This window comes from Streptomyces sp. NPDC021212 (genome assembly GCF_044332925.1).
Taxonomy (GTDB): Bacteria; Actinomycetota; Actinomycetes; order Streptomycetales; family Streptomycetaceae; genus Streptomyces.
Map to the genome: position 1 here is coordinate 56,702 of NZ_JBIRPZ010000012.1, position 56,042 is coordinate 112,743.

Here is a 56,042-nt window from a genome sequence, read left to right on the forward strand (position 1 = left end):
TACCGGACGCTGTTCGACCGCCTGCCCGGTCTGGCCCTCGCGATCCCCGCGGACCAGGTCGAGACGCGCACCACGGAGATCGTCTACGGCATCAAGTCGCTGCCGGTCACATGGTAGGGAGGCGGATGTTCATCGAAGCGGACACCGAGCGCTGCTGCGGATCGGGCATGTGCGCGCTCGTCGCCGGCGAGCTGTTCGACCAGACGGAGGACGACGGCACGGTCATCGTGCTGCGGCCCGAGGTTCCCGAGGACCTGCGGGAGCTGGCGCTGGAGTGCGAGCGCAACTGCCCGTGCGGCGCGCTGTCGGTCCGTACCGGCGGGACGGCCATCGGGGGCGGCGCATGACCGGGCGACGCCACCTGGACCCCAGCGAGGCGTTCCACGCGTCGATCGACTGGGCGGGCAACTACTCGGCCCTGTGCGAGGGGACGGTCGACGGCGAGGCACTGGGCCGGGCGTTCGCGGCCCTGTCGGACGCGGCGCCGCTGCTGCGCGGCCGGCTGATCCGGGACAAAGGGGGATTCCACTTCGAGGTGGCGGGCCATCCGCGGGCGGAGTTCACCGTCCGCGGGGGCGGCGAGGCCGCGTACCGGGAGGAGATGGTCAGGCGGCTGGACTCGTCCCGTTCCCTGGCCCGGCTCACCCTGATCACGGACGGAGCCGCCCGGCACGGCGAAGTTCCCCGGCACCACGTCATTCTGACGCTGCATCACGCGATAGCGGACGCCGGAGTCGGCATCGCGCTCTTCGCGCGGCTGTGGGAGATCTACACCGCCACGGTCACCGGCACTCCGGTCCCCCGCCCGGCGGCCGCGCTTCCCATCTCGGCCGAGCGGCTGCTGATCGCGCGCGGGGCGGGTCGGGCCGACGGGTACGGGCCGGGCTGGGACGACGACGCCGCGGCCGTCTCCCGCGCCCTGTCGGCGGCCGCGGGCGCCTTCGTACTGCCCGCCTCCGAGGTCGCCAGGGCACGGTTCGACCGGGACACGACCCGGCGGCTGATCGAGTCCGTCTCCGGCCTCGGCCTGTCGCTGCACGGTTTCCTGTGCGGTGCGGTGCTCGTCGCCTGCCGTGACGAGCTGCGGGAGGAGAGCGGACCGGCGCGGCTGGTGTGCGGGTCCCCGGTCGATCTGCGGGCCTGGCTCTCGCCGCCGGTCGGGCCGTTCGAGGCGACCAACTTCGTGGCGGGCATCGAATTCGCGGTCACCGTGCCCGAGTCCGCCGACCCGCTGACGGTCGCCCACGACGCCACCGGGGGACTGGACGCGGCCATCGCGGCCATCGTCCCCGAGCGCGTGCTGCTCGACTCGCGGCGGTTCTCGGGATCGGCGGTGGAGGTCGTGGACTACGCCGTCTCCAACATCGGCCGGATTCCCGATCTGGCCACCCCCGAGGGGCTGGCCATCACGGACTTCCGCGGCTACACGTCCACGACCGTCCCCGGCATGCCCCTGTTCCTGGTGAGCGTGTACGACGAACGGCTCAGCGTCGAACTGATCTCGGCCGCCGGCCTCCTGACCGCCGAACAGCGCACCCGGGTCATCGACCGACTCGGCGACGTCCTGCGCTCGGCCCCGGGCCCGAGCATCGCGAAGACCGCGGGAAAGGCAATCCGTGACTGATCACTCCCCCGACGCCGCATCCTCCATCGCCGTCGTCGGCATGGCCGGACGCTTCCCGGGCGCGGCGGACATCGACGGCCTGTGGCGCCTGCTGACCGAACGGGGCGACGCGATCGGCCCCGTACCGCCCGACCGGTGGGACACCACGGCCCCGCTGGACCCGGAGCGGCACATCCAGGACGTCGGCGGCTTCCTCCCCGACATCGGCCTGTTCGATCCCACGTTCTTCGGGATCTCGCCGCGCGAGGCCCCGGACCTCGACCCGCAGCAGCGGCTGATGCTGGAGGTCGCCTGGCAGGCCCTGGAGGACGCCGGGCGGCCCGCGGCGGACCTGCGCGGCTCCCGCACCGGCGTGTACGTCGGGGCGATCTGGCACGACTACGAGCAGCTGCGCAAGGAACGGGGCGCGGCCACCACTCCGCACAGCCTGGTGGGCAACGTCCTGGACGCGATCGCCGCCCGCGTCTCGTACTTCCTCCAGCTCTCCGGGCCCAGCCTGGTCGTGGAGACAGGGTGCTCGTCCTCGCTGGTGGCGCTGCACCTCGCCGCACGGGCGCTGCGCCTCGGCGAGATCGAGGCGGCCATGGTCGGCGGGGTCAACCTCCTGATCAGCCCCGAGACCTCAATCGGGCTGACCCACTTCGGCGGCCTGTCCCCCACGGGCCGCTGCCACTCGTTCGCGGCCTCCGCCGACGGGTTCGTCCGCGGTGAGGGCGTGGTCGCCCTCTACCTCAAGCGGCTGGACCGGGCGCTGGCCGACGGCGACCGGATCCACGGTGTGATCGTGCACACCACCGTGAACAACGACGGCGGGGGCAAGAGCCTGGTCACTCCGAACCCGGCGGCGCACGAAGCGCTGCTGCGCACGGCGTACGCGGAGTCCGGCATCCCCGTGGACCAGGTCGCGTACGTGGAGGCGCACGGCACCGGCACCCGGCGGGGCGACCCGATCGAGGCGACGGCGATCGGCCGCGTCCTCGGTGCCGGGCGGGCCGGGCGGCCGCTGCCCATCGGCTCGGTGAAGAGCAACATCGGCCATCTGGAGGCGGCGTCGGGCCTCGCCGGACTGGTGAAGGTCCTGCTGGCGCTGCGGCACCGCACGGTCCCGCCGAGCCTGCACTGCGAGGAGCCGAACCCGGAGATCGACTTCGCCGGGCTCGGCCTGCGCGTCGCGACGGATCCTCTGCCGCTGCCGCGCGGCGGGCCGCTGTACGCGGGGCTGAACTCCTTCGGCTGGGGCGGCACCAACGCGCACGTCATCGTGGCGCCCGCGCCCCAGCGGCCCGCCGGCGCGGAGACCGCGGCCCACCGGACGGGGCCCGTGCTGGTGCCGGTCTCCGCCCACCAGCCCCGCGCGCTCCGCGACCGGGCCGCGGAGTTGGCCCCGTCGGCGTCACAAGGCAACCTCACAGACATCGCGGACGCCCTCGCGCACCACCGTGACCAGTTCGGCGTCCGGGCGGGGTTCGTGGCGGGCGACGGTGCCGAGGCCGCCCGCCTGCTGTCCGCGTACGCGGCCGACCCCGGCGCCGACATCCCCGGGGTGGTCACGGGGCGGGCGCGGGCACACGAGCGCACCGCGTTCGTCTTTCCGGGGCAGGGGTCGCAGTGGGCGGGCATGGCCACGGAGCTGTACGCGGGTGACCCGGTGTTCGCCGCGGCGGCCCGGCGCTGCGCGGAGGCGCTGCGCCCGCATGTGGAGTGGGACCACGACCCGGTCGAGGTGGTCGCGGGCCGGGCGGGCGATGGCTGGCTCGACCGGCTCGACATGGTGCAGCCGGTGCTGTGGGCGGTCTCGGTCGGGCTCGCTGAGTCGTGGCGTGCCGCCGGGGTCGAGCCGGACGTGGTGGTCGGACACAGCCAGGGTGAGGTCTCGGCCGCTACCGTCGCGGGGCTGCTGAGCGTCGAGGACGCCGCCCTGATCGTGGCCCGGCGCAGCGCCTTGGTGGCCCGTACCGCAGGCGAGGGCGGCATGCTGGCGGTGGAGCTGGGCGCGGACGCCGCCCGGCGGGCGCTGGCGGGATCGGAGGACGTGCTCTCGCTCGCGGTCGTCAACGGGCCCCGGTCGTGTGTGCTCTCCGGGGATCTCGACGCGCTGGCGGCGGTGCGGAAGTCGCTGGAGTCCGACGGTGTGCACTGCCGCATGGTGAACGTCGACTACGCGTCCCACAGCCCGCAGATGGACGCGTTGACCGGTGAACTCCTCGCGGCGCTCGCGCCGGTGCGGCCCCGGCCGGGGCGGATCCCGCTGCGGTCGACGGTCCTCGCGCGCACCGCCGGGGCGGCCGAGCTGGACGCCGGCTACTGGGTGCGCAATCTGCGGCAGCCGGTGCTCTTCGCCGAGGCGATGGGCGCCCTGCTGGACGAGGGGGTCAGCCATGTCGTGGAGATCAGCCCGCATCCCCTCCTGGTGCCCGCGGTCGAGGAGCTGACCGCGGAATACGAGGAACCGGCGCGTGTGGTGTCCACCCTGCGGCGGGACGCCGGTGGCCCACGCGACTTCCGGCTCGCCCTCGCCGCCGCCTATGTGGCGGGCCTCGCGCCCTTCGGGGCACCTGTGGGAAAGGCGCGTACCGCTCCCGCGGTCACGCTGCCCGGCTATCCGTGGCAGCGGAGTCGGTTCTGGGTGGACGGGGAGAACCGGCGCCCGGCACGCATGGGCGCCGGTTTCGAGGTCGCCCTGCTGCCGTCCCCCGGCGGGCAGGACATCTGGCACGGCACCGTGGAGCTGGGCACGCCCGACCACCCGTGGCTGGCGGACCACACGGTCCACGGGGCGGTGGCGGTGCCCGGCGCGGCCATGCTGACGCTCATGCTCGGCGCGGTGGCCTCCCGCACCGGCGGGCTGCCCACGGCCCTCACCGACGTGACGTTCCGGACCGACCTGACCCTGGACGGCGAGGAGCCGGTCCTCGTCGGCGCGGACTGGCGTGATGACCTGGCCGAGGGCGGCACCGTCACGCTGCGCTCACTGCGGGAGGGGACCACGTCCTGGCTCACCCACGCCTCGGCCCATGTGCGGCTCGGGGAGGTCCACCCGGCGAGCGAGGAGTTCCCGGCCCGGCTGCTGGAGGAGCCGGAACGCGACATCCCGGCGTTCTACGCGGACTGCGCCGAGCGCGGCCTCGGCTACGGGCCGTCGTTCCGTGCCCTCACCTCCCTGCGGGTGTGCGGCCAGACCCGGGCCGCACTGGGCGAGGTGCGGTCGACCGGGCGGTGGCGCGCCGGTGCCCGTCCGGGGATGCTCCACCCCACCGTGTGGGACGGGGCGCTGCAGACCCTGCTGGCCCTCGACGGTGTGGCGGGCGACGGCCGGGCCGTCGTGCCGACGGGTGTGCGCCGCGTCCTGGTGCACGCGCAGCCGGATCACGCCGTGACCTCGGTGTGGTCGTATCTGGTCCGGCGCGATGACACCCATGTCGACGTGCACCTCTACGACGCCGGGCGCACCCCGCTCATGACCATGGAAGGTCTGACGGTGCAGGCGCTGGAGCGCACCGAGGGAACGCCCGGCGGGCCGGGCGGCGACGAGGACCGTCTGCACCGCCTGGAGTTCCGTCCGGTGCCCCCGTCCGCCACCACCGCGCCCCGGGGCGGCATCTGGCGCGTACGCGGGGCCGGCGCGCCCGCCGGACATGCGGCGGCGCTGACGGAGGCGCTGCGCGCGGCCGGGGCCGAGGTGACCGGCGCGCCCGGCGGGGAGACCGCCGGACTGGTGTATCTCGCGCCGCGCGGGGACCTGGCGGCGCAGCGGGCGGGGCTGCTCGAACTCACCGAACTGGTCCGCGCCGCGGCGGCCGAGGGCACCGTGTCGCGGGTGGTCGTCGTGACCGCGGGCGCCCAGGCGGTGGCCGACGGGGATGACGTGGACCCGGGTGCCGCGCTGTTCTGGGGCTTCTCCCGGGTGCTGCGGCGGGAGCACCCCGGGCTGGACCCGCTCGTGCTGGACGTGGAACCGGACGCCGAGCCATGGGCGGCGGTCGCGGCCGAGGCGCTGGCGCGGGACGGCGAGGACCAGGTGGTGCTGCGCGGCGGCACCCGCCACGCGGCCCGCCTCACGCGGGGAGCCGCCCGGGAGACGAGCCTGCCGGAGGTGCCGTGGCGCGGTGCGCCGCAGCCGTTCCGGCTGGCCACCGGCCGGCCGGGGTTCTTCGACGCGCTCGGCTATCGCCCGCTGCGGCGTACGGCCCCGCCGCCGGGTCACCTCGAGATCGAGGTGACGGCGGCCGGGCTGAACCGCATCGACGTGGTGAAGGCCATGGGCACCTACCCCGATCCGTCCGACGCCGACGTGTTCGGCAACGAGTGCGCGGGCCGGGTGGCGGCGGTCGGTGACGGGGTGGCCGGGTTCGCGGTCGGCGACCGCGCCGTCGCGGTGGCCCCCGGATCGCTGGCCTCCCATGTCACGGTGCGCGCTGACCACGCCCGGCCGATTCCGGACGGCATGGACGACGCGGACGCGGCGGGCGTTCCGGTGGCCCTGCTCACCGCCTGGTACGGCCTGCACGACCTGGCCCGGCTGGAGGCCGGTGAGACGGTGCTGATCCACTCCGGCACCGGGGGACTGGGACTCGCCGCGATCGGCGTGGCCCGCGCCCTGGGTGCCCGGGTGATCGCCACCGCGGGCAGTGCGGAGCGACGGGAGTATCTGCGCGCGGAACTCGGCGTCGAGCATGTCTTCGACTCCCGCGAGCTGTCCTGGGCCGGGGACGTGCGGGAGGTCACCGGCGGCCGTGGCGTGGAGGTCGTCCTCAACTCGCTGACCGGTGCGGCGATCGGGCGGGGGCTGGAGGCGCTGGCGGAGGACGGCCGGTTCATCGAGGTGGGCAAGACGGACATCTGGGCCGACCGGTCGCTAGGGCTTGGCGCCTTCCGCAAGCGCGTCACCTTCGCCACTGTGGACCTGGCAGGGGTGGCGCGCAGCCGCCCCGAGCGGATGGCACGACTGCTGGGCGACGTATGGGACCGGGTGACGACGGGCCGGCTCAGCCCGCTGCCGACCACCAGGTTCCCCTTCGCGGCGGCGGCGGACGCCTTGCGGACCATGTCGGCCGGTCACCACATCGGAAAGTTCGCCCTGGTCGATCCCGCGTCGGTGGTCTCCGTGGCCCCTCAGCCCCTGCCGTTCCGCGCCGACGCCGGCTACCTGGTCAGCGGTGGGCTGGGGGCGCTCGGCCTGTCCTTGGCCGAGTTCCTGGCCGAGGGCGGGGCCGGTGCGCTCGTCCTGCTCGGGCGGTCGGCACCGGCTCCGGAGGCCGCCGCCCGCATCGCGGCGATGCGCCGTCACGGCGTCCGGGTGCACGTGGTGACGGCGGACGTCGCGGACCCCGCGGCGCTCGCGGACACGCTGGCCGGGGTGCGCGCGCAGCTGCCGCCGCTGCGAGGGGTCATTCACGCGGCGGCAGTGCTCGACGACGCGACGATCGGCACGCTGCGGCCGGAGAGTGCCGAGCGGGTGCTGGCGCCGAAGGTGGACGGCGCGGTCAACCTCGACCGGGCGACCCGCGAGGACCCGCTCGACTTCTTCGTGCTGTTCTCGTCGATGGCGGCGCTGGTCGGCAACGCCGGGCAGGCGGCCTACGCCGCCGGAAACGCCTTCCTGGACGCTCTCGCCGTCTCGCGCAGGCGGCGCGGTCTGCCGGCGCTGTCGGTGCAGTGGGGGCCGTTCGCCGAGATCGGTCTCGCCGCCGCCGACGACCTGCGCGGGGCACGGCTCGCCGATCGCGGCATGGCGGGTTTCCCGGCCGCCGAGGCGTGGTCCGCGCTGCGCGCGCTGCTGGAGAGCGGCGAGGAGGATGTGGTCGGCTACGCGCCCCTCGATCTGCCGCGGTGGTTCGAGGCCAATCCGGAGACGCTGACGCAAGCGACCTGGCAGGAGCTGCGCGAGACCTCCGCGGGCGGCGGTGGCGCCGGTGGCGGGTTCGCCTCCTGGGTGCGCTCGCTCGGCCCGGAGGGCCGCCAGGAGGCGGCGTGCGAGAAGGTCCGTGAGCTGGCGGTGCGGGTGCTGAGCCTGGAGGAGACGGGGATCGAGCGGGACGTTCCGTTCCGCTCGCTCGGTCTGGACTCCCTGATGAGCATCGAGCTGCGCAACCGGCTGGAGACGGCGTTCGGCCTGAAGCTGCCCCCGACGATCCTGTGGACCTGCCGCAACGCGGAGGCGCTGGCCGCGGAGCTGTGCAGACGGCTGGAGGAGACCACGGGCGTGTGACGGCGGGCCACGGCGGGCACCGCCCGGGGGTCACGCCCCCGGGCGGACCAGGCCCGTTTCGTACGCGATGACCACCAGCTGGGCCCGGTCCCGGGCGCCCAGCTTCGCCATCGCCCGGTTGACGTGCGTCTTCACGGTCAGCGGACTGACCTCCAGGCGGCCGGCGATCTCGTCGTTGGAGTGGCCGCCCGCGACCTGGACCAGGACCTCGCGCTCGCGGCCCGTGAGGGCGTCCAGGCGGGCGGCGTCGTACGCGGCGTCACCGGAGCCCGGGGCGCCCTGGGCCAGGAAGCGGGCGATCAGGCCCTTGGTGGCGGCCGGGGAGAGCAGCGCCTCGCCCGCGGCCGCGATGCGGATGGCGGAGAGGAGTTCGCCGGGCTCGGCGCCCTTGCCGAGGAAGCCGCTCGCACCGGCCCGCAGCGAGTCCACCACGTACTCGTCGACCTCGAAGGTGGTCAGCATGACCACCCGGACGTCGGCGAGCCGTGGATCCTCGCTGATCATGCGGGTGGCGGCGAGTCCGTCCGTACCGGGCATGCGGATGTCCATCAGCACCACGTCGGCGCCCTTGGCCCGCACGATCTCGACCGCCTCCGCGCCATCCGACGCCTCCCCCACCACCTCCATGTCGGGCTCCGAGTCGACCAGCACCCGGAACGCGCTGCGCAGCAGCGTCTGGTCGTCGGCGAGCAACACCTTGATCGTCATGAATCCCCTCCCCTGCGGGTCTGCAGGGGAAGTGTCGCCCGTACCTGGAAGCCGCCCTCGGGGCGGGGGCCCGCTTCGCAGGTGCCCCGCAGCGCGGCGACCCGTTCGCGCATGCCCAGCAGCCCGTGCCCGCCGCCGACGTCGACGGACGGGGGCCCGACGCCGTCGTCCGCCACCGTGATCTCCAGCGCGCCTTCGGTGCGGACGATGCGGACCTCGGCCTTGACCTCGGGCCCGGCGTGCTTGTGCACATTGGTCAGCGCCTCCTGGACGACCCGGTACGCGGTGAGGTCCACCGAACCGGCGAGCGTCCCGATGCCGTCCCGCGGGTGCGATTCGACCTCGACCCGCATCCCGGCCCGTACGAAGCCGTCCACCAGCTGGTCGAGGACGCCGAGGCCCGGCGCGGGCTCGGTGGGGGCGGCGGGGTCGCCGTACTGCCGCAGCAGGCCGACGGTGGCGCGCAGTTCGTCCAGCGCCGAGCGGCTGGCCTGGCGTACGTGCTCGAGCGCCTCCTTGGCCTGGTCCGGGCGGTTGTCCATCACGTGCGAGGCGACCCCGGCCTGGACGTTGACCAGCGCGATGTGGTGCGCGACGACGTCGTGCAGCTCGCGGGCGATCCGCAGCCGCTCCTCGGCGACCCGGCGCCGGGCCTCCTCCTCGCGGGTGCGCTCGGCGCGCTCGGCCCGCTCCTCGATCGCGGCGATGTAGGCCCGTCGGCTGCGGACGGCGTCGCCCACGGCGGCGGCGAGCCCGGTCCAGGCGAAGATGCCCCAGTTCTCCTGCGCGTACCAGGGGGTGAGCCCGAACAGCATCCCGGTGCCGGTGAGCAGCGCGGCCGTGGCGGCGCCGATCCGCCAGGTGGTGTGCCGGTCGGTACGCGCGGCGACGGTGTAGAGCGCGACCACGACCCCGAACACGATCGAGGTGCGCGGCGGCCCCTGGTCGTTGGTGACGATCTCGATGACGCTGATCGCGCAGGTGAACGCCAGCACCGCGCGCGGCAGCTCGCGGCGCAGCACGAGCGACGCCGAGGAGAGGGTGGCCAGCAGCCCGAAGAAGACACCTATGGGCTGGTGGTGGTCGCGCAGATGCGGGTTGGACACCGCGCCGATGAGGATCAGGGCGAGGCAGCCGAGCGCCACGAGGGTGTCCAGGGCGCGTGGATGGGCGGCCAGCCAGCGGTGCGGACGGGCCAGGCCCGGCCCGACGGCGAGGGGAGTCACGGGATCCAACGGTAAACGCCGCGCCGATCCGCTCCGGCGGCGTCCTGCCCACGCCCTCCGTACGGCAGCGCCGGAATCCGCCGTGACCTGGGCTGTGACCTGCGGTGTGACCTGGGAGGAAGCACGGTCTGCGGGCACGGTGCTCAGCCCGGGATGAGGCCGTCGTCCTTGAGCATCGCCTTGACTTCCTCAAGGGTCGCGTCCGGGGCGGGCAGGATCAGCCCCGACGGCTCCAGGGCGTCGGCGGGCAGCGGCTCGCCCGCCGAGCGCACCGCGTCGAGGAGCGCGCCGAGGGTGCGCCGGAAGCCGTCGTGGTCACCGCTCTCGATGGCGGCGAGCAGATCGTCGTCCAGCTTGTTGAGTCCGGGCAGATGGCTGTCGTCCACCCGCATCTGCCCCTCCCCCATGATGCGTACGATCATGACGACCTCCTTGGGACGCCGGAGACGGGACGCCGGAGACCACGCCCGGGCGGGGGGCGGCTACTGCTTGTCGAACTTGTGCTGGTTCGGCGACTGCTGTCCCTGGTCCTGGCGGCCGCCCTCGATCGCCTGCTGCGAGCTTCCGCCGGCCAGCTCGGCCTTCATCCGCTGCAACTCCAGCTCGACGTCCGTACCGCCCGAGAGCCGGTCCAGCTCGGCCGCGATGTCGTCCTTGGCCATCCCGGACTGGTCGTCGAGCGCACCGGAGGCCAGCAGCTCGTCGATCGCGCCCGCGCGGGCCTGGAGCTGCGCCGTCTTGTCCTCGGCGCGCTGGATCGCCATGCCGACGTCGCCCATCTCCTCGGAGATGCCGGAGAACGCCTCGCCGATCCGGGTCTGCGCCTGGGCCGCGGTGTAGGTGGCCTTGATGGTCTCCTTGCGGGTGCGGAACGCGTCGACCTTGGCCTGCAGCCGCTGCGCGGCCAGGGTGAGCTTCTCCTCCTCGCCCTGCAGCGTCTGGTGCTGCGTCTCCAGGTCGGTGACCTGCTGCTGCAGCGCGGCGCGGCGGGACAGCGCCTCGCGCGCCAGGTCCTCCCGGCCGAGCGCGAGCGCCTTGCGGCCCTGGTCCTCCAGCTTGGCGGACTGGCCCTGCAGCTGGTTCAGCTGAAGCTCCAGGCGCTTGCGGGAAGTGGCCACGTCGGCCACGCCGCGCCGGACCTTCTGCAGCAGCTCCAGCTGCTTCTGGTACGAGTAGTCAAGGGTCTCGCGCGGGTCCTCGGCCCGGTCCAGGGCCTTGTTGGCCTTCGCGCGGAAGATCATCCCCATACGCTTCATGACACCGCTCATGGGCCTCGCGCGCCCCCTTCTGACGGACTTGTGGCACCAGCACACCCAACAGACCCAGCCTACGGGCCCTGCTTCCATTACCGCACTGTTCCGCCCGTCCCGCGCTCCTCCTGCAGAACGATCGCGATCCGGGCGCCTCCGGCGCAGGGATGAGCACGACCACTCCCGCAACCCCGGTCACTCTGCCCGACTTGTCCCGGTTATCCGTGGTTCCCGGCGGAAAGCGGTTGCCCGATCTTTCCCCCTGACGCTGGGGCACACACCCGTGAACCCGTACCCTTGGGCTTTGTGTTCCGAAGCCGTTCCAAGGATGAGCAGGCCGCCACCGCCAAGGTGACAGCGGGCCAGCCGCAGCAGCCCAGAGACCCCCAGGCGCCCAAGGGCCGCCCCACGCCCAAGCGCAGCGCGTCCCAGTCGCAGCGCCGCAGCCTGGCCAATACGCCGACCACCCGCAAGGACGCCGCCAAGCGTCAGCGGGAGGCCCGCCGCTCCGACCTGGCGCGCCAGCGCGAGGCATTGGCGGGCGGTGACGAGCGCTACCTCCCGGCCCGCGACAAGGGCCCGGTGCGCCGGTTCGCCCGCGACTTCGTGGACTCGCGGTTCGTCATCGCCGAGTTCTTCCTGCCGCTCGCCGTGCTGATCATGGTGCTCAGCATGATCCAGGCCGGGGCCATGCAGAGCTACGTGCTGCTGCTGTGGATGGTCGTCATTGTGCTGATCGTCCTGAACTCGTTCGTCCTCGCCTTCCAGCTCAAGCGGCAGCTGCGCCAGAAGTTCCCGGACGGGAACCTGAAGGGCGCCGTCGCGTACGCCCTCATGCGCACCCTCCAGATGCGCCGGCTGCGCCTTCCCAAGCCGCAGGTCAAGCGCGGAGAGCGGCCCTGAGCGGGACCTCCGGCTTCGCCGGTGGGGCGGCCGGCTGGCTCGGCGGCCTCGGAAGCTTACGGAACACGGTCCGCCAGGCCCTGGTCGCCCATCAGCTCGATGAGCAGATCACCTCGCGGTTCCGGTTCGACCAGCGGCTGAAGGTCCTCGACGTCGGCCCCGGCCAGGGCACCCAGGCCCTGCGATTAGCCCGCGCGGGCCATGAGGTGACGGGCCTCGAATCCGATCCGGCGATGCTGGAGGCGGCCCGTGCCGCCCTGGCCGACGAGCCCGAGGGCATCCGGCAGCGGGTGCGACTGCTGGAGGGCGACGGCCGCGACGCCGGGGCGCACTTCCTGCCCGGCGCCTTCGACGTGGTGCTGTGCCACGGCGTGCTCATGTACGTGGCCGAACCGGACCCGCTGCTCGCCGGCCTGGCCCGGGTCCTCGCCCCCGGCGGGCTGCTCTCGCTCCTGGTACGCAACGCCGACGCCCTCGCGATGCGGCCGGGGCTGGCCGGTGACTGGACCACCGCGCTCAGCTCGTTCGACTCCCCGGCGTACATCAACCGCCTCGGGCTCCAGGTGCGCGCCGACCGGCGCGAGGAGCTGACCACCACGCTCACCGCGATCGGGGCGCCGCTGCACGCCTGGTACGGGGTGCGGGTCTTCACCGACCAGGCACCCGACACCGCCGAGCCCCCGCCGTCCCCCGAGTGGGACCGCCTGCTGACCGCCGAGGAGCGGGCCGGGCGCACCGACCCGTACCGCTCGGTGGCCGCGCTGCTGCACCTGTGCGGTGTGCGCGGCGGAGGCTGACGGACCGGCGGCGCCGTCAGGCGCCGCCGCCCCCCTGTCCCTGCCTTTGTTGATCGGCTACTCCGCGCGCAGGCTCATCGGGCCGTAGATCTCCGTACCGTCCTCGAAGAGCGTGACCTGTTCCGCCCCGCCCTCCAGGAGCGCCTTCCACTCCTCACCGATCCACGACTCCGCGTCCCCCTGGGTCGGGAACTCCTCGGGCTGCACCGCGGGCTCCGTCTCCGTCCCGTCGGACTTCTCGAACCGCCACGTCCAGGCCATGTCCGCCTCCTCCATCCCACCGGTCGACACGTGATATCTGCCCGCAGCCTAGGCGACTGATCACTCCGTACGGCTCCGAACGGATCGGTACGCCTCCGCAGAGGGTGACCCGGCGCGCCCGGCCCGCGGGGACGCGAGACGATCGGGGCGTGGAACTGACACTTCTGGGCACCGGGGCCCCCGACGGACTGCCCCGCCACGGCTGCCCCTGCGCGGCCTGCGCGACCGCCGTCGGCGACGAGGCGCGGGCGGCGACGGCACTTCTGATCGACGGCGCGCTGCTCCTCGACCTCACCCCCGGCGCCGCCTTCGCGGCGGCGCGGGCCGGGTACTCGCTGGTCGGGGTGCGGCAGGTGCTGCTGTCCCATCCCCACGCGGGCCCCGCCGTCGAGTTCCCGGCCGGGCTTCCCGCCCCGGGGCGGGTGCCGGACGGGCGCGAGCTGTCCCTGATCAGCGGGCACCGGGTGCGGGCGGTGGCGCTGGACTCGCCCGGTACGGGGTACGAGGTGACCGGCCCCGACGGCACCCGCCTGCTGTACCTGCCCCCGGGCGGCGCCCCGTCCGGGCTGGCGCCCGGCCCGTCTTCGGGCACCGCCGAGCCGTACGACATGGTGGTGCTCGACGTACTCGGCCGCCCGGACGCGCTGGCCCGGCTGCGGTCGTCCGGCGCCGTGGGGGCCACCACCGATGTCGTGGCCGCCCACCTCGACCACACCGTGCCGCCGGGGCCCGAAATGCACCGCCGCCTCGCCACGGCGGGCGCGCGGACCGTGCCGGACGGCAAGACGCTGATCGTCGGCGAGTACCACGAGGTGCCGGACCTGCCGCGGCGCACCCTCGTGCTGGGCGGGGCGCGGTCCGGCAAGTCCCTCGAAGCGGAACGACGGCTGGCCGCCTTCCCCGACGTGCTGTACGTGGCGACCGGCGGCACCCGGGACGGCGACCGCGAGTGGGCCGCCCGCATCGCAGCCCACCGCGACCGGCGGCCCGGCTCGTGGCGTACCGCCGAGACCTGCGACCTGGTGCCGCTGCTGGCGGAGGGCGGCTCTCCGCTGCTGATCGACTGTCTGGCGCTGTGGCTCACCGACGCGATGGACTCGGTGGACGCCTGGGACGACGAGAAGTGGGCCCACGGCGGTGAACGCGCCCTCCACGAACGGGTGGCCCGTCTCGTCGCGGCCGTGCGGTCGACGGAGCGGACGGTGGTGGCGGTGAGCAACGAAGTCGGCGCCGGGGTGGTCCCCGCGACGGCGGCGGGGCGTCGCTTCCGCGACGAACTGGGGCGGCTGAACGCGGCGTTCGCGGGCGAGTGCGAGCAGGTACTGCTGGTGGTGGCGGGCCAGCCCCTGCCCCTGCGCGGCTGAGGCCGGGGGCTTTCCCCCACCCCGCCCCTTCCCGAAACTGGGGGACACCCCCAGCCCCCCTCTCTCGGGGGCTCCGCCCCCGCACCCCCGCTCCTCAATCGCCGGAGGGGCTGGGTGTCAGGGGCATCTCCGCCCCCGCCCCGAACAGGCCGGAGGTGGGGCGCCTCCGCCCCCCGCCCCGAACAGGCTGCAGGTGGGGCGCCTCCGCCCCCGTTCTCGGCCCGCTGACGCCGTACGGGCTGCGCCTCCGCCCCGGGGTGGTCCCCGCGTATCAGCCGGCGCCGGGGGCCGGGGCTCCGGATTCGGGAACCCCAGGCCGCTGACTCCCGACCCCCGGAGGCGGCACCCCAACCACCGCCCTGCGGCGGGCATGCGGCGTAGCCGCAGGGGGGCCGGGGGTGTCCCCCGGATCCGGGAAGGGGCGGGTCGGGGACAAAACCTCGGCCCAAGCGCGCCCGCACGGCGTCGGAGCCGACGGGGGCCGAGGGCGTCCCCCGGTGCCCGATCCATGGGGCGCGGCGTCCCAACACCGCATGGCCGGTAGGGTTCACGCCGTGAGCAGTGGCCTGAATCTCGATGACTTCGTCGACCTGATCGAGCGCCCCGACGGGGGCATCCGACGTGACGCCGAGGAGCGGCGGGAGCGGCTGGTGCCGCCCCCCGGCGCGCTCGGGCGGCTGGACGAGCTGGGCGAGTGGCTGGCCGCCGCCCAGCAGCAGGTGCCCGTGAAGCCCATCGAGCGGCCCCGGGCGGTGCTGTTCGCGGGCGACCACGGCATCGCGGAACTCGGCGTCTCCGCCCGCCCCGCGGGAAGCGCCCACCGGCTCGTCCGCGCCGTGATCGACGGCGAGAGCAGCGTCGCGGTGCTGGCCCGCCGCTTCGCGGTGCCCGTCCGCGTCGTCGACATGGCCCTGGACTGCGACCCCGCCGAGCTGCCCGGAGAGGTCACCCGGCACCGGGTGCGCCGTGGTTCGGGGCGGCTCGACATCGAGGACACGCTGACCGCCGAGGAGGCCGAGCAGGCGTTCCGTACCGGCATGGCCATCGCCGACGAGGAGGCCGACGCGGGTACGGACCTCCTCGTGCTGGGCGACCTCAGCGTGGGCGGCACCACCGCCGCGGCCACGCTGACCGCCGCACTGTGCGGCACGGACGCGTCCGTGGTGACCGGGCGCGGCGGGGCCGGGATCGACGATCTGGCGTGGATGCGCAAGTGCGCGGCGATCCGTGACGGGCTGCGCCGGGCCCGCCCGGTCCTCGGCGACCAGCTCCAACTGCTGGCCACGGTCGGCGGCGCGGACCTCACCGCGATCACCGGCTTTCTGCTCCAGAGCGCGGTGCGCCGCACGCCCGTGATCCTGGACGGCGTCGTCTCGGCGGCGTGTGCCCTGGTCGCCCAGCGGGTGGCGTTCCGTGCGCCGGACTGGTGGCTGGCGGGCCAGGCCAGCGGCGAACCCGCGCAGGAGAAGGCGCTGGACCGGATCGCGCTCACCCCGCTGCTCGACCACGGCGTCACGGTGGGCGAGGGTGCCGGGGCGCTGCTGGCGCTGCCGCTGGTCCAGGCGGCCGCGGCGCTCGCGGGAGAGCTGCCGGAGCGCGCGGAGGAGCAAACGGAGCAGAGCGAGCAGGCCGAAGACGCCTGACAGGGGATCAGGTCGGTGGCTCGGAGAAACCGCCGATCCAGTCCTGGGCCCGCCGCCGCACCCCGTCCCAGCGGGCGTCGTGGCGGGCCGCCCGGCGGTCCGCCCGGGCCGCGGCCCGGGGCCGGTGGCGGTAGACGCGGCGCGCCCACGGCGAACCGGGGCGCGCCAGCCGTACCGCGCCGACGATCGCCACCAGCGGGACCAGCACCCCGATCACCGCGATCCGCAACTTGCCCTTGACCAGGGCCAGCAGGGCGAAGGCGAAGTTGACGGAGACCTCCGCGACCACCGCCCCGCGGTCACTGCGCTCGGCGGCCGACACCTCGTTCACCCCGAACGGCAGGAAGCCGCTGAGCACCAGGGCGGCCAGGGCCGCGGTGACCACGACGACCTCGACGCTCTGTCTGCCCTGCTCGGTCCAGTAGACGTCGTGCAGGTGGAGGATCAGCGCGAACTCGTCCAGCACCAGCCCCGCGCCCACCCCGAAGAGCACCGCCGAGATCGCCGCCCCGGCTCCGTGCCGTGCGCTCGCGACCGCGCCGAAGCCGCCGATGACGGTCAGGATCACGCCGGGCACCACATGGTGAACGTGCGTCCCGCCGGAGGTGACGTCGTGGAACGGGCCCCTGCCCGCCCTGATGAGCCGGGTGATGGTGCGCGTGATCACGAACGAGAGGATGAACGAGGCCAGCGCGAGGAGCAGCGGCAGCTTGCCGGGCTCGACGATGTTGCGTTCCCACCAATGGCCCATGGCCCGTCAGGGTCGCGCGATACCCTGCGGCGCGATGGACACCACGCCGGAGCAGTCCCCCGACCGCCAGCCGGACCCGGACCCGGAGCAGCAACCGGAACCGGAACCGGAGATATCGCCGAGCCCGAGCCCCGGCGCGGAGATACCGCCGCGTCCGGCGCACCCCCCGCGCGCCTCCCTGGACGACGGCCTCCGCTTCGCCTTCGGCACGCTCACGGCGCTGCCCGTACAGGTGGCGCGCTGGGATCGCGAGGCGGCGCGCGTCGGCATGCTGTGCGCCCTGCCGGTCGGGCTGACGGTCGGGCTGTGCGCGGCAGCGATGGGCGGTGTGCTGCTGTTCCTCGGCGCCGGGCCGCTGCTCGCGGCGGTCGCCTCCGTCGCCGTCCCCGCCGTACTGACCCGCGGCCTCCACCTCGACGGGCTCGCGGACACCGCGGACGGCCTCGGGAGCGGCAAGCCCGCGGACGAGGCGCTGCGGATCATGAAGCGGTCGGACATCGGCCCGTTCGGCGTCATCACCCTGCTGTTCGTGCTGCTCGCGCAGGTGGCGGCGCTGGCCGAGCTGTACGGGGAGAGCTGGACGCGCGGCGCGGTGGCCGCCGCCGCGGCGGGGCTCGTCGCCCGGTGCGCCCTGACGCTCGCGGCCCGCCAGGGGATGCCCGCGGCGCGGCCGGAGGGGCTGGGCGCCGCGGTCGCGGGGGTGGTGCCGCCACGGGCCGCCGTCGGCGCTGCCGCGCTGGCCGTCGTCGCTTGCGCGGGGGCGGGCGCGCTCGTGGATGTGTACGCCATGCCGATGCACGGGCTGGCGGCGCTGGCCGGGCTCGCGGCCGCCGATCTGCTGTCCCGCCACTGCGTGCGCCGCTTCGACGGGGTGACGGGTGACGTCTTCGGCGCTCTCGCCGAAACCGCCGCCACGGCGGCCCTGCTGGTGCTGACCTTCGGCTGACGAGTCCGGTCGGCTCGGGCCCGAAAGGCACCGCGAGCCCTCAAATAAGCTGGGCCTGCGGCTGGCCAACCGATGTCGGCCGGCGAACTACCGGAAGAGGGACCCGACCACTGTGACTGCACTGACTCTCAGCACCTCCTCCGCCGCGGCGCTGCGCGCGGATGCCCTTGTCGTCGGCGTGGCGAAGGGGGCCGAGGGGCCCGTCATCGCCCCGGGCGCCGAGGCCGTGGACAAGGCGTTCGGCGGGAAGCTCGCCACCATTCTGGAGACGCTCGGCGCGACCGGCGCCGAGGGTGAGGTGACCAAGCTGCCCGCCGCCTCCGGGCTCAAGGCCCCGGTCGTGCTGGCGGTCGGCCTGGGCAAGGCCCCCGCGAAGGGCGACGGTTTCGACGCCGAGGCGCTGCGCCGCGCGGCGGGCGCGGCCGCCCGGGCGCTGGCGGGGTCGAAGAAGGGCGCGTTCGCGCTGCCGGTCGAGGACGCGGCGGCCGCGGCCGCGGTCGCCGAGGGCGCGCTGCTGGGCGCGTACGCGTACGACAAGACCAATGGCAACGGCGCCAAGAGCAACGCCAAGGGCAGCAAGGACAAGGACAAGGGCGAGAAGGACAAGAAGGACAACGGTCCGCTCGCCGAGGTGGCGCTGCTCGGCGCCAAGCCGCGCGACAAGGCGTACAAGGCGGCGGCCGAGCGCGCCACGGCGCTGATCGCCGAGGTCAACCGGGCCCGCGACCTGATCAACACGCCGTCCAACGTGCTCGACCCGGCCTCGTTCGCGGCGGCCGCCGTGACCGCGGCCAAGGAGCACGGTCTGAAGACCGAGGTGCTGGACGAGAAGGCCCTCGCGAAGGGCGGCTACGGCGGCATCCTGGGCGTGGGCCAGGGCTCGGACGCCCCGCCGCGGCTGGTGCGCATCGCGTACACCCACCCCAAGGCGGAGAAGACCCTGGCGCTGGTCGGCAAGGGCATCACGTACGACTCGGGCGGCATCTCGCTGAAGCCTGCCGGCCACAACGAGACCATGAAGTGCGACATGAGCGGCGCGGCCGCGGTGTTCGCCGCGGTGGTGGCGGCGGCCAAGCTGGGGCTGCGGGTCAACGTCACCGGCTGGCTGGCGCTGGCCGAGAACATGCCGTCCGGTTCGGCGACCCGCCCCGGCGATGTGCTGTCGATGTACAGCGGCAAGACGGTCGAGGTGCTGAACACCGACGCCGAGGGGCGGCTGGTGCTCGCCGACGCGCTGACCCGCGCGTGCGAGGAGAAGCCGGACGCGATCGTGGACGTGGCGACGCTGACCGGTGCGATGGTGCTGGCGCTGGGCAACCGCACGTTCGGGATCATGGCGAACGACGACGCGTTCCGCACCACGCTGCACGAGATCGCGGAGGAGGTGGGCGAGGCGTCCTGGCCGATGCCGCTGCCCGCCGACCTCCGCAAGGGCATCGACTCCCCGGTCGCCGACCTGGCGAACATGGGCGAGCGCATGGGTGGCGGTCTGGTGGCCGGTATCTTCCTGAAGGAGTTCGTCGAGGACGGCATCGTCTGGGGTCACCTGGACATCGCGGGTCCCGCCTTCAACGAATCCGGGCCGTTCGGCTACACGCCCAAGGGCGGCACGGGGTCCGCGGTCCGCACCCTGGTGCGGCTGGCGGAGCGCACCGCCGACGGGGATCTAGGCTGAGCGGGAGACCCCATAACGGGTACTGCCGAGTAACCCCTGGGCCCGGGTCCAGAGATTTCTCACACAGCGGCCCCGCGTCCCGCCTCCCGTCAACAAGTGCGAAGATGTTGCCCGGCAGGACAGGGCCCCCACACCAGGGCTGCGAGCAAGAAGCGGCCGAACAACCGCCGCCGCCCGGCCACCCACGGCCGGCCCGGCGCACCCATGCATGGAGGACGTGACGTGGCGAACGACGCCAGCACCGTTTTCGACCTAGTGATCCTCGGAGGCGGTAGCGGCGGTTACGCCGCTGCCCTGCGCGGAGCGCAGCTGGGTCTGGACGTCGCCCTGATCGAGAAGGACAAGCTGGGCGGCACCTGTCTGCACCGCGGCTGCATCCCCACGAAGGCTCTGCTGCACGCCGGTGAACTCGCCGACCAGGCTCGTGAGGGCTCGGAATTCGGCGTGAAGACCACCTTCGAGGGCATCGACATCGATGGTGTGCACAAGTACAAGGACGGCGTGGTCTCGGGCCTCTACAAGGGTCTGCAGGGTCTGATCGCGTCGCGCAAGGTCACCTATGTGACGGGCGAGGGCCGGCTGTCCTCCCCGACCTCCGTCGATGTGAACGGCGAGCGCTACACCGGCCGCCACATCCTGCTCGCCACCGGTTCGGTGCCGAAGTCCCTCCCCGGCCTGGAGATCGACGGCGAGCGCGTCATCTCCTCGGACCACGCGCTGGTCCTGGACCGCGTCCCGAAGTCCGCGATCGTGCTGGGCGGCGGCGTCATCGGCGTCGAGTTCGCCTCCGCGTGGAAGTCCTTCGGGGCCGACGTCACCATCGTCGAGGCGCTTCCCCACCTCGTTCCGGTCGAGGACGAGAGCAGCTCCAAGCTCCTGGAGCGCGCCTTCCGCAAGCGCGGCATCAACTTCTCCCTCGGCTCCCGATTCTCGGGCGTCGAGAACACCGCCGACGGTGTCAAGGTCTCGCTGGAGAACGGCAAGACCTTCGAGGCCGAGGTGCTGCTCGTGGCCGTCGGCCGCGGCCCGGTCTCGCAGGGCCTGGGCTACGAGGAGGCCGGGGTCGCCATGGACCGCGGCTACGTCCTGGTCGACGAGTACATGCAGACCAACGTCCCGACCATCTCCGCCGTCGGTGACCTGGTCCCCACGCTTCAGCTCGCTCACGTCGGCTTCGCCGAGGGCATGCTGGTGGCCGAGCGGCTGGCCGGCCAGAACCCCGTTCCTGTCGACTACGACGGCGTGCCCCGGGTGACGTACTGCCACCCCGAGGTCGCCTCCGTCGGCATCACCGAGGCCAAGGCCAAGGAGCTGTACGGTGCGGACAAGGTCGTCGCCCTGAAGTACAACCTCGCGGGCAACGGCAAGAGCAAGATCCTCAAGACCACGGGCGAGATCAAGCTCGTCCAGGTCCGCGACGGTGCTGTCGTCGGCGTCCACATGGTCGGTGACCGTATGGGCGAACAGGTCGGCGAAGCTCAGCTGATCTACAACTGGGAGGCGCTGCCGGCCGAGGTCGCGCAGCTCGTCCACGCCCACCCCACTCAGAACGAGGCGCTCGGCGAGGCCCACCTGGCGCTTGCCGGCAAGCCGCTGCACTCCCACGACTAGTAGTCCGAGCGCGCGACCCATTCCGCACAGATCGTTAAGGAGCAACCGAACACCATGGCGGTATCCGTAACCCTGCCGGCGCTCGGCGAGAGCGTGACCGAGGGCACCGTCACCCGCTGGCTCAAGGCCGAAGGTGAGCGCGTCGAGGCCGACGAGCCGCTGCTCGAGGTCTCGACCGACAAGGTCGACACCGAGATCCCGGCGCCCAGCGCCGGTGTGCTGACGTCCATCAAGGTGGCCGAGGACGAGACGGTCGAGGTCGGCGCCGAGCTGGCCGTCATCGACGACGGCGAGGGCGCCCCCGCGGAGGCCCCCGCCCCGGCTGCCGAGCCCGCTCCGGCGGCCCAGCCCGAGCCCGAGGCCGCTCCGGCCCCCGCCGCGGAGGCTCCGGCCCCGGCCGCTGCCCCCGCCGGCGGTGCCGAGGGCACCGACGTCGTCCTGCCCGCGCTGGGCGAGTCGGTGACCGAGGGCACCGTGACCCGGTGGCTCAAGGAGGTCGGCGAGTCGGTCGAGGCCGACGAGCCGCTGCTCGAGGTCTCCACCGACAAGGTCGACACCGAGATCCCCGCCCCGACCGCCGGCACCCTGCTGGAGATCCTGGTCGGCGAGGACGAGACCGCCGAGGTCGGCGCCAAGCTCGCCGTGATCGGTGCCGCGGGTGCCGCTCCGGCCGCCGCGCCCGCCGAAGCCCCGGCCGCCCCCGCCCCGGCTCCCGAGCCGGTGAAGGAGGAGGCCCCGGCCCCGCAGGCCCCGAGCGCCCCGGCGCCGCAGGCCGCCACCCCGGAGCCGGTCGCTCCGGAGCCGGCCCCGGCCGCTCCGGCGCCCGCCCCGGCCCCGGCCGCCAAGCCGTCCATCCCGGCTCCGGCCTCCCCCGAGGCCGAGGGCGCGTACGTCACCCCGCTGGTGCGCAAGCTCGCCGCGGAGAACGGCGTGGACCTGGGCACCGTCAAGGGCACCGGCGTCGGCGGCCGCATCCGCAAGCAGGACGTCATCGCCGCCGCCGAGGCCGCCAAGGCCGCGGCCCAGGCCCAGGCCCAGGCCCAGGCGCCGGCTCCGGCCGCCGCCGCGCCGAAGGCCAAGCAGGAGGTCTCCCCCCTGCGCGGCCAGACCATCAAGATGCCGCGGATGCGCAAGGTCATCGGCGACAACATGATGAAGGCCCTGCACGGCCAGGCCCAGCTGACCAGCGTGGTCGAGGTGGACGTCACCAAGATCATGCGGCTGCGTGCCCAGGCCAAGGAGGCGTTCGCCCAGCGTGAGGGCGTCAAGCTCTCGCCGATGCCGTTCTTCGTGAAGGCCGCCGTCCAGGCGCTGAAGGCCCACCCGGCCGTCAACGCCCGGATCAACGACGACGACACGATCACGTACTTCGACGTGGAGAACATCGGCATCGCGGTGGACGCCGAGAAGGGCCTGATGACCCCGGTCATCAAGAACGCCGGCGACCTCAACATCGCGGGCATCTCCAAGAAGACGGCGGAGCTTGCGGGCAAGGTCCGCTCCAGCAAGATCACCCCGGACGACATGTCCGGCGCCACCTTCACGATCAGCAACACCGGCTCGCGCGGTGCGCTGTTCGACACGATCATCGTGCCCCCGAACCAGGTCGCCATCCTGGGCATCGGCGCGACCGTCAAGCGTCCGGTGGTCATCAACCACCCGGACCTGGGCGAGACCATCGCGGTGCGCGACATGACGTACGTGGCGCTCTCCTACGACCACCGCCTGGTGGACGGCGCCGACGCGGCCCGCTACCTGACCGCGGTCAAGGAGATCCTGGAGGCCGGCGAGTTCGAGGTCGAGCTCGGCCTCTGAGCCCCTTACGGCAGACGGCCGCGCCCCGCACGGGCTTCCGTGCGGGGCGCGGCCCTTTGTCGTGTCTTCCCGGCTACGGACCGCGATGGTTCCGGTACCTGGATAATGACTTCCGTTCACCTCTGGTTCCGAAGGAGCGCTCCTTATGATCCCGCCCGTCGTCCACTCGCTGCGCGAGCAGATCCGCGAGCACATCGTGGAGGGGATCGTCAGCGGGCGCTGGAAGCCGGGCGAGCGGATCGTGGAGCGGCGGATCGCGACCGAGCTGGAGGTCAGCCAGACGCCCGTACGGGAGGCGCTGCGGGAGCTGGAGACGCTGCGCCTGATCGAGTCGGCTCCGAACAAGGGCGTCCGGGTGCGGAATCTGACCGCCGCCGACCTGGAGGAGATCTATCCGGTGCGGGCCGGTCTGGAGCAGATCGCCGCCGAGCTGGCGGCGCCCCGGCTGGCCGAGGACACCTCGGCGCTGGAGCCCGAGGTGCGGGCACTGTACGAGGCGGACCGCAGGGCCGACGGCGAGGCCCAGGTGCGGCACACCGTGGCCTTCCACCGGGAGCTGGTGCGGGCGTCGGGCAACAGCGTGCTGCTGCACACCTGGGAGTCGCTGGGCATCGAGATCTGGACGACGCTGTCGATCCGCTGGCTCGGCACCGTGCAGCAGTCGTACGCCGAGGAGCACCAAGCCGTGGTGGACGCGTTCCGGCGACGGGATCCGCGAGTGGGTGAACTGGTCAAAGCGCACGTCCTCGGATGTGCACCGCGTGCCTGATTTCAAGGCACGGAATGCCAATTTCGCCGTACGGACAAGTTTTTCCCTTCACCTACTTTGATCGATCATCGATCAGAACTTACAGTCGACCGCATGACCGATCTCGCAAGCACGCAGCCGAGTGCGCTCGACCAGTTCCCCGACCGGGACCCCGAGGAGACCGCTGAGTGGGGCGCCTCGCTCGCGGCCGTCACCCAGGCCGCCGGCCCGCATCGCGCCTCGTACCTGATGCGCCGCACCCTGGAGCGCGCCGAGGGCGCCGGACTGTCGCTGCCGCCGCTGCTGGAGTCGGACTACGTCAACACCATCCCGACCGCCGCGGAGCCCGCGTTCCCCGGTGACGAGGCCATGGAGCGCCGGATCACCGCCTGGAACCGGTGGAACGCGGCGGCGATGGTCACCCGCGGCAGCGCGGACGGCCTCGGCGGCCACATCGCCACCTTCGCCTCGGCAGCCTGGCTCTACGAGACGGGCTTCCAGCACTTCTTCCACGGCAAGGAGGCCGACGGCAGCGGCGACCAGCTCTACATCCAGGGCCACGCCTCCCCCGGCATCTACGCCCGCGCCTTCCTCGACGGCCGGCTGACCGAAGCGCACCTGGACCACTTCCGCCGTGAGGCGGGCGGCGAGGGCCTGCCCTCCTATCCGCATCCGCGCCGGATGCCGTGGCTGTGGGAGTTCCCCACCGTCTCGATGGGTATCGGCCCGATCTCCGCGATCTACCAGGCCCGCTTCAACCGCTACCTCGCCGCCCGCGGCATCAAGGACACCGCCGACTCCCACGTATGGGCCTTCCTCGGCGACGGCGAGATGGACGAGCCGGAGTCGACCGCCGCCCTCGCCCTCGCCGGGCGCGAGGGCCTGGACAACCTCACGTTCGTCATCAACTGCAACCTCCAGCGCCTCGACGGCCCGGTGCGCGCCAACTTCAAGATCGTGCAGGAGCTGGAGGCCCAGTTCCGCGCGGCCGGGTGGAACGTCGTCAAGTCGCTGTGGGGCTCCGCCTGGGACGAGCTTTTCGCGCTGGACACCTCCGGTGCGCTGGCGCGCCGGCTGCGCGAGGTCCCCGACGGCCAGTTCCAGACGTACGCGACCCGCGACGCCGCCTACATCCGCGAGCACTTCTTCGGCGCCGACCCGGCCCTCGCGCAGCTGGCGAAGACGCTGTCCGACGCCAAGCTGGCCGAGTGTTTCCACACCTCCCGCGCGGGCCACGAGCCGCGCAAGGTGTACGCGGCCTACCGCGCGGCGATGGAGCACAAGGGCGCCCCGACGGTCGTCCTCGCGCAGACCGTCAAGGGGTACACGCTCGGCCCCGGCTTCGAGTCGCGCAACGCCAACCACCAGATGAAGAAGCTGACGGGCAAGGAGTTCCGCGCCATGCGCGACCTCCTGGAGCTGCCCATCCCGGACAGCAAGCTGGACGACAGCCTCGTCCCGTACGCCCACCCCGGCCAGGACTCCCCCGAGGTCCGCTACCTCCAGGAGCGCCGCGCCGAACTCGGCGGCCCCGCCCCGGCCCGCAAGGTCCACCCGGTGGCCCTGCCCGAGCCCTCCGCCAAGCCGTTCGAGACCCTGGCCAAGGGCTCCGGCAGCCAGGAGATCGCCACGACCATGGCCTTCGTGCGCCTGGTCAAGGACCTGATGCGGGACAAGGAGACCGGCCGCCGCTGGGTGCCGATCGTGCCCGACGAGGCCCGTACGTTCGGCATGGAGTCGCTCTTCCCGACCGCCGGGATCTACTCCCCGCTCGGCCAGACCTACGACCCGGTCGACCGCGATCAGCTCCTGTACTACAAGGAGGCCGAGAACGGTCAGATCCTCAACGAGGGGATCACCGAGGCCGGTTCGATGGCCGACTTCACCGCCGCCGCCACGTCGTACGCGACGCACGGCGAGCCGATGATCCCCTTCTACATCTTCTACTCGATGTTCGGCTGGCAGCGCACCGCCGACCAGATGTGGGCGCTCGCCGACCAGCTCGGCCGCGGCTTCCTGATCGGCGCCACCGCCGGCCGCACCACCATGACCGGTGAGGGCCTGCAGCACGCCGACGGCCACTCGCACCTGATCGCCTCCACCAACCCGGCGGCGCTCGCGTACGACCCGGCGTTCGCGTACGAGGTCGGCGTGATCGTGCGGGACGGGCTGCGGCGGATGTACGGCCCGCAGGCCGAGGACGTCTTCTACTACCTCACGGTCTACAACGAGACCAAGGTGCAGCCGCCGATGCCGCAGGCGGAGGGCGTCGAGGAAGGCATCGTCAAGGGTCTCTACCGCTTCCAGGAGGCCGAGGCGCCCGCCGCCGACGCCCCCCGGATCCAGCTCCTCGCCTCCGGCACCGCCATCCACTGGGTGCTGGAGGCCCAGAAACTGCTCGCCGACGACTGGGGCGTGGCCGCCGACGTGTGGTCCGCCACCTCCTGGAGCGAGCTGCGCCGCGATGCCCTGTCCTGTGACGCGGCGCAGCTCAACGGCGAAGACCGGGTCCCGTACGTCACCCGTGCCCTGGCAGGCGCACCGGGCCCGGTCCTCGCGGTCAGCGACTGGATGCGGGCGGTACCGGACCAGATCAGCCAGTGGGTCGAGCAGGACTGGTACTCGCTCGGCACCGACGGTTTCGGCCTCTCCGACACCCGCGACGCGGCCCGCCGCCACTTCGGCGTGGACGTCCCGTCGATCGTGGTCGCCGCGCTGGCCCGGCTCGCCAAGCAGGGCGCGGTCAAGAGCACGGCCCCCAAGGAAGCCGCAGAGCGCTACGGCCTCTGAGCGTCCGAGACGCACCGCCGCCCGTACGGCGCCTCGTGCCCCGGCTCCCGGTTCCCCACAGGGGAGCCGGGTTCCCGGGGTCCGGGGCCTGCCCCGGTTGAGGGAAGGGGCGGGGTGGGGGCAAAACCTCCGGCGGCACCATGCGTCACGGCATGATGGGGCGGTGCGCGCCGCCCGGCTGATCAAAATGGTGCTTCTGCTGCAGACTCGGTCCTCGATGACGGGGGCCGAGCTGGCGCGTGAGCTGGAGGTCTCGGAGCGCACGGTGACGCGGGACGCCGCCGCGCTCTCCGAGGCCGGGGTTCCGGTCTACGCGGACCGCGGCCGGGCCGGCGGCTACCGGCTCATCGGCGGCTACCGCACCCGGCTGACCGGCCTCGGCCGCACCGAGGCCGAGGCGCTGTTCCTGTCCGGGGTGCCGTCCGCGCTGCGCGAGATGGGGCTCGCCGACGCCGCCTCCGCCGCCCGGCTGAAGGTCTCCGCCGCGCTCCTGCCCGAGCTGCGCGACGCCTCCCACACGGTGGCCCAGCGCTTCCACCTCGACGCCCCGGGGTGGTGGCAGGAGCCGCAGACGCCCTCGCTGCTGCCGGACGTCGCCGACGCGGTGTGGGACGACCGGCGGCTCGCGGTCCGCTACCGCCGCCGGGACACGGAGGTGGACCGCGAGCTGGAGCCGTACGGGCTCGTCCTCAAGGCGGGCGTCTGGTACCTGGCGGCCCGCGTCGGTGTCTCCGGAGGCTCCCAGGGCGACTTCCGGGTCTACCGGGTGGACCGTCTCGCCACGGTCGGGCCCGCGCCCGGCGAGGGGCGTTTCCGGCGCGACGAGACGTTCGACCTGCCCGCCTTCTGGGAGGAGCGGGCGGCGCAGTTCGCGCGCTCGATCCTCCGCGAGGAGATCACGGTGCGCCTCACCCCCGAGGGCGCCCGCGGCCTGCCGTACGCCACGGACCGTACGGCGGGCGAGGAGGCCGTACGGTCCGCCGGGGAGCCGGACGGGGAGAGGCGGATCACCGTCACCCTGCCCGTGGAGTCGGCCGAGGTCGCGTACGCCCAGCTCCTCGCCCTGGGCCCGGAGGTGGAGGTGCTGTCGCCGCCGGAGCTGCGCGAGCGGTTCGCTGCGGCGGCTCGGCGGCTGAGAGACCTCTACCGGTAGTCGGCGGCCGTGCCCTCCTTGCCGCCGAAGACGACGTCACGGAAGTACCCGAAGGCGTCCGGCCGGGAGCCGTCGAGGTCGGTGAAGCCGTAGACCTTGGCCAGATCGCCACTGAAGACGGACTTCCCGCTCCACCGCGCCCGGTCCGGGTCGGCGGCGAGCGCGGCGACGGCCCGTCCGACGAAGTACGGCGTCTCGGCGATGGCGAAGTGCGGCTCCTTCTCCACCGCGTCCCGCCAGTTCTCCTCGGTCACCCCGAAGTGGTCCAGCATCTGTTCGGAGCGCAGGAAGCCCGGGGAGACGCACACGGCCGTGCCGTCGAACTCCTTCAGCTCCTCCGCGAGGCCGAAGGCCGTGCGGATGGGGGCGTTCTTGGCGAGGTCGAAGAAGAGGTTCTCCCGGTAGGTCTTGTTGAACTCCTCGTTGCCGTCGGTCACCTCGATCACCAGGCCGCCCGGGTTACGGATCAGCAGTGGCAGCGCGTAGTAGTGGGTGATCAGGTGGGTCTCGACGCCGAGCCGGAGCATCCGCAGGCCCCCGGCCAGGTCGTTCTCCCAGGTCTTCTTGCCGAACACGATCAGGTGCTCGCCGCCCCAGACGTCGTTGACCAGGACGTCCAGCCGCCCCTGCTCGCGGTCGATGCGCCCGATGAGCGCCCGCACCTGCTCCGGCTCCAGGTGATCCGTCGGCACCGCGATCCCCTCGCCGCCCGCCGCCGTGACCAGTTCCGCGGTCTCCTCGATGGTCTCCGTCGCCCGCCCGACCTCGCTGACCCGGTCCCGGGTGGTGCGCCCCGTCGCGTAGACGGTGGCGCCCGCCGCGCCCAGCTCGACGGCCATCGCCCGGCCCGCGCCGCGCGTCGCGCCGGCGACGAGCGCCACCTTGCCCGCCAGTGGCCCCTGCGTGCCCTGTGTGCCCCGCGTGCCCTGTGTGCTCACGTATGTGTGTCCTCTCCGTGGAGCCGCCATCAGTGACGCGTTCGACGATCGCAAGGAAACCCGACACCTTCTGTCGGATATAACAAGAGGGCCGCATCTGGGTCGCTCCGCGTGCGGGGGTGGGCGCGAGGGCCGATCCTGGTCCCGTGATGATGGACGAGACGGAGTTCTGGGGGCTGGTCGACAGCGCTCGGGAGGCTGCCGAGGGCGACCCCGAGGACCAGTCCGACCTGCTCGTCGAGCAGCTGTCACAGCTCGACCCCGACTCCGTGCTGGACTTCGCCCGGCACTTCGAGGCCCGCGCCAACCGGGCGTACCGCTGGGATCTGTGGGGCGCCGCCTGGGTGCTGCTGGGCGGCGTCAGCGATGACGCCTTCGAGGCGTTCCGCTACTGGCTGATCGGCCAGGGCCGGGACGTCTTCGAGGGCGCGCTGCACGACCCCGACGCCCTGGCCGAACTGCTCGACGACTTCGACGACCAGGTGGACGGCGACTGCGAGGACCTGGGGTTCGCGGCGGACGAGGCGTACGAGCAGCTCACCGGCGCGGTGCTGCCCGAGCTGGAGCTTCCGGGGCGGCCGGACGAGCCGGCCGGCGCGACGGTCGACCTCGAGGACGACGAGGCGCTGGCGGCGCGCTACCCCCGGCTCTGGGCGCGCTTCCGCGGCTGACCTTCGTCAGGGCGTCAGGGCGTCAGGGCGTGAGGGCGCGTCCCATCAGCACATCGTCCACGTAGGCGCCGTCCAGCAGGAACTCCCCCGGCAGGACGCCCTCCACCACGAACCCCTCCGACTCGTAGAGCCGCCGCGCCGGGAGGTTGTGGCCGAGCACCCGCAGGGTGACCCGGCTGGCGCCCTGCCGCAGTGCCTCCTCGTACGCCGCGTTCAGCAGCGCCCGCGCGACGCCCCGGCCGCGCGCCCACGGGTCCACCGCGAGCCCCTGTATCTGGCGGACGTGCGCGTTGCTGGCCAGCTGCGTCGGCGGGACGAGCCGCACATAGCCGACGGGTCTCCCCTCCAGCTCGGCCACCGTGACGTGCACGGGGCGGTTGCGGTGGGTGAAGAAGGCGTCGTACGGCGGCTCCGGGGCCGGCAGTACGGAGTGCAGCGTGGACCAGGTACGGCGCTCCAGGGCGACCAGCGCATGCTCGTCGTCGAGCACCGCGCGCCGGATGAGCGGCGCGGGCAGGGCTGACGGCTGGGGCGGGGCGGAGGGCTCGGACATGCTTGTCACTGTGCCACGCGCTCCTCGGCATCCGACATCCCCCGGAAGATCGGGGGCAGGATGGGTCCATGCGCATCGCGGTCACCGGTTCCACCGGGCTCATCGGGACGGCCCTCGTCCACTCCCTGAAGCGGGACGGCCACCAGGTCGTGCGCCTGGTGCGGCGAACTCCCCGCGAGGAGGCGGAAGTCGAGTGGGATCCGCACCGGCAGTGGGTCGACACCGCGGGGCTGACGGGGTGTGAGGCCGTCGTCCACCTCGCGGGCGCGGGCATCGGCGAGCACCGCTGGACCGAGGCGTACAAGAAGGAGCTGCGGGACAGCCGGGTGCTGGGCACGGCCGCCATCGCCGAGGCGGTGGCCTCCCTGGACACCCCGCCGCGGGTGCTGGTCAGTGGAAGCGCGGTCGGGTTCTACGGGGACACGGGGGAGCGCGCGGTCGATGAGAGCGCGCCCCCTGGGCACGGTTTCCTCCCGGACCTGTGCCAGGACTGGGAGGAGGCGACCGCCGCGGCGCAGGAGGCGGACGTGCGCACGGTGTTCATCCGCAGCGGTCTGGTGATCGCACCCGAGGGCGGGGCGTGGGGGCGGCTGTTCCCGCTGTTCAAGGCGGGCCTCGGCGGGCGGATGGGCAACGGCCGGCAGTACTGGAGCTTCATCGCCCTGCACGACCACATCGCCGCGCTGCGCCACATCCTGAACACGGCGGACCTCAGCGGCCCCGTCAACCTCACCAGCCCCTCCCCCGTGACCAACCGTGAGATCACCGAGGCCATGGGCCGGGTGCTGCGCCGTCCCACGCTCCTCCATGTGCCCGCCCCGGCCCTGCGGATCGCCCTGGGCGAGATGTCCACCGACATCCTCGGCAGCGTGCGGGCCCTCCCCCGCAAGCTGCTGGACTCGGGCTTCTCCTTCACCTACCCGCATGTCGACGAGGCTCTGAAGTCGGCGGTGGGCGGACGGCGCTGACGGATCACCGAGAGGTCACACATAGGCAGTAGCCGATCGGCGTGCGACCGTTGTGCGCCCGTGCTCGGTCGATGCGCGTCTGTCATCGACCGTTTTTGCCCTTACCGTCGTGACCGTTCCGATCCGCTCCATCCCGAACCCGGGGAGGGCACGTGCCTCAGCGCGCGCACCGCACGGACGTCGTCATCGTGGGAGCCGGACTCGCGGGGCTGGCCGCCGCCCAGTTGCTGACCGGCGCGGGGATGGAGGTCACCGTCCTGGAGGCCGCGCCCCGGGTCGGCGGCCGCATGACCACCGATACCGTCGACGGCTTCCGGCTGGACCGCACCGGGCAGCTGGTGAACACCTCCTTCCCCGAACTGCGGCATACCCCGGGCCTCGACACCCTCGCCCTGCGCCCCTTCTCGCAGGGGGTGCTGGTGCACGGCGACGGCCGTACGCAGCGGATCGGCACGCCCCGCGGCCCCCGGAGCACAAGGGGCGCACTCACCACGGCGCGCGCTCTCGCGAACGCCGCCCGCGCGCCCCTGGGCGGCGGACTCGATCAGGCCCGACTCGGTGCCGCGCTCGGCAGGCTCGCCGCCCTGCCCGCGGACCGCCTCCTCGCCCGCCCCGACCGGCCGGTCCACGAGACCCTGGCGGGGCGGGGCCTACCCGCTCGTACCGTCGAGAGCGTGCTGCGCCCGCTTCTCGTCTCGCTGCTGAGCGACCCGGGCCTGAACACGTCCAGCCGCTGCGCCGACCTGGTGCTGCGCGGCTACGCCCGCGGCCGGCTGTGCCTCCCGGCGGGCGGCGCCGCCACCGTCCCCGAGCTGCTGGCCGCCACGCTGCCGCCGGGGACCGTCCGCACCGGCGTACGGGCCACCTCGGCCGCCACCACCGCCGTGACCACCGCCGGACACGGCGAGATCCGCTGCCGCGCGGTGCTGGTGGCCACCGGGGCGCACGACGCCGCCGAACTCCTCCCCGGGCTGCGGCTGCCCGCCTTCCACCCGGTCACCGTGCTGCACCACACCGCCGACCGGCCGCCCCTGCGCGAACCCGCCCTGATCCTCACCGCGGGCGGCCAGGGCCCCGTCGCCCACACCACGGTCGCCAGCGAGGTCGACCCCTCACGCGCCCCATCCGGCCGGGTGCTGATCACCTCCACCGTGCTGGGCGCCGCCGCGGGCCTGCCGACCGCCGAACTCGACCGGCGGGCCAGGGCCCAGCTCGCCACGGTCTACGGCACCTCCACCGCCGACTGGCAGCTGCTGGCCGCCCACCACGACCCGCACGCCGTACCCGCCATGCCCGCACCCCACGACCTGCGCCGCCCGGTGCGCCTGCTGTCCGGGCTGTACGTATGCGGCGACCACCGCGACGCCAGCACCGTGCAGGGCGCCCTCGTCTCCGGCCGCCGCGCCGCCCGCGCCGTACTCCAGGACTTCGGCGCCACCCCCGGCTCCGACACCCCCGCCCTCCCCGCCGCGGCGGCCTGACCACGCCGTCCCCCAGGATCCGCGTCCACTAAGATCCGTGTCATGAGGCGATGATCCCGGCGCACCGATCCACATGACGCCGTCCGAGCCGCGCGCTCCGGCGTCCGTCCCGTGCGCCCGCATGGCCGTCATCCACCGCGCACGATCGGATCCTCATGACCGACATCCTCATGACCGACGACGACACCTTCCTCGACCACACCGCAGACCGGCTCGCCGCGCTGCCCGCCGTGCACGCCGTCACCCTCGGCGGCTCGCGCGCCCAGCACACCCACACCCCCGACAGCGACTGGGACCTGGCCCTCTACTACCGGGGCGGCTTCGACCCGGCCGATCTGCGCGCGGCCGCCCGCGCGGCCGACTGGGAGGGCGAGGTCTCCGGCATCGGCGAGTGGGGCGGGGGCGTCTTCAACGGCGGCGCCTGGCTCACCGTCGACGGACGGCACGTCGACGTCCACTACCGCGACCTCGACGTCGTCGAGCACGAACTCGCCGAGGCCCGGCAGGGCCGCTTCCACTGGGAACCGCTCCTCTTCCACCGCGCGGGCATCCCCAGCTACCTCGTCGTCGCCGAACTCGCCGTCAACCAGGTGCTCCGCGGCACCCTGCCCCGGCCCGCGTACCCGGAGGCGCTGCGCGCGGCGGCTCCGTCGTTCTGGCGGGACCGGGCCACCCTGACGCTCGCGTACGCCAAGGGCTCGTACGCGCGGCGCGCCCAGGTCACCGAGGTCGCGGGCGCGCTGGCCACCGCCGCCATGCAGACCGCCCACGCGGTGCTGGCGGCACGCGGCGAGTGGGTCACCAACGAGAAGCGGCTCCTGCGGCGGGCGGGCTTGGGGCCCCTCGACACGATCACGGCCGGGCTGCGGCCGGAGCCCGAGGCCCTGGCGCGGGCGATCGCCGAGGCGGAGGAGGTGTTCGAGGCCGTTACGGACACCCACACTTCGCCGGGCGCCGAAGCGAGCACGTCCTAGGGTGGTCCTCATGACCACTGCTCCCGCCCGCGACGCGGACATCGCCCGCGCCGCCACCGCCCTCGCGGACGCCTCCCGCGCCCGGATCCTGCTGGCGCTGGCGGACGGGCGGGCGCTGCCCGCGAGCGCGCTGGCCACCGAGGCGGGGGTGAGCGCCTCCACGGTGAGCGGGCATCTGGCGAAGCTGTTGGAGGCCGGTGTCGTACGCGTCGAACGGCAGGGGCGGCACCGCTACTACCGGCTGGCCGGTCCCGCCGTCGGCGAGGCCATCGAGGCGCTGGCGAGGATCGCGCCGCCGCTGCCCGTCACCTCGCTGCGGGCGTCCACCCACGCCCACGCCCTGCGCCGGGCCCGCACCTGCTACGACCATGTCGCGGGCGGCCTGGGCGTGGCGCTGATGGGCGCCCTGCTGGAACGCGGCGTGCTGACCGGCGGCGACGGACGCCACCACCCGGAGACGGCCGACCGCGACCGGCTGTCCGCCCCCGGCAACGACACCCCGTACCGGCTGACCGACCGGGGGCGGGCCGAGCTGGCCGCGTTCGGCGTGGACGCGGACCGCCTCCACGGCCGCCGCCCCCTGATCCGCTACTGCGTGGACTGGACCGAACAGCGCCACCACCTGGCAGGCGCCCTGGGCGCCGCGATCACCGACCGGCTCTTCGAGCTGGACTGGATCCGCCGGGGAACGCGGCGCCGGGCGATCGATGTGACGGAGCGGGGCAGGGCGGGCCTGGCCCGCACGTTCGGGGTGAGTGCGGGTTAGGAGGTATCCGCAGGCCGCGTCGGGTCAGCCCGCGGCGCCGGGGCCGCATCCCGGCGATGGCCGGGGGCGTATGCCATCGCAAGGCGGGGGTCGTCCTCGCGGGGGCGCACCTCCCGGCGGTAGCCGGGGCGCGTGCCAGGCGTCGCGGGCCCGATACGACGGTGCGGACACCCCCTAGCCCAGGGCCGCGACCCGTTCGCGGTAGCCGCGGACCGGGGCCGCGTCCCGGTACGGCTCCAGGCGGCGTTCGAAGTCGCGTACGTAGTCCAGCGCCCGCGCCGACCGCATCTCGGACGCCTGCTGCGCCGCCTCCGCGCCCAGCGCGCACGCCTGCTCCAGCTCGCCGAGGCCCAGCCGGGCCGTGGCCAGCACCACCCGGCTGAAGAGGCGGCTGCGGGCGAATCCGGCGCCGCGCAGCCGCAACGAGCGCTCCGCGTGCTGGGCCGCGGCCCGGTACTGCTGGAGGTCCCGGTGGCAGTGGCCGAACTCGTCGGCCAGCTGCGCCTCGTCGAACGTCCGCACCCAGTACGGCACGTCGTCGCCCGGCCGCGACGTCTCCAGCGCCCGCTCGGCGCGGGCGAGCGAGGCGGTGCAGGCCCGTACCTCGCCGAGCACCGCGTGTCCGCGCGCCTCGACCGCGTGCAGCAGGGCCTGGAGCACCGGCGGGGCGCCGCCGCCCACGCCCTGCTGGGCCACCCTGGCGAGCTGGACGGCCTCCCGGCCGTGGCCCAGGTAGACGGCCTGGCGGCTCATGGTCACCAGCACATAGCTGCCGTACGGCCGGTCCCCGGCGGCCTGGGCGAGCCGCAGCGCCTGGACGAAATACCGCTGGGCCAGGCCGTGCGCGGCGATGTCGTACGACGTCCACCCGGCCAGCCGGGTCAGGTCCGCGACGGCGCCGAACAGCCGCCGGCCCATCGTCTCGCCGTACGTGCCGCGCAGCATCGGCTCGCCCTCGTGCTCCAGATAGCGCACCAGGGCCTGCCGGGCGTGGCCGCCGCCGTACGTCTGGTCCAGCGTCCGGAACAGCTCGCTGACCGAGCGCAGCGCCGCGATGTCGCCCGGGGTCACCCGGTGGCCGGGCCCGCGCTGGACCCGGTCCACCTGCCGCTGCCGGGGCACCGGCACCCGGTCGGCGGGGGCCGCCCCGGCGGACGCCGCCCGGCCCGCGGCGGGGCCCCGGCCGCCCGGGGCGGGGACGGCCGGGCCACCGGCCGCCGGGGGCTCGCCGCGGGCGACCCGGTCGTCGGGCCTGCCGATCAGCCAGTCCCGGCTGGGGACGACGAGCCCGGCCGGGGTGAAGGCGATCTTCCGCAGCTCCGCATGGCTGCCGGAGTCCTTCCGCCACAGCCCGCTGACGATGTCCACCGCCTCCTGCGGGGTCGCGGCGAACTCCAGCCCCGCGTAGACCGGCGCACAGGCGTCGAGCCCCAGGTCCTGGGCGGTCAGCCGGCGGCCCAGTCGCCGGGTGAAGACCTCGGCGATCAGCGCGGGGGTGGTGCCGCGCGGCTGCTGGCCGCGCAGCCAGCGGGTCACCGACGTCTTGTCGTACCGCAGGTCGAGGCCGTGCTCGATGCCGAGCTGGTCCACCCGCCGGGCCAGCCCGGCGTTGGAGAAACCTGCCTCGGAAATCAGCGCGGCGAGCTGACGGTTGGGGATGCGCTGCGGGGGTCGTTCCGTCATCAGCCTGCCGGTCTCCCTGATTCGCTCTGTGGAACGGCGTGAATTTAACTGGCTGTAGCGGGCTGATCCCGCTGGTCGGACTCCTTTCATCCGATCGTGTGAGAACGAGCCGGATACGGGCCGGAAAGCGCGCGGTCGTACAGTGGCGGAGGCACCGCCATCTGTTACGAGGTCCGAAGAGGAGCTTGCCGTGACCGCAACGTCCCCGGGGACGACCCCCGCTTCGCAGACGCGACTGCGCTACGTCCATCTGGGGTTCGGGGCGGAGGCCGTCGACTACCAGGAGGCGTGGCAGGAGCAACGCCGGGTGCACGCGGCCCGCTTCGCGGACGAGATCCCGGACACCTGTCTGCTGCTCGAGCACCAGGCCGTCTACACGGCGGGGCGGCGCACGCAGGACAACGAGCGCCCTCTCGACGGCACCCCGGTGGTGGACGTGGACCGCGGCGGCAAGATCACCTGGCATGGTCCGGGCCAGCTGGTCGGCTATCCGATCCTCAAGCTGCCGCGCCCGGTGGACGTCGTCGCGCATGTCCGGCGGCTGGAGGAGGCCATGCTGCTGACCTGCGCCGATTTCGGCGTGGAGGCCACCCGGGTGGAGGGCCGCAGCGGGGTGTGGGTGCTGGGCGACCCGATGGACCAGCGCCCGGCGCTCGGCGGGCTGAAGCTGGACTTCGACCCGCGGGTGGAGGACGAGGAGTTCGACCCGCGGCTGAACGGCCCCGAGTACGCCCCGTCCAACGCCGGACAGCGCCGTGAGGACCGCAAGCTCGGCGCGATCGGCGTGCGGGTCGCCAAGGGCGTGACCATGCACGGCTTCTCGTTCAACTGCGACCCGGACAACACCTCGTACGACCGGATCGTGCCGTGCGGCATCCGGGACGCGGGCGTGACCTCGCTCTCGGCGGAGCTGGGCCGGGACGTGTCGGTCGCCGAGGTGACCCCGGTGGTCGAGAAGCACCTGCGGGCGGTCCTGGAGTCCTCCGTAGCGCTGCCGCGCGCCGTGTAGCCGCGTAGCGCGCTCCGGGGAATGCGTCCCCCGACCTCACCGGTTGCCCTGGACGTAAATCCGTACGAATGACGGGCGTACCCTGGTGACCGCCGACGAATCGAAAGCCGCGCCACCCAGACTCGCCAAGCAAAGAGGAGTGCCGGACGTGTCCGCAGTCGCACCCGACGGACGCAAGATGCTGCGTCTGGAGGTCCGGAACAGCCAGACCCCCATCGAGCGCAAGCCCGAATGGATCAAAACCCGCGCGAAGATGGGTCCCGAGTACACCGAGCTGCACGGCCTGGTGAAGCGGGAAGGCCTGCACACGGTGTGCCAGGAGGCGGGCTGTCCCAACATCTTCGAATGCTGGGAGGACCGCGAGGCCACCTTCCTCATCGGCGGCGACCAGTGCACCCGGCGCTGCGACTTCTGCCAGATCGACACCGGCAAGCCGCAGCCGCTGGACCGCGACGAGCCGCGCCGGGTGGCCGAATCCGTGCGGACGATGGAGCTGCGCTACGCGACGATCACCGGCGTCGCCCGCGACGACCTGGACGACGGCGGCGCGTGGCTGTACGCGGAGACCGTGCGCCAGATCCACTCCCTCATGCCGGACACCGGCGTCGAGCTGCTGATCCCGGACTTCAACGCGGACCCCGACCAGCTCACCGAGGTCTTCTCGTCCCGCCCCGAGGTGCTCGCGCACAACGTGGAGACGGTTCCGCGGATCTTCAAGCGCATCCGCCCCGGCTTCCGTTACGAGCGCTCGCTCGAGGTCATCACCAAGGCCCGCGAGGACGGTCTGGTCACCAAGTCCAACCTGATCCTCGGCATGGGCGAGACCCGCGAGGAGATCAGCCAGGCGCTGCAGGACCTGTACGACGCGGGCTGCGAGCTGATCACGATCACCCAGTACCTGCGCCCCTCCGCCCGGCACCACCCGGTGGAGCGCTGGGTCAAGCCGCAGGAGTTCGTGGAGCTGAAGGAAGAGGCGGACGAGATCGGCTACGCCGGTGTCATGTCCGGCCCCCTCGTCCGTTCGTCGTACCGCGCGGGGCGCCTGTACCAGCAGGCCATCGACCAGCGTGAGAGCGCGGCGCAGGCGGTCTGACAGGGGTTGCGGCACGGGCCGGTGTGACCAACACGCTGTGTGAGTACGGGCACACCGGCCCTTCTGTACGTTCAAAAAACCGCAGGTCACAGCGGCGATAGAAGCCCTCCCCGAGGCTTCACCGGTGTTTGACCGACCAGTCACACACTGGTAACACCGTTGGGTAACGATAAAACCACGCAGCGCTCATAGCCGCGTGCATCGTGATAATCCGCCGCTCCCAAGGGGTACCCATGCCGGCTGCGCCCGTACGCCCGTCCGTGACCGACGCACTGCTCGCCTTGGAGGGGCTGCTGCTGCGCAGCGGCCAGCGCACGGCCCGGCGCAACGCCTGGACCGCGGTCCTGGAGGACCGTCGCCGCGCCAAGGACCGGACCGAGGCCCAGCATGTACTGGAGGCCGTGTCCACCGGGGCTTCCCAGGCCACGTAAACTTCGCCTTATGGCGCGGAAGGAAACATCCGAGAACCCCGGGCGACTGAAGCAGATCGCCCTGACCTACAAGATGACCAAACGGGTCGACTCGAAGGTCGGCCTCGTGGTTGCCGGCGTGGGGATCATCACCTTCGGTGTCCTCCTCGCCATCGGCTTCCTGATCGGTCACCCCATCTTCCTGGGCATCCTGGGCTTCGTCCTGGCGTTCCTCGCGATGGCGATCATTTTCGGCCGCCGTGCCGAGCGGGCGGCCTTCGGTCAGATGGAGGGCCAGCCGGGCGCGGCCGCCGCCGTTCTGGAGAACGTGGGCAAGGGCTGGTCGGTGACCCCGGCGGTGGCGATGAACCGCAATCAGGACGTCATCCACCGGGCCGTCGGCAAGGCGGGCATCGTGCTCGTGGGCGAGGGCAACCCGAACCGGCTCAAGGGCATGCTGGCCGCCGAGAAGAAGCGCATGGCCCGCATCGTGTCGGACGTCCCGGTGCACGACGTGATCGTCGGCACCGGCGAGGGCCAGGTGGAGATCAAGAAGCTCCGCACCACACTGCTGAAGCTGCCGCGGGTGCTGCCGGGCGCGCAGGTGACGGTCGTGAACGAGCGGCTGCGGGCGCTGGGCGACCTCATGAGCAACATGCCGATTCCGAAGGGCCCGATGCCCAAGGGCATGCGCATGCCGAAGGGCCGCTGAGACGCCAGCCACTGAGACTCCACGTAACAAAGGCGGCCCGGGACAGGAAGTCCCGGGCCGCCTTTCGTATGCAATCAGGTGTCCTGTGCCGCTCCTACACGCGGATCTGCACGGCCCGCGAGAGCCGGTCGTGCAGCCCGCGGGTGTCGCGGTCGAAGACGACCGCGGGGATGACGAGCACCAGCAGCACGCTGCGCAGCACGGCCCGCGGCAGGCTGAGCCGCACCCCGCCCTCGCCGACCACGCGCAGCCGCAGCAGCAGCTTGCCGGGGGTCGCGCCGACGGTGCCCACGGTCAGCAGGCTGAGCACGAGGAAGACGAGCAGCGCCCAGTTCCCGGCGACCTGGGGATTACGGTCGGCCAGCAGCGCGTACGAGACGAGCACGCACAGGGCCCAGTCGATGAAGAGCGCCCCGAAGCGGCGCCCGAGCGGCGCGATCGCGCCCGGTCCGCTCTCGGGCAGCCCCAGCCCCTGGCCGCGGTAGCCCAGGTCGACGCCCATCTCCTCGGCGGCCGCGCGGGGGCCGGAAAGCCAGGATCCGATTGCTTGCCTCTTGTCCACGCCCATACGGTACTGCGGCCCTCCGCATACGCCCGTAACGGCCCTGACCCGGTTAACCTGGGTGAAACAAATGGGTCATGCCAGGGAAATCCCGCCTGCTTATCGTCGGCGACAGCGCGCCACCACCCCCTGGACCGCGCGACCGAACAAACCCCCGTCCCCCTGCGGCCGGGCTAGGAGGAGTTGGATGTTCCAGAACGCCGACGACGCTCGGAAGTTCATCTCGGACGAGGACGTCAAGTTCGTCGACGTCCGCTTCTGTGACCTTCCCGGCGTCATGCAGCACTTCACCGTACCGGCGGAGGCGTTCGACCCGCACGAGGAGCTGGCCTTCGACGGCTCGTCGATCCGCGGCTTCCAGGCGATCCACGAGTCGGACATGGCGCTGCGTGCCGACCTGTCGACGGCCCGTGTCGACCCCTTCCGCCGCGACAAGACGCTCAACATCAACTTCTTTATCCACGACCCGATCACGGGCGAGCAGTACAGCCGCGACCCGCGCAACATCGCCAAGAAGGCCGAGGCCTACCTCGCCTCCACCGGCATCGCGGACACCGCGTACTTCGGCCCCGAGGCCGAGTTCTACGTGTTCGACAGCGTGCGCTTCGAGACCAAGGCGAACGAGGCCTTCTACCACATCGACTCCGAGGCGGGCGCCTGGAACACCGGTGCGCTGGAGGACAACCGCGGCTACAAGGTTCGCTACAAGGGCGGCTACTTCCCGACCCCGCCGGTCGACCACTTCGCCGACCTGCGCGCCGAGATCAGCCTGGAGCTGAACAAGGCGGGCCTCCAGGTCGAGCGCCAGCACCACGAGGTGGGCACCGCCGGCCAGGCCGAGATCAACTACAAGTTCAACACGCTGCTGGCCGCGGCCGACGACCTGATGCTGTTCAAGTACATCGTCAAGAACGTGGCGTGGAAGAACGGCAAGACCGCGACCTTCATGCCGAAGCCGATCTTCGGCGACAACGGCTCGGGCATGCACGTCCACCAGTCGCTGTGGCAGGGCGGCTCCCCGCTGTTCTACGACGAGCAGGGCTACGCGGGCCTCTCGGACACCGCCCGCTACTACATCGGCGGCATCCTCAAGCACGCCCCGTCGCTGCTGGCCTTCACCAACCCGACGGTGAACTCCTACCACCGCCTGGTCCCGGGCTTCGAGGCGCCGGTCAACCTGGTGTACTCGCAGCGTAACCGCTCGGCCGCGATGCGCATCCCGATCACGGGCTCCAACCCGAAGGCCAAGCGCGTCGAGTTCCGCGCCCCGGACTCCTCCGGCAACCCGTACCTGGCCTTCTCCGCGCTCCTGCTCGCGGGCCTGGACGGCGTCAAGAACAAGATCGAGCCGGCCGAGCCGATCGACAAGGACCTCTACGAGCTGGCCCCCGAGGAGCACGCGGGCGTCCCCCAGGTCCCGACCTCCCTCCCGGCCGTCCTCGACGCGCTCGAGTCCGACCACGAGTTCCTCCTCCAGGGCGGTGTCTTCACCTCCGACCTGATCGAGACGTGGATCGACTACAAGCGCACCAACGAGATCGCTCCGCTGCAGCTGCGTCCGCACCCGCACGAGTTCGAGCTGTACTTCGACGTGTGATCGACGTGTGATCGACGCGCCTCAGCCGCGCATCGGGGCCGCCACCCGTGAGGGGGCGGCCCCGCCACGTTTGCGGGACCGCCGCGGAAGCGGTCCTCCCCCTGCGGAGTTGGGGGCCGGGTGTCATCGCACGCTGCGGGCGGGACGTGGCGGTGCTTCGACGCCTGGAGCGGCTCCTGGAAGGATGTGACCAGGGGCAACGAGTTGAGGTCTGTCGGATCCTGGCCGCTTCACTAGGAGAGGCTGGAAGAACGGATCCGCGGGACGAACTGCCGCCCAGCGAGCCAGTGGCGCGGTGAGTTTCAGGCCTCAGGGCAGCAGATAAGACCCGCGGGTCCTCGACGTTGACTGAGCCCCGCCGCTGCCCTTTGGGCGGTGGTGGGGCTCAGTGCTGGGTGCTCCTGGGGGCCGCCTAGGAGGCGGGGATCACCGTGTGGGTGTCGGTGCCGGAGGACGGCAGGAAGGACGCGTCGCCGCTGTAGATGGCGACCACGGGGTGGGTGCCGATGCCCAGGGTGCTGAGCGTCAGCGTGGCCACGCCGGCCGTCACGGGCTGGGTGAACAGGCCACCGCCCGAGCCGCCGATGACGAAGGTCATCGTGCCGGTCGGGGCGCCCGCGCCGGGGGCGACCGGCGTGACGGTGGCCGTGAACGTCACCGGCGCACCGAGCGTCGACGGGTCCGGGGTGGACACCACCGATGTCGTCGTCGAGGCATGGACGACCGCGATGACGGTGGAGCCGGTGGAGGAGAGGAAGTTGTTGTCGCCGCTGTAGGTGGCGACGACGGGGTGGACGCCGGCGCTCAGCCCGGAGGCGACGACCGAGGTCGTGCCGCCGGACAGGGTCCCCGTCAGGATGGGGCCGCCGGTGATGGTGAAGGTGACGGTGCCGGTGGGGGTTCCGGCGCCGAGCGGGATCACGGTGGCGGTGAGTGTGACCGACTGCCCGAACGTCGCCGGGTTCGGCACTGCCGTCACCAGGGTGATGGTGGGGGTAGCCATGATGGCCCTCCAAGTGAGGTGAGGTGGTGGGCCGTTGGTCGCCAGGTCGGCGCCTTGATCGGGGCGCGGCGGCGCATCGGATGCCAGGGGGTGCACACTGACGGCGATCGACGCCGGGGCCTGCCCGCGTCACCGTCCCCCGGCGGATGTGGAACCCACCGGTCTGTAGCACCAGTAGGCGCGCGGGTGATGGCTCAACGCCAGGTACGCGGGGGTGAATTGCCCTGAATGGCGCAGCGCTCAGCGGCTCGCGCCGGGTGCGCCGCGGGTACCGTCGAGCGCGGGTTTCCCGACCCGTGCGCACCGCGCGGGCGCTGTGCGGGCGGGGTGCGTGTGCGCTTCGAGGGGGCACGTACGGGGCCGGGGCGCGGCGGCACGGAGGCGTTCCGTACCGCCACGCCGGGCTCGGTCACCGCGTGGTGAAGGCTCCGCCGTTGACGTGGAGGGTCTGGCCGGTGATGTGCCGGGCGCCCGGGGAGGCGAGGAAGACGGCCGTCCGGGCGATGTCGTCGACCGTTCCCGGCCGCTTGTTGTGCGTCTCCTCCACGAGCGCGCGGCGCCGGTCGTCGGTCATCTGGCCGCGGAAGAAGTTGGTGCCCTCGATGTATCCGGCGGAGATGACGTTGCAGGTGACGCCCTTCGGGGCGAGTTCGGCGGACAGGGTGGCGTTCCACGCGGCGAGCGCGGCCTTGGCCGCTCCGTAGGAGCCGCCTTTGCGCTCGGCCCCGATCGAGCCGATGCTGATGACGGAGCTGTCGCCGGTGAGTTTGTCCCGCACCGAGGCGGTGGTCAGGACCGCGGTGAGCAGGTTCTGCGTCAGGCTGGAGTGCCACTGGGCACGCAGCTCTTCGAGGGGCGACGCCTCGCCGGATCCGGCTTCGGGCAGCCCGCCGGCGGCGTTGACCAGAACGTCCAGCTCTCCCACGCGGGCGGCGAGTTCGGCGACCTGTCCGGGGTCGGTCGCGTCGCAGACGACGCCGTGCACGTTCAGCTCCCCGGCGGTGCGAGTGACGGTGTCGGAGTGGCGTCCGGTGATGAAGACCTCCGCGTCCTCGGCGGCGAAGGTCGCGGCGACGGCGCGGCCGATGCCGCTGGTGCCGCCGGTGACGAGTACGGTGCGGGGCACTGTTCCTCCTGCTCGCTGCTATGTTGAGACCTACATTTAGATCTAAACATACGAGGGCCGGAGGATCACACCGTGGCCGATACCACCGCAGCTCCCGGGGAACCCGGACCCGCCCATTCCGCCGCCGAGATCGCCGCGGCGTGGCGACGGGAACGGCCGGGCACACCGACGTCGTCCATCGAGGTCGCCACGCCCATCTGGCAGCTGGCCAAGCTCTTCGCCGACGACCGCAACCGGGTGCTGCGCGAGGCGGGGATCGACGCGGCCACCCTCGATCTGCTGTCCGTCATCCGCCGCTCCGGGCCGCCGTACACGCTCAGCACCCGTGAGATCGCGCGGCGGACGCTGGTCACCGCGGGGGCGATCTCCCAGCGCGTCGCCCGCGCCGAACGCGACGGACTGGTCGAGCGGGCGCCGGGGACCACGGGTCGCCGGACCGTTCTGGTGAAGCTCACGGCCGAGGGGCACGCGCTCATCGAGCGGTCCGTCGACCAGGTGCTCGGCCAGGAGGCGAGGCTGGTCGAGGGCCTGTCGGAGGACGAACGCGCCACCCTCACCTCGCTGCTGAACAAGCTGATGGCCGACGTACGACGGCACACCGCCGCGGAGTAGGCCGTCGGCTGGGGTTGGACTTTCGGCAGTGTCCGGGCGGGCCCCGGACTACGTAGCGTCAGCCCGGTGAAGACGATTGCGCGGGTCGTAGGACAGGGCCGCCTGGCGGCGGCGGGGGCGGCCGTGGGGGCCGGGTTGAGTGTGTGGAGCCTGTGGTGGCTGGTGCCCACCGTCGTGGCCGCGTTCCGGGTGGGGCGGGGGCGCGGGCGGACGGCAGGGCGAGGATGGGACGTTGGTCAGGGTTGACGAGAGGCTTCGCACTCTCCGCTCAGGCCGCGCGGGCGCGGGAGGCGGCTATTTCGGCGTACGCCTGCTCGCGGCCCTCCCAGTGGGATCCCTCGACGGACTTGCCGGGTTCGAGGTCCTTGTAGACGTCGAAGAAGTGGGTGATCTCCATGCGGTCGAACTCGGGCACGTCATCGATGTCCTGGACGTCCGCATAGCGCGGATCGTGGGCGGGCACGCACAGGATCTTCTCGTCCGGCCCCTTCTCGTCGCGCATGCAGTACATGCCGATGGCCCGGCACAGGATCACGCAGCCGGGGAAGGTGGGCTCGCCGACGGTGACCAGGGCGTCGAGCGGGTCGCCGTCCCGGCCGAGGGTGTGGTCGATGTAGCCGTAGTCGGCCGGGTACTTCGTGGCGGTGAACAGCATCCGGTCCAGCCGGATACGCCCGGCCTCGTGGTCCATCTCGTACTTGTTGCGGGACCCCTCGGGGATCTCCACGACGACGTCGAATTCGGCGGCGGACTCCATCGCGACCTCCGGTCACCGGTGGGCGTGCTTCCAGTGTGCGCCGTGCGAGCGTCTCACGCACCGCGTACGAGGGCGCCGACCTCGGCCTCGAAAAGCGCCGCCGGATCGAAGCCCATACCGCTGAACTGGCCTTGCACCTCAAGGCTGATCACCCCGTGCAGCCGGGTCCAGGTGGCCAGGGCGCGACTCTTCAGCTCGCCGCCCGGCTCCGGGCCGGGGGCCCAGGGGCCCACGCCCTCCAGCTGCCGCGCCAGCTCGGCTTCGAGCGGGGTCGGGGCGGCGGGGCGGTCCAGGGTGGCGCAGGCGTCGAGGATGGTACGCATCAGGATGCCCGCGATCTCGGTGGTCTCGGCGGGTGCCCGGTAACCGGGCACCGGCGTGCCGTAGATGAGCAGATAGCGGTCGGGCTGCCGCTTGGCCCAGTCGCGCAGGGCGTGGGCGAGGGCGCGGAAGCGGTCGGCGGGGGCGGCGGCGTCGACGGCCGCGGAGGCGACCGCGGCCAGATCGCGGTAGGCGTCGGTGATCAGCTCGGTCAGCAGCTCGTCCCGGCCCGCGAAGTAGCGGTAGAGCGCGGGGCCGGTCATGCCCATCGCCTTCGCGATCGCGTTCACCGAGATTCCCGCCGTGCCCGACTCGGCGAGCTGGGTCAGGGCCACGGCCTTGGCCTCCTCCCGCGTCTGCTGCCGGTAGCGCTCTCGCCGTGCTGTGGCCATGGGCGCGCCCTTCCCTTCTCGTGCGGATCTCGTGCGGACCGGAAAAACGGGGCTTGACACATCGAGGGTAACAGGTTCATTGTTTCGTTAGAAGTTCTCACAGTCGAGAGAAGACCTCACGAGAGCGGGGCCCCCGCCATGCCGTCACTCACCGAAGTCGTCCTGCCCGGTCCGGTGGATCCGGAGGGGCTCCAGCTCCGCACCGGCCCGATGCCCGAGCCCGGCCCCGGCCAGGTCCTGGTGGCCGTCGAGGCGTCCGGGGTCTCCTTCGCCGAGCAGCAGATGCGCCGCGGCAAGTACTACGACCAGCCGCCGTTCCCCTTCGTCCCCGGATACGACCTGGTGGGCACGGTCGCCGAGACGGGCGCGGGGGTGGATCCGGGACTGCGCGGGCGCCGGTTCGCCGTACTGACCAAGGTCGGCGGATGGGCCAGCCATGTGCCGGTCGACGCGGGCGATCTGGTCGCCGTGCCGGACGGGGTGGGCGCGGCCGAGGCCGAGACGGTGGTGGTCAACGGGATCACGGCGTGGCAGATGCTGCACCGGGTGGCCGGGGCCCGCGCCGGAATGACCGTGCTGGTCCACGGGGCCAACGGCGGGGTGGGCTCCACCCTGGTCCAGCTCGCCCGCCGCGCCGGTATCGCGGTCATCGGCACCGCCTCGCCCCGCCACCACGACGCGGTGCGGGCGCTGGGCGCCACCCCCGTCGACTACCGCGACCCGGATCTGGCCGCGCGGGTGCGCGAGCTGGCGCCCGGCGGGGTGGACGCGGTGTTCGACCACATCGGCGGCGAGGGCATCGTGGACTCGTTCCGGCTGCTGGCCCGCGGCGGCACGCTCGTCTCGTACGGCACGGCGGCCACCCGGGACGTGCCCGGCTCGTCCAGGGCGCCGGTCCTCAAGCTGCTCGCCCGGCTCGCGCTGTGGAATCTGCTGCCCAACGGCCGCAAGGCGCATTTCTACAATCTGTGGGCCGGCAGGCGGCGGCGCGCCGCCTACCAGGCGCGGATGCGCGAGGATCTGGGCCAGGTCTTCGCGCTGCTCGCCGGCGGTGAGTTCACCGCCCAGGTGGCCGCGCGGATCCCGCTGGCCGAGGCCGCGCGGGCGATGCGACTGGCGGAGTCCGGCACGGTCACCGGCAAGGTCGTCCTCGTGACGGGACCGGGCTCATGAGCGATGACCGGCAAGGGCTCGTGAACGCCGGGCTCCTGGCCCTCCTCGCCGTGATAATTTTCGTATACGAATGGTATGCGAGGAGGCATGGGCCCAGTGCAGTCCGGACGAGAAAAGGCGTACGAGTTCCTCAAGGAGATCGTGCTGACCGATCCCGACATGCAGGGCAGGTTCCTCACCGAACAGGAGATCGCCGACCGGATCGGCATCTCCCGGACCCCCATCCGCGAGGCGCTGCTGCTGCTCGCAGCCGAGGACCTGGTCCAGTTGGTGCCCAAGCGGGGAGCGCACATCGCGCCGCTGTCCGGCCGGGAGATCACCGAACTGATGGAGTTGCGCGGGATCGTCGAGCGCTATGCCGCGGAGCAGGCCATCGAGCAACGGAAGGTGCCGGTCGAGAAGCTGACGGAGTTGCTGGAGCGGCAGCGCGGGCTGAGCGGGCCCGAGCAGGCCAAGGAATTCATCGCCGTGGACCACCTCTTCCACGCGACCATGGTCGCCGCGGTGGGCAACGAACTCCTCAACCGGCACTACGACGGGCTGCGCAGCCGTCAGATCCGGGCCGGCGTGGTGGCGCTGTACACCCGGACCGGCCGCCAGGAGGCGGTGCTCGCCGAGCACCGGGCGATCCTGGACGCGATGGCCTCCGGCGACCCGGAGGCGGCGCGCGCAGCGATCAGCGGTCACCTGGAGTCGACGCTCAAGGTGCTCCTGGCGGGCTGACCAGGGCTCCCCCGGCTACCGCCGAAGGGCCGCCGGGCCGGTGCTCCGCCGCGCCGGCCCGGAGCGTGCTCAGATCTCCTTGCCGAGCCTGCGGTTGGCCAGGACGGACACCGTGCGCCGTACGGCGGTGACCTCGTCCGTGTCGACGTCCGCCACCAGCAGCCCGGGGGCTGCCTCCAGTCGCTCCCGTACGGTGCCGTCGGGGCCGACGAGGGCGCTGTACCCGATGCCGGTGGGGGCGGAGCCGGTGGTGGACAGGCCGGATGCCGCCGGATCGGCCTGTCCCACGGCGGCCAGCCATACGGTGGCGTCCAGCGCCCGCGCCCGGGTCAGCAGCTCCCACTGCTCACGCTTGCCGGGGCCCGCGCCCCAGGAAGCCGGAAGCAGCGACAGCACCGCGCCCGCGTCGGCGTGCGCCCGGAACAGCTCGGGGAACCGCACGTCGTAGCAGGTGGCGAGGCCGATCCGGACGCCGTCCAGCGCGAAGGTCACCACCTCCGAGCCCGGGGCCACGTTCTTGGACTCCGCGAAACCGAAGGCGTCATACAGATGGATCTTGTCGTACGCGGCCTCGACACCGAGGCCGGTGGCCAGCAGGGTGTTGGTCACCCGGCCGTCGGGGGCCGGGGTGAACATACCCGCCACGACGACCAACCCCGCGTCCTCCGCGATCCGCCGGACCTCGGTGGCCCACGGCCCGTCCAGCGGTTCGGCCAGCGGGCCCAGCCGGGTGCCGAAGCACGCCATGGCGGCTTCCGGGAAGACAGCGATCCGGGCGCCGTCCGCCGCCGCGCGCAGGGCCTGCTCGCGCAGGGTGACAAGGTTCGCCTTCGGGTCCGGGCCGGTGGTGATCTGGCTCAGTGCGATGCGCATGAAGTGTGTTGCCTTCCCTGGTTGGCGCGGTGGGTGACGTGGCGATGATGCCCCGCCCGGGGCAGGCCCGCCCGGGGCGGGGGTGGTGCGTCAGCCGAGCGCGGCGGACGAACGGTGCTGTGCGGCCACGCCGTCCGGCTCCTCGTCCTCGGCGGGCGCCGCGTCCCGGCCCAGCCACAGCCCGGCGACCGTGGCCACCGCCGTGACCGCGATGTAGAGCGCCAGCGGCAGCCAGGCGCGATACGTACCGAGCAGCGTCGTGAACAGCAGCGGCGCGACCGCCCCGCCGACGACTCCGGCCAGGGTGTACGCGAGAGAGGAGCCCGTGTAGCGCAGCCGCGGTGAGAACTGCTCGGCGATGAAGGCCGCCTGCGGCCCGTACATCAGCGAATGGATGACCAGCGCCACGACCACGCCCAGGGTGAGCAGCGCCCAGCTGCCGCCCGCGACCAGCGGGAAGAAGACGAAGGGCCAGACGCCCGCAGCGACGGCGGAGACCCCGTACAGCCACCGGCGGTTGACGCGGTCGGAGAGCGCCCCGGCCAGCGGAATCAGGAAGATCTGGAGGGAGGAGCCGATGAGGACGGCGGTCAGCGCGGAGCCGCGCGACATGCCCAGTTCCCCGGTGGCGTAGGTGAGCACGAAGACGGTGAACATCGCGTAGAGCACATCGGGGGCGATCCGGCAGAGGATCGCGGCGGTCAGCGCCCGGGGCTGGGAGGTGAACACCTCGCGCACCGGCGCCTCGGGGCGGTCCTGCGCGGCCTCCATCGCCTTGAAGACCGGGGTCTCCTCCAGCTTGGCGCGGACCCACAGCCCGAACACCACCAGCACGCCGGAGAGGAGGAACGCCACTCGCCAGCCCCAGGACAGGAACTGGTCCTCCGTCAGCGCGGCGCCCAGCCCCGCGAGCACCCCGTTGGCGAGCAGATTGCCCGCAGGCGGTCCGACCTGCGCGGCCGAGGCGTAGAAGCCGCGCCGTCGCGGATCGCCGTACTCGCTGGACAGCAGCACCGCACCGCCCCACTCGCCGCCGACGCCGACGCCCTGGGCGAAGCGCAGCAGCACCAGGGCGGCGGGGGCCGCGACGCCGACTGTGGCGTAGGTGGGCAGCAGCCCGATCAGCAGGGTCGCGGCGCCGATGAGCACCAGGGTCGCGATGAGCACCTTCTTCCGGCCGATCACATCGCCGAGCCGGCCGAAGACGAAGCCGCCCAGCGGGCGGGAGACATAGCCGACGGCGTAGGTGGAGAACGCCAGGAGGGTGCCGGTGAACGGGTCCTTGGAGGGGAAGAACAGGTCGCCGAAGACCAGCGCCGCGGCGGCGGAGTAGACGGCGAAGTCGTACCACTCCAAAGCGGTTCCGGTCAGGCTGGCGACGAAGGCGCGGCGGACCGCGGATCCGTCGGCCCGGGGCGCTGGTGCGCTCGTGGAGGTGCGCTGCATGGTCCGTCCTCGGGGTGGTGCGGGGTGGGTGCGTGATGTGGGTGCGTGCTCGGTGAGTGCGTCCGGGTGGTTGCGCGATGCACGGCTTCCGGCATACTTGTTGTATACCAAGCGTATGCGCAACCCCCTTGAGGGAAGTTCCTCGCGATCTGGAGAGCACGCCCCATGACGACGCAGCCCCCGCAGTCCCCCCACCCCGCCCTGACCTTCGAGCTCCCCGACGGCTCCACCCGGCACGTGGAGGTCGTCCAGGTGCTCAACGCGGGCTATGCCGGGCGCAGCCAGGATGACGTGGCAGCCCATGTCGCCGAACTCGCCGAGCTGGGCGTCCCCGCCCCCAGCGTCACGCCCGCCCTCTACCCCATCGCCCCGTATCTGGCCCAGCAGACCGGCCGGGTCAGCGTCCAGCACGGCCGCACCTCGGGCGAGGCGGAATGGGCCCTGATCGTGGCCGACGGCGGGGAGCTGCTGCTCACCGCCGCCTGCGACCACACCGACCGGGAGCTGGAGGTGCACGGCGTGGCCTGGAGCAAGAACGCGGGCCCCGATGTGCTGGCCGCCCGCGCCTGGCCCCTCGCGGACGTGGATGCCCGGCTGGACGATCTGACGCTGCGGGCCTGGGTCACCCATGACGGCGAGGAGACCGAGGTGCAGAGGGGCACCCTCGCCGAGCTGCTGCCGCCGTCGTACTGGGTCGAGGTGCTGCGCGAGCGCGGCGATCTGGTGCCGGGCACGGTGCTGATCTCCGGGACCATCCCGATGACGGAGGGTGTCGACCAGTTCGCCGACCGCTGGCGGGTGGAGCTGGGCGATCCGGCCACCGGCGACACCATCGCCTGCTCCTACGACGTGGTCCCGATGCCGGAGCCGATCGGCTGATGACGCGCACGCCGTCGACACGCACGCCGTCGACGCGCACAACGCACAACACCGTCGGCCGCACCCCCTTCGCGGGTGTGCGGCCGACGGCCTTGTCCGTTGTGCCTCGTAGCGTCTGATTCCGTGGCGTTCAGTTCTCGGTCAGGTCTCCCGTCCCTTCCGCATCACCACGCCGGCGGCGATCAGGCCGAACAGGCAGGTGAGGGCGCCGATGAGCACGTTGTTCCAGATCATCCCGGCATCCGGTCCCCTGGCAACGACCCAGGGAGAAATGATCATCCATACACCGATCGCGGACATGGCCCAGCACAGGCTGTACATCCTCCTCGGCGCCGATGTGAGGCCGATGCCCAGCAGGGCGATGGCCAGGCCGAGGACGAGGTTGTTGACCATGAGGTCGGGGCTGGTGCTCGAGAAGTGCACCACCCAGGGGGAGATGGCGAAGTACAGGCCGGCAAGCAGCACCGGCCCGTCGAGGAAGACAACGTCCCGCGCGTCCATCATGCGAGCGAAGCGCTCACGCATCTCGGACACGTCGGGGTGGCCCTTGAGATCACCTCGGGTACGTGAGACGTCGGCCATACGACTCGCCTCCTTCGTTCCATGCAAGTCTGACCGCGCAGTGCGGCAATACCGCCGCACCACCATTGTGCGCCTCGACTTGCTTTATAGGTAGATGTCTGGATGGCTCCGCTGTCGCCCCATTCCGCACGGTCAGGCCCGGCACCGGGCCCCGTCGGCGAGCACGGTCTCCTCGACCCGGCGGAACCGGGCCTTGCACCCGGCCACCGCGGTGTCGATGGTCTTGGCGACGACCGGGTGCAGGGCGGTGCCGAACCCCTGGCGGTCGAAGGCGTCGGTCAGGGTGTCGGAGTATTCGACCACGATGTGCGGCATGAGCAGGGCTCTCATCAGCGCGGTGAGGCGGGTGGGGTGGCGTGGGGTGGCGTGGGCATCGTCGCACTCCGCCCGGGGGCCGAGCGCCCCGGCCCGTTCTTCTGCTTCAATAGGGGCATGGTCAGCCTCCTCAACGCCGCGACGGGTCGTCTCGACCTCGAGCCGTTCTGGCCGTCCCGGCAGGCGCACCACTTCGACCGCGAGTGTTGCCGCGCATCCGTTGCGCGGGCCCGCTCGCTCGGCTGCTGACGCCGCCCCACCCGGCCGCATCAGCGTTCCGCCCGGCCCCGGGGTGTTCCTGATCCCCGTTCCGGGCTCCCTCGGCCCAGCCCGCGCGCATTGACGTCCACCGACGCCCCCTTAGCGCGAAAGAGCTGACTCCCATGACGAACGTCCGTAGCCTCTCCGCCTCCCCTTCCACCTCCGCCGCGGCCACCGCCGTGCCCGGGCGGCCCCCGCTCGCCGGTCGCCAGCGGCTACGAGCCGTCGCCCGGGACGAGGTGCCCCCCGTCGACGACCTGCTGCACCCCGGCGCCACCTGGCTGCCCGCTCCCCCGCACACCGTCCCCGCCCTCCCCGGGCAGCCGCCGATGATCGGCTATCTGGTGCTGGTCCCGGCCGACCAGCGGGAACCCCAAAGCACTGCCCCCACTCCGGTCACCACCGACGACGGCCCGGTGCGGATCGACCCCGATCAGCGGACCGTGCAGGTCGCGGGGCGCCCGCTCGACCTCACCTATCTGGAGTTCGAGCTGCTGGCCCATCTCGTCGCCCGTCCGCACCGGGTGCACACCCGCGATCAGCTGGTGACGACGGTGTGGGGGTACGGGCACGTGGGCGACGGCCGGACCGTGGACGTCCATGTCGCCCGGCTGCGCCGCAAGTTGGGCGCGGAGCACCGGGGCTCGATCGTGACGGTGCGGCGCGTGGGCTACAAGTACGTGCCGACCGCTTAAGCGGCGAAAAGCGCCGTACGGGCCATGACCGGCCCGTACGGCGCTCGTGCGATCGGGGTCAGCAGGGTCAGCGCTTGGCGCCCACCAGCGGACGGGCCTCCTCGGCCGCCGGGGCCTCGCCGTGGCTGACGCTCGGCAGCCACCGCAGCGCGCGCGGCAGATACCAGCTGCGGTCGCCGAGCAGCGCCATCAGCGAGGGCAGCAGCAGCATCCGTACGAGCGTGGCGTCCACCAGCACCGCGACCGCGAGCCCGACGCCCATCTGCTGCATGTCCTGCATCCGCAGCAGCGCCAGGACCGAGAAGACCGCGACCATGATCGTGGCCGCCCCGGTGACGGAACCCGCCGTGGTGCGGATGCCCTCGCGGATCGCGTCGCGCGTCGCCAGGCCCCGGTCGTGCGCCTCACGGATCCGCGAGACCACGAAGACGTGGTAGTCCATCGACAGCCCGAAGAGGATGACGAGGACGAACAGCGGCACCCACGACTCGATCGCCCCGGCCGGCTCCATGCCCAGCAGCTCCGCGCCCCAGCCGTGCTGGAAGACGGCGGTCATGGTGCCGTACGCGGCGCCCACCGACAGCAGGTTGAGCAGGATCGACACGATCGCGATCGGGAGCGAACGGAAGCACACCAGCATCAGCAGGAAGGTCACGGCGGCGATGAAGAGGAAGACCGGCGCGATGTCGGTCTTCAGCTGGTCGGTGAAGTCCCGGCTCTGGGCCAGCTCACCCCCCACGTACGCCTCGTCGGACACCGGGCCGAGGACGTCCGGCACCAGGTCGTCGCGCAGGGTGTCCAGCGCCCGCCGCGACTGCGCGTTCTCGCCGTTCCCCGCGAGCGGCACCTCGATACGGGCCACCCCCTGCTCGGCGTGCAGCTCGACCTCGACGGCCTTGCCGAAGCGACCGGAGTCGGCCAGCTGCTTCTTGAAGTCGGTGACGGCCGCGCCGAAGCGGGGCGAGGCGATGTCGTCGGCCCGCACCACCACCTGGGCCGGGGCCGGGCCGCCCGGGAACGCTCCGGTGATCTCCTTGTACGCCACCGTCAACGGGGCGTCCGAGCCGAACTGCTTCTCCATGCCCAGCTGTTCGGTCTTCATCCCGAGCGCCGGGGCACACAGGACCAGCAGCAGAGCGCCCGAGAGGGCGGCGAACAGCTTCGGCCTGGCCAGCACGGGCTTCATGAGCGTGCCGGTGATCCCGCCGCTCGCCTGGACACCGGCGCCCTTGCGGCGGCGGTTCAGCAACGGCACCCGTCCCTTGTCGATCCGGTCGCCGAGCCAGGACAGCATGGCGGGCAGGACCGTCACCGACCCCAGCATGGCCATCAGGACGACCAGCAGGGTGGCGACCGCGAAGCCCTGGAAGAGCATCAGCCCGGACAGGAACATGCCCGACATCGCCAGCATGACCGTGATCCCCGAGACCAGCACCGCCCGGCCGCTGGTCTCCGCCGCGATGCGCAGCGCGGTCTCCGCGTCCCGGCCGGCGGCCCGCTCGTCCCGCTCGCGCCGCAGGTAGAACAGGCAGTAGTCGACGCCGACTGCCAGCCCGACCAGGAACATCACGGAGTTCGTGGAGTCGTACAGCGGCAGCTGGTGGCTGACCAGGGCCAGCAGCCCGAAGGTACCGATGCAGGCGGTCACCCCGAGCAGCACCGGCAGCAGGGCCGCGACCAGCGCCCCGAAGACCACCAGCAGGATGCCGAGCGCCAGCGGGACGGCCGTGAACTCGGCCTTCTTGAAGTCGTCCTTCAGCATGCCGTCGAGTTCGTGCTGCGCGGTGGCGTCGCCGAACTCATGGGCGGTGATCCCCGAGTGCGCGGACTCGGTCGCCGCCACCGCGTCCAGGACGGGCTTCACCCGCTCCCCCGCGGTGTCCGGATCGCCCTTCATCGTGAAGGTGACCAGCCCCTCGCGGCCACTGGCCGAGCGCACCGGAGGCTGGATCCGTGCGGTCTCGCCGGTCTTCTCCAGGCGGGTGGAGAGATCGCGGGCCGCGGTCCGCCAGCCGTCCGGGTCCGCGCTGCGCAGCATCACCATCTCGCCGGCCGGGGTGCTGAGCCCGGCGTCCTCGAGGATCTTCTGGGCACGTGCGGAGTCGCCCGCGCCGTTCTCGGAATTCGTCATCTGCCGGGATCCGGACATGCCGCCGACGACGGCGACGACCACCACGAACAGCAGCCATCCGATGATCGCGGACTTGCGGTGGCGGGTGCTCCACCCGCCGAGCCGCACGGCCAGGCCTCGCCTCGTTGTGCTCATGGCGTCTCTCCACTGGGGATGTGTCGGATACGGACCGGATCGGTCATGTCCAAGACGCTAGAAAAAGGCGGCTTCGCGCCCCAGCCGGGCAACCCCCGAATCCCCGAGGCATAGGGCGAGGCCGGGGGGGTGGTGTCAGGTGTACCCCCGCGCGGGGCGCGGCCCCCGTGACCGATCATGCGGCGTCCAGCAGACTGAGGACAGCGAAGAGCGGCAAGCCGCACAACCGAAGAAGCCTGGAGGGCGTGGGATGAAGGTCCGCAGCAGATTGTTGGCCTGTTTACGGGGGCTCGCCCTGACGTTCGTCACGCTCGCGGGGTCGGTCACGCTGTTCGTGCTGACGGTGCTGTCCCTCGTCCTCATGCTGCTGGGCCTGGGTGTTTTCACCACCCCGGTGATGATCGACCTGCTGCGCAAGCACGCCAATCAGCGCCGGCTGCTGGCCGCCCAGTGGTCCGGGGTCCAGATCCGGCTGCCCTACCGGCCGCTGCCCGCCGACCGGCGTTCCGGTCCGACCGGACAGGTGGAGCTGTGCACCCATCTGCTGAAGGACCCGGCGACCTGGCGGGACCTGCTGTGGCTGCTCGTCGACATGACGGCTGGCTGCGTCATCGCGCTGCTGGCCTGCGCCTTCCTGCCGTACGGGGTCGAGGGCTGGGTGCTGGCCGCCGGGGTCTGGGAGCCGATCGTCGACGCGGGCGGCACGTACTGGTACGCGTTCGTCCCCGTGGAATCGCAGACGACCGCGAACCTCGCCGCCCTGACCGGCGTCGGTTTCGCCCTCCTCGGCCTGTTCGCCTCGCCCGTCCTGCTGCGCGCCCACTTCCTGCTGTGCCGCGCCTTCCTCGCCCCCACCCCGCAGATGGCCCTCGCCGAGCGCGTCGAGCGGCTGACCGAGACCCGGCACGACGCCGTGGACACCTCGGCCGCCGAGCTGCGCCGCATCGAGCGCGATCTGCACGACGGCGCGCAGGCCCGGCTCGTCGCCATGGGCATGAGCCTGGGCACCATCGAGGCGCTGATCGAGAAGGACCCGGCCAAGGCCAAGGAACTCCTCGCGGCGGCCCGTACCAACTCCGCCGAGGCCCTGGCCGAGCTGCGCGATCTGGTCCGCGGCATCCACCCGCCGGTCCTGGCCGAACGCGGCCTGGGCGACGCGGTGCGCGCCCTCGCCCTGCGGATGACCATCCCGGTGGAGACGGAGGTGGAGCTTCCGGGGCGGTTCGAGGAACCGGTCGAGGCGGCAGCGTACTTCGCCGTCAGCGAGATCCTCACCAACGCGGCCAAGCACTCCGGCGCCGCGCGCATGTGGCTCGACATCCACCACGAGGCCGGGATGCTGCGCATCGCGGTCACCGACAACGGCGGCGGCGGCGCCCGCATCGCGCAGGGCGGCGGCCTCAGCGGCATCGAGCGGCGGCTGGGCGCCTTCGACGGCGTCCTCGCCGTCAGCAGCCCGCCCGGCGGCCCCACCATGGTGACCATGGAGATCCCCTGCGCCTCGACCGCCCCGCGCCCCACCGTCTGAGCCCGGCGGTCCGAGCCCGGCGGTCCGAGCACCAACGGGGACCGTACGACGGTACATTCGACGCATTCGGCCCGGCAGTCCGTGTCCGTTCCGGGCCCGATGACGTCATGGAGCCCGCCGTGCGCGTAGTCGTTGCCGAGGATCTGTTCCTGCTCAGGGACGGACTGGTGCGAATGCTGGAGGCCTACGATTTCGAAATC

51 protein-coding genes (2 of these 51 running past the window's edge) are annotated in these 56,042 nt (G+C 72.7%); 32 read left to right on the top strand and 19 right to left on the bottom strand.

Annotation, left to right across the window (positions count from 1 at the left end; translation table 11 throughout):
- The 4 genes in view from ACH4SI_RS29940 to ACH4SI_RS29955 are tightly spaced (at most 8 nt apart) and all read left to right on the top strand, a layout consistent with a single transcriptional unit that may run on beyond the window.
- On the top strand, positions 1–117 hold the final stretch of the coding sequence (locus ACH4SI_RS29940) for a cytochrome P450 (protein WP_398301064.1). It extends 1,083 nt beyond the left edge of the window; 117 of the gene's 1,200 nt are visible here — the last part of the coding sequence; the start codon falls outside the window, past its left edge; the stop codon is at positions 115–117.
- 8 nt (positions 118–125) lie between these two features.
- Complete coding sequence (locus ACH4SI_RS29945) at positions 126–347, top strand: ferredoxin (protein ID WP_398301066.1); 222 nt, start codon at positions 126–128, stop codon at positions 345–347.
- Positions 344–1,624, top strand: a complete 1,281-nt coding sequence (locus ACH4SI_RS29950; protein WP_398301068.1) for a hypothetical protein — start codon at positions 344–346, stop codon at positions 1,622–1,624. The genes ACH4SI_RS29945 and ACH4SI_RS29950 overlap by 4 nt, the downstream gene beginning before the upstream one ends.
- Entirely contained in the window at positions 1,617–7,832 is a 6,216-nt protein-coding gene (locus ACH4SI_RS29955) for an SDR family NAD(P)-dependent oxidoreductase (RefSeq protein WP_398301070.1), read from the top strand. The genes ACH4SI_RS29950 and ACH4SI_RS29955 overlap by 8 nt, the downstream gene beginning before the upstream one ends.
- Before the next feature lie 30 nt (positions 7,833–7,862).
- On the opposite strand, the gene ACH4SI_RS29960 is transcribed toward ACH4SI_RS29955, so the two are convergent.
- The 4 genes from ACH4SI_RS29960 to ACH4SI_RS29975 all read right to left on the bottom strand — a co-directional run bounded on the left by ACH4SI_RS29960 (position 7,863) and on the right by ACH4SI_RS29975 (position 11,034).
- Positions 7,863–8,540, bottom strand: coding sequence for a response regulator (locus ACH4SI_RS29960; RefSeq protein ID WP_398301072.1), 678 nt, complete (start codon positions 8,538–8,540; stop codon positions 7,863–7,865).
- The gene (locus ACH4SI_RS29965) at positions 8,537–9,775 is read right to left on the bottom strand and encodes a sensor histidine kinase (protein WP_398301074.1); all 1,239 of its coding nucleotides are present in this window, start codon (positions 9,773–9,775) and stop codon (positions 8,537–8,539) included. Before ACH4SI_RS29965 ends, ACH4SI_RS29960 begins: the two co-directional genes overlap by 4 nt.
- Before the next feature lie 134 nt (positions 9,776–9,909).
- A complete protein-coding gene (locus ACH4SI_RS29970) occupies positions 9,910–10,188 on the bottom strand; it encodes a hypothetical protein (protein ID WP_398301076.1) in 279 nt (92 codons plus the stop codon).
- Between the two features lie 60 nt (positions 10,189–10,248).
- Positions 10,249–11,034 (bottom strand): PspA/IM30 family protein, encoded by a 786-nt coding sequence (locus ACH4SI_RS29975; protein ID WP_398301078.1) that lies wholly within the window; start codon positions 11,032–11,034, stop codon positions 10,249–10,251.
- Positions 11,035–11,322: 288 nt separating this feature from the next.
- Between ACH4SI_RS29975 and ACH4SI_RS29980 the strand changes: the two genes are divergently transcribed.
- Both ACH4SI_RS29980 and ACH4SI_RS29985 read left to right on the top strand, forming a co-directional pair.
- Positions 11,323–11,919: a DUF3043 domain-containing protein gene (locus tag ACH4SI_RS29980; protein ID WP_398301080.1), complete on the top strand. Its 597-nt coding sequence runs from the start codon at positions 11,323–11,325 to the stop codon at positions 11,917–11,919.
- Positions 11,920–11,999: 80 nt separating this feature from the next.
- The gene (locus tag ACH4SI_RS29985) at positions 12,000–12,716 is read left to right on the top strand and encodes a class I SAM-dependent methyltransferase (RefSeq protein ID WP_398301407.1); all 717 of its coding nucleotides are present in this window, start codon (positions 12,000–12,002) and stop codon (positions 12,714–12,716) included.
- 57 nt (positions 12,717–12,773) lie between these two features.
- Here the strand turns inward: ACH4SI_RS29985 and ACH4SI_RS29990 are convergent, their stop codons facing one another.
- The gene (locus ACH4SI_RS29990) at positions 12,774–12,977 is read right to left on the bottom strand and encodes a hypothetical protein (RefSeq protein WP_398301082.1); all 204 of its coding nucleotides are present in this window, start codon (positions 12,975–12,977) and stop codon (positions 12,774–12,776) included.
- 149 nt (positions 12,978–13,126) lie between these two features.
- Between ACH4SI_RS29990 and ACH4SI_RS29995 the strand changes: the two genes are divergently transcribed.
- Together ACH4SI_RS29995 and cobT are read left to right on the top strand one after the other, a co-directional pair.
- Positions 13,127–14,341 carry a bifunctional adenosylcobinamide kinase/adenosylcobinamide-phosphate guanylyltransferase gene (locus ACH4SI_RS29995; protein WP_398301084.1) on the top strand — a complete coding sequence of 405 codons (1,215 nt, stop codon included), beginning with the start codon at positions 13,127–13,129 and terminating at the stop codon, positions 14,339–14,341.
- Between the two features lie 566 nt (positions 14,342–14,907).
- The gene (gene cobT, locus ACH4SI_RS30000) at positions 14,908–15,984 is read left to right on the top strand and encodes a nicotinate-nucleotide--dimethylbenzimidazole phosphoribosyltransferase (protein ID WP_398301410.1); all 1,077 of its coding nucleotides are present in this window, start codon (positions 14,908–14,910) and stop codon (positions 15,982–15,984) included.
- A gap of 7 nt (positions 15,985–15,991) precedes the next feature.
- Here the strand turns inward: cobT and ACH4SI_RS30005 are convergent, their stop codons facing one another.
- Entirely contained in the window at positions 15,992–16,735 is a 744-nt protein-coding gene (locus tag ACH4SI_RS30005) for a hypothetical protein (RefSeq protein WP_398301086.1), read from the bottom strand.
- A 34-nt stretch (positions 16,736–16,769) separates the two neighbouring features.
- On the opposite strand from ACH4SI_RS30005, the gene ACH4SI_RS30010 reads away from it, so the two are divergent.
- The 7 genes from ACH4SI_RS30010 to ACH4SI_RS30040 all read left to right on the top strand — a co-directional run bounded on the left by ACH4SI_RS30010 (position 16,770) and on the right by ACH4SI_RS30040 (position 27,473).
- Entirely contained in the window at positions 16,770–17,681 is a 912-nt protein-coding gene (locus tag ACH4SI_RS30010) for an adenosylcobinamide-GDP ribazoletransferase (RefSeq protein ID WP_398301088.1), read from the top strand.
- 112 nt (positions 17,682–17,793) lie between these two features.
- Entirely contained in the window at positions 17,794–19,356 is a 1,563-nt protein-coding gene (locus ACH4SI_RS30015; protein ID WP_398301090.1) for a leucyl aminopeptidase, read from the top strand.
- A 222-nt stretch (positions 19,357–19,578) separates the two neighbouring features.
- Positions 19,579–20,967 carry a dihydrolipoyl dehydrogenase gene (gene lpdA, locus ACH4SI_RS30020; RefSeq protein ID WP_398301092.1) on the top strand — a complete coding sequence of 463 codons (1,389 nt, stop codon included), beginning with the start codon at positions 19,579–19,581 and terminating at the stop codon, positions 20,965–20,967.
- 54 nt (positions 20,968–21,021) lie between these two features.
- Positions 21,022–22,782 (top strand): 2-oxoglutarate dehydrogenase, E2 component, dihydrolipoamide succinyltransferase, encoded by a 1,761-nt coding sequence (gene sucB / locus ACH4SI_RS30025; protein WP_398301094.1) that lies wholly within the window; start codon positions 21,022–21,024, stop codon positions 22,780–22,782.
- A gap of 145 nt (positions 22,783–22,927) precedes the next feature.
- The gene (locus tag ACH4SI_RS30030; protein WP_055551003.1) at positions 22,928–23,551 is read left to right on the top strand and encodes a GntR family transcriptional regulator; all 624 of its coding nucleotides are present in this window, start codon (positions 22,928–22,930) and stop codon (positions 23,549–23,551) included.
- A gap of 93 nt (positions 23,552–23,644) precedes the next feature.
- Complete coding sequence (aceE, locus tag ACH4SI_RS30035) at positions 23,645–26,320, top strand: pyruvate dehydrogenase (acetyl-transferring), homodimeric type (RefSeq protein WP_398301097.1); 2,676 nt, start codon at positions 23,645–23,647, stop codon at positions 26,318–26,320.
- 163 nt (positions 26,321–26,483) lie between these two features.
- A complete protein-coding gene (locus ACH4SI_RS30040; protein ID WP_398301099.1) occupies positions 26,484–27,473 on the top strand; it encodes a helix-turn-helix transcriptional regulator in 990 nt (329 codons plus the stop codon).
- Here the strand turns inward: ACH4SI_RS30040 and ACH4SI_RS30045 are convergent.
- Positions 27,464–28,411 (bottom strand): SDR family oxidoreductase, encoded by a 948-nt coding sequence (locus tag ACH4SI_RS30045; protein WP_398301101.1) that lies wholly within the window; start codon positions 28,409–28,411, stop codon positions 27,464–27,466. The two genes, ACH4SI_RS30040 and ACH4SI_RS30045, sit on opposite strands and share 10 nt — an antisense overlap.
- Positions 28,412–28,563: 152 nt before the next feature.
- Here ACH4SI_RS30045 and ACH4SI_RS30050 point away from each other — a divergent pair, with 152 nt between their 5' ends.
- Positions 28,564–29,082, top strand: a complete 519-nt coding sequence (locus tag ACH4SI_RS30050) for a DUF4240 domain-containing protein (RefSeq protein WP_398301412.1) — start codon at positions 28,564–28,566, stop codon at positions 29,080–29,082.
- A 22-nt stretch (positions 29,083–29,104) separates the two neighbouring features.
- On the opposite strand, the gene ACH4SI_RS30055 is transcribed toward ACH4SI_RS30050, so the two are convergent.
- Positions 29,105–29,635 (bottom strand): GNAT family N-acetyltransferase, encoded by a 531-nt coding sequence (locus ACH4SI_RS30055; protein ID WP_398301103.1) that lies wholly within the window; start codon positions 29,633–29,635, stop codon positions 29,105–29,107.
- A gap of 68 nt (positions 29,636–29,703) precedes the next feature.
- On the opposite strand from ACH4SI_RS30055, the gene ACH4SI_RS30060 reads away from it, so the two are divergent.
- From ACH4SI_RS30060 to ACH4SI_RS30075, 4 genes are all read left to right on the top strand, one after another.
- Complete coding sequence (locus ACH4SI_RS30060; protein WP_398301105.1) at positions 29,704–30,603, top strand: TIGR01777 family oxidoreductase; 900 nt, start codon at positions 29,704–29,706, stop codon at positions 30,601–30,603.
- A 152-nt stretch (positions 30,604–30,755) separates the two neighbouring features.
- Positions 30,756–32,084 (top strand): NAD(P)/FAD-dependent oxidoreductase, encoded by a 1,329-nt coding sequence (locus tag ACH4SI_RS30065; RefSeq protein ID WP_398301107.1) that lies wholly within the window; start codon positions 30,756–30,758, stop codon positions 32,082–32,084.
- A 155-nt stretch (positions 32,085–32,239) separates the two neighbouring features.
- The gene (locus ACH4SI_RS30070; protein WP_398301109.1) at positions 32,240–33,058 is read left to right on the top strand and encodes a nucleotidyltransferase domain-containing protein; all 819 of its coding nucleotides are present in this window, start codon (positions 32,240–32,242) and stop codon (positions 33,056–33,058) included.
- Between the two features lie 10 nt (positions 33,059–33,068).
- Positions 33,069–33,824 (top strand): ArsR/SmtB family transcription factor, encoded by a 756-nt coding sequence (locus ACH4SI_RS30075; protein WP_398301111.1) that lies wholly within the window; start codon positions 33,069–33,071, stop codon positions 33,822–33,824.
- Positions 33,825–33,998: 174 nt separating this feature from the next.
- On the opposite strand, the gene ACH4SI_RS30080 is transcribed toward ACH4SI_RS30075, so the two are convergent.
- Positions 33,999–35,507, bottom strand: a complete 1,509-nt coding sequence (locus ACH4SI_RS30080; RefSeq protein ID WP_398301114.1) for a regulator — start codon at positions 35,505–35,507, stop codon at positions 33,999–34,001.
- A 190-nt stretch (positions 35,508–35,697) separates the two neighbouring features.
- Between ACH4SI_RS30080 and lipB the strand changes: the two genes are divergently transcribed.
- The 4 genes from lipB (at position 35,698) to ACH4SI_RS30100 (ending at position 38,731) form a co-directional block, all read left to right on the top strand.
- Positions 35,698–36,516: a lipoyl(octanoyl) transferase LipB gene (gene lipB / locus ACH4SI_RS30085; protein ID WP_398301116.1), complete on the top strand. Its 819-nt coding sequence runs from the start codon at positions 35,698–35,700 to the stop codon at positions 36,514–36,516.
- A gap of 148 nt (positions 36,517–36,664) precedes the next feature.
- Positions 36,665–37,609, top strand: coding sequence for a lipoyl synthase (lipA, locus tag ACH4SI_RS30090; RefSeq protein ID WP_398301118.1), 945 nt, complete (start codon positions 36,665–36,667; stop codon positions 37,607–37,609).
- 233 nt (positions 37,610–37,842) lie between these two features.
- Positions 37,843–38,040, top strand: a complete 198-nt coding sequence (locus ACH4SI_RS30095) for a hypothetical protein (RefSeq protein WP_398301120.1) — start codon at positions 37,843–37,845, stop codon at positions 38,038–38,040.
- A 10-nt stretch (positions 38,041–38,050) separates the two neighbouring features.
- The gene (locus ACH4SI_RS30100; protein WP_398301122.1) at positions 38,051–38,731 is read left to right on the top strand and encodes a DUF4191 domain-containing protein; all 681 of its coding nucleotides are present in this window, start codon (positions 38,051–38,053) and stop codon (positions 38,729–38,731) included.
- A 94-nt stretch (positions 38,732–38,825) separates the two neighbouring features.
- Here the strand turns inward: ACH4SI_RS30100 and ACH4SI_RS30105 are convergent, their stop codons facing one another.
- Entirely contained in the window at positions 38,826–39,293 is a 468-nt protein-coding gene (locus ACH4SI_RS30105) for an RDD family protein (RefSeq protein WP_398301124.1), read from the bottom strand.
- A 187-nt stretch (positions 39,294–39,480) separates the two neighbouring features.
- On the opposite strand from ACH4SI_RS30105, the gene glnA reads away from it, so the two are divergent.
- The gene (gene glnA, locus ACH4SI_RS30110) at positions 39,481–40,890 is read left to right on the top strand and encodes a type I glutamate--ammonia ligase (protein ID WP_398301126.1); all 1,410 of its coding nucleotides are present in this window, start codon (positions 39,481–39,483) and stop codon (positions 40,888–40,890) included.
- Between the two features lie 412 nt (positions 40,891–41,302).
- Here glnA and ACH4SI_RS30115 read toward each other — a convergent pair whose 3' ends face one another.
- A complete protein-coding gene (locus ACH4SI_RS30115; RefSeq protein WP_398301128.1) occupies positions 41,303–41,893 on the bottom strand; it encodes an Ig-like domain-containing protein in 591 nt (196 codons plus the stop codon).
- Positions 41,894–42,302: 409 nt separating this feature from the next.
- Positions 42,303–43,019, bottom strand: coding sequence for an SDR family NAD(P)-dependent oxidoreductase (locus ACH4SI_RS30120; protein ID WP_398301130.1), 717 nt, complete (start codon positions 43,017–43,019; stop codon positions 42,303–42,305).
- Between the two features lie 72 nt (positions 43,020–43,091).
- Here ACH4SI_RS30120 and ACH4SI_RS30125 point away from each other — a divergent pair, with 72 nt between their 5' ends.
- Entirely contained in the window at positions 43,092–43,631 is a 540-nt protein-coding gene (locus tag ACH4SI_RS30125) for a MarR family winged helix-turn-helix transcriptional regulator (RefSeq protein WP_398301132.1), read from the top strand.
- A 268-nt stretch (positions 43,632–43,899) separates the two neighbouring features.
- Here ACH4SI_RS30125 and ACH4SI_RS30130 read toward each other — a convergent pair whose 3' ends face one another.
- Both ACH4SI_RS30130 and ACH4SI_RS30135 read right to left on the bottom strand, forming a co-directional pair.
- Positions 43,900–44,388 carry an inorganic diphosphatase gene (locus ACH4SI_RS30130; RefSeq protein ID WP_398301134.1) on the bottom strand — a complete coding sequence of 163 codons (489 nt, stop codon included), beginning with the start codon at positions 44,386–44,388 and terminating at the stop codon, positions 43,900–43,902.
- 53 nt (positions 44,389–44,441) lie between these two features.
- Entirely contained in the window at positions 44,442–45,101 is a 660-nt protein-coding gene (locus tag ACH4SI_RS30135) for a TetR/AcrR family transcriptional regulator (protein ID WP_398301136.1), read from the bottom strand.
- A 138-nt stretch (positions 45,102–45,239) separates the two neighbouring features.
- Between ACH4SI_RS30135 and ACH4SI_RS30140 the strand changes: the two genes are divergently transcribed.
- Positions 45,240–46,274: a medium chain dehydrogenase/reductase family protein gene (locus tag ACH4SI_RS30140; protein WP_398301138.1), complete on the top strand. Its 1,035-nt coding sequence runs from the start codon at positions 45,240–45,242 to the stop codon at positions 46,272–46,274.
- 96 nt (positions 46,275–46,370) lie between these two features.
- A complete protein-coding gene (locus tag ACH4SI_RS30145; protein ID WP_398301140.1) occupies positions 46,371–46,997 on the top strand; it encodes a GntR family transcriptional regulator in 627 nt (208 codons plus the stop codon).
- Between the two features lie 69 nt (positions 46,998–47,066).
- Here the strand turns inward: ACH4SI_RS30145 and ACH4SI_RS30150 are convergent, their stop codons facing one another.
- Together ACH4SI_RS30150 and ACH4SI_RS30155 are read right to left on the bottom strand one after the other, a co-directional pair.
- Positions 47,067–47,870: a carbon-nitrogen hydrolase family protein gene (locus tag ACH4SI_RS30150; RefSeq protein WP_398301142.1), complete on the bottom strand. Its 804-nt coding sequence runs from the start codon at positions 47,868–47,870 to the stop codon at positions 47,067–47,069.
- 90 nt (positions 47,871–47,960) lie between these two features.
- Positions 47,961–49,316, bottom strand: coding sequence for an MFS transporter (locus ACH4SI_RS30155; RefSeq protein ID WP_398301144.1), 1,356 nt, complete (start codon positions 49,314–49,316; stop codon positions 47,961–47,963).
- A gap of 165 nt (positions 49,317–49,481) precedes the next feature.
- On the opposite strand from ACH4SI_RS30155, the gene ACH4SI_RS30160 reads away from it, so the two are divergent.
- Complete coding sequence (locus ACH4SI_RS30160; RefSeq protein ID WP_398301146.1) at positions 49,482–50,195, top strand: DUF2848 domain-containing protein; 714 nt, start codon at positions 49,482–49,484, stop codon at positions 50,193–50,195.
- A gap of 141 nt (positions 50,196–50,336) precedes the next feature.
- Here the strand turns inward: ACH4SI_RS30160 and ACH4SI_RS30165 are convergent, their stop codons facing one another.
- Both ACH4SI_RS30165 and ACH4SI_RS30170 read right to left on the bottom strand, forming a co-directional pair.
- The gene (locus ACH4SI_RS30165; RefSeq protein WP_398301148.1) at positions 50,337–50,777 is read right to left on the bottom strand and encodes an SPW repeat protein; all 441 of its coding nucleotides are present in this window, start codon (positions 50,775–50,777) and stop codon (positions 50,337–50,339) included.
- A 132-nt stretch (positions 50,778–50,909) separates the two neighbouring features.
- The gene (locus ACH4SI_RS30170) at positions 50,910–51,092 is read right to left on the bottom strand and encodes a hypothetical protein (protein ID WP_398301150.1); all 183 of its coding nucleotides are present in this window, start codon (positions 51,090–51,092) and stop codon (positions 50,910–50,912) included.
- 383 nt (positions 51,093–51,475) lie between these two features.
- On the opposite strand from ACH4SI_RS30170, the gene ACH4SI_RS30175 reads away from it, so the two are divergent.
- Positions 51,476–52,048, top strand: coding sequence for a winged helix-turn-helix domain-containing protein (locus ACH4SI_RS30175; protein WP_398301152.1), 573 nt, complete (start codon positions 51,476–51,478; stop codon positions 52,046–52,048).
- A gap of 67 nt (positions 52,049–52,115) precedes the next feature.
- Here ACH4SI_RS30175 and ACH4SI_RS30180 read toward each other — a convergent pair whose 3' ends face one another.
- Positions 52,116–54,314, bottom strand: coding sequence for an MMPL family transporter (locus tag ACH4SI_RS30180; RefSeq protein WP_398301154.1), 2,199 nt, complete (start codon positions 54,312–54,314; stop codon positions 52,116–52,118).
- Positions 54,315–54,564: 250 nt separating this feature from the next.
- On the opposite strand from ACH4SI_RS30180, the gene ACH4SI_RS30185 reads away from it, so the two are divergent.
- On the top strand, positions 54,565–55,842 hold the full coding sequence (locus ACH4SI_RS30185) for a histidine kinase (protein ID WP_398301156.1): 1,278 nt from the start codon (positions 54,565–54,567) through the stop codon (positions 55,840–55,842).
- Between the two features lie 119 nt (positions 55,843–55,961).
- Positions 55,962–56,042 carry the beginning of a LuxR C-terminal-related transcriptional regulator gene (locus tag ACH4SI_RS30190; RefSeq protein WP_398301159.1) on the top strand. It continues 588 nt past the right edge of the window, so the window shows 81 of its 669 coding nt (coding positions 1–81); it begins with the start codon at positions 55,962–55,964; the stop codon falls past the right edge of the window.

Bases quoted from the DNA above. Each gene is read 5' to 3' on its own strand.
- ACH4SI_RS30130 (WP_398301134.1), bottom strand. From the start codon at position 44,388: ATGGAGTCCGCCGCCGAATTCGACGTCGTCGTGGAGATCCCCGAGGGG.
- ACH4SI_RS29970 (WP_398301076.1), bottom strand. From the start codon at position 10,188: ATGATCGTACGCATCATGGGGGAGGGGCAGATGCGGGTGGACGACAGC.
- ACH4SI_RS30030 (WP_055551003.1), top strand. From the start codon at position 22,928: ATGATCCCGCCCGTCGTCCACTCGCTGCGCGAGCAGATCCGCGAGCAC.
- ACH4SI_RS30160 (WP_398301146.1), top strand. From the start codon at position 49,482: ATGACGACGCAGCCCCCGCAGTCCCCCCACCCCGCCCTGACCTTCGAG.
- ACH4SI_RS29975 (WP_398301078.1), bottom strand. From the start codon at position 11,034: ATGAGCGGTGTCATGAAGCGTATGGGGATGATCTTCCGCGCGAAGGCC.
- ACH4SI_RS29960 (WP_398301072.1), bottom strand. From the start codon at position 8,540: ATGACGATCAAGGTGTTGCTCGCCGACGACCAGACGCTGCTGCGCAGC.
- ACH4SI_RS29945 (WP_398301066.1), top strand. From the start codon at position 126: ATGTTCATCGAAGCGGACACCGAGCGCTGCTGCGGATCGGGCATGTGC.
- ACH4SI_RS30165 (WP_398301148.1), bottom strand. From the start codon at position 50,777: ATGGCCGACGTCTCACGTACCCGAGGTGATCTCAAGGGCCACCCCGAC.
- ACH4SI_RS30150 (WP_398301142.1), bottom strand. From the start codon at position 47,870: ATGCGCATCGCACTGAGCCAGATCACCACCGGCCCGGACCCGAAGGCG.
- ACH4SI_RS30005 (WP_398301086.1), bottom strand. From the start codon at position 16,735: ATGGGCCATTGGTGGGAACGCAACATCGTCGAGCCCGGCAAGCTGCCG.
- ACH4SI_RS30100 (WP_398301122.1), top strand. From the start codon at position 38,051: ATGGCGCGGAAGGAAACATCCGAGAACCCCGGGCGACTGAAGCAGATC.
- sucB (WP_398301094.1), top strand. From the start codon at position 21,022: ATGGCGGTATCCGTAACCCTGCCGGCGCTCGGCGAGAGCGTGACCGAG.
- ACH4SI_RS30055 (WP_398301103.1), bottom strand. From the start codon at position 29,635: ATGTCCGAGCCCTCCGCCCCGCCCCAGCCGTCAGCCCTGCCCGCGCCG.
- ACH4SI_RS29990 (WP_398301082.1), bottom strand. From the start codon at position 12,977: ATGGCCTGGACGTGGCGGTTCGAGAAGTCCGACGGGACGGAGACGGAG.
- aceE (WP_398301097.1), top strand. From the start codon at position 23,645: ATGACCGATCTCGCAAGCACGCAGCCGAGTGCGCTCGACCAGTTCCCC.
- ACH4SI_RS30050 (WP_398301412.1), top strand. From the start codon at position 28,564: ATGGACGAGACGGAGTTCTGGGGGCTGGTCGACAGCGCTCGGGAGGCT.
- ACH4SI_RS30155 (WP_398301144.1), bottom strand. From the start codon at position 49,316: ATGCAGCGCACCTCCACGAGCGCACCAGCGCCCCGGGCCGACGGATCC.
- ACH4SI_RS30070 (WP_398301109.1), top strand. From the start codon at position 32,240: ATGACCGACATCCTCATGACCGACGACGACACCTTCCTCGACCACACC.
- ACH4SI_RS30010 (WP_398301088.1), top strand. From the start codon at position 16,770: ATGGACACCACGCCGGAGCAGTCCCCCGACCGCCAGCCGGACCCGGAC.
- ACH4SI_RS30175 (WP_398301152.1), top strand. From the start codon at position 51,476: ATGACGAACGTCCGTAGCCTCTCCGCCTCCCCTTCCACCTCCGCCGCG.
- ACH4SI_RS30115 (WP_398301128.1), bottom strand. From the start codon at position 41,893: ATGGCTACCCCCACCATCACCCTGGTGACGGCAGTGCCGAACCCGGCG.
- ACH4SI_RS30135 (WP_398301136.1), bottom strand. From the start codon at position 45,101: ATGGCCACAGCACGGCGAGAGCGCTACCGGCAGCAGACGCGGGAGGAG.
- ACH4SI_RS30140 (WP_398301138.1), top strand. From the start codon at position 45,240: ATGCCGTCACTCACCGAAGTCGTCCTGCCCGGTCCGGTGGATCCGGAG.
- ACH4SI_RS30080 (WP_398301114.1), bottom strand. From the start codon at position 35,507: ATGACGGAACGACCCCCGCAGCGCATCCCCAACCGTCAGCTCGCCGCG.
- ACH4SI_RS30170 (WP_398301150.1), bottom strand. From the start codon at position 51,092: ATGCCGCACATCGTGGTCGAATACTCCGACACCCTGACCGACGCCTTC.
- ACH4SI_RS30060 (WP_398301105.1), top strand. From the start codon at position 29,704: ATGCGCATCGCGGTCACCGGTTCCACCGGGCTCATCGGGACGGCCCTC.
- glnA (WP_398301126.1), top strand. From the start codon at position 39,481: ATGTTCCAGAACGCCGACGACGCTCGGAAGTTCATCTCGGACGAGGAC.
- ACH4SI_RS30095 (WP_398301120.1), top strand. From the start codon at position 37,843: ATGCCGGCTGCGCCCGTACGCCCGTCCGTGACCGACGCACTGCTCGCC.
- ACH4SI_RS29950 (WP_398301068.1), top strand. From the start codon at position 344: ATGACCGGGCGACGCCACCTGGACCCCAGCGAGGCGTTCCACGCGTCG.
- ACH4SI_RS30180 (WP_398301154.1), bottom strand. From the start codon at position 54,314: ATGAGCACAACGAGGCGAGGCCTGGCCGTGCGGCTCGGCGGGTGGAGC.
- ACH4SI_RS30075 (WP_398301111.1), top strand. From the start codon at position 33,069: ATGACCACTGCTCCCGCCCGCGACGCGGACATCGCCCGCGCCGCCACC.
- ACH4SI_RS30185 (WP_398301156.1), top strand. From the start codon at position 54,565: ATGAAGGTCCGCAGCAGATTGTTGGCCTGTTTACGGGGGCTCGCCCTG.